Origin of the sequence: Tardiphaga robiniae (genome assembly GCF_001618955.1) — a bacterium.
In the GTDB taxonomy this organism is placed as follows: Bacteria; Pseudomonadota; Alphaproteobacteria; order Rhizobiales; family Xanthobacteraceae; genus Tardiphaga; species Tardiphaga robiniae_A.
Genome location: NZ_LVYV01000004.1, coordinates 1 through 55837 on the forward strand (window position 1 = coordinate 1; position 55837 = coordinate 55837).

General features: G+C 62.6%; 59 protein-coding genes (1 of these 59 cut by a window edge). 40 read left to right on the plus strand and 19 right to left on the minus strand.

Translation table 11 applies throughout. The features are described from left to right. Window positions 1-319: 319 nt before the first annotated feature. Together A4A58_RS08055 and A4A58_RS08060 are read left to right on the plus strand one after the other, a co-directional pair. A complete protein-coding gene (locus tag A4A58_RS08055) occupies window positions 320-2440 on the plus strand; it encodes a sodium-translocating pyrophosphatase (RefSeq protein WP_068730968.1) in 2121 nt (706 codons plus the stop codon). An 80-nt stretch (window positions 2441-2520) separates the two neighbouring features. Continuing rightward, complete coding sequence (locus tag A4A58_RS08060; RefSeq protein WP_068730969.1) at window positions 2521-2964, plus strand: hypothetical protein; 444 nt, start codon at window positions 2521-2523, stop codon at window positions 2962-2964. Window positions 2965-3051: 87 nt separating this feature from the next. On the opposite strand, the gene A4A58_RS08065 is transcribed toward A4A58_RS08060, so the two are convergent. Beyond that, the gene (locus A4A58_RS08065; RefSeq protein WP_068730970.1) at window positions 3052-5424 is read right to left on the minus strand and encodes a xanthine dehydrogenase family protein molybdopterin-binding subunit; all 2373 of its coding nucleotides are present in this window, start codon (window positions 5422-5424) and stop codon (window positions 3052-3054) included. 217 nt (window positions 5425-5641) lie between these two features. Here A4A58_RS08065 and A4A58_RS08070 point away from each other — a divergent pair, with 217 nt between their 5' ends. Together A4A58_RS08070 and A4A58_RS08075 are read left to right on the plus strand one after the other, a co-directional pair. After that, window positions 5642-6706 (plus strand): Ppx/GppA phosphatase family protein, encoded by a 1065-nt coding sequence (locus A4A58_RS08070; RefSeq protein ID WP_068730971.1) that lies wholly within the window; start codon window positions 5642-5644, stop codon window positions 6704-6706. 90 nt (window positions 6707-6796) lie between these two features. Then, the gene (locus tag A4A58_RS08075) at window positions 6797-7507 is read left to right on the plus strand and encodes an RlmE family RNA methyltransferase (RefSeq protein WP_068730972.1); all 711 of its coding nucleotides are present in this window, start codon (window positions 6797-6799) and stop codon (window positions 7505-7507) included. A 12-nt stretch (window positions 7508-7519) separates the two neighbouring features. Here A4A58_RS08075 and A4A58_RS08080 read toward each other — a convergent pair whose 3' ends face one another. From A4A58_RS08080 to A4A58_RS08090, 3 genes are all read right to left on the minus strand, one after another. Continuing rightward, on the minus strand, window positions 7520-7783 hold the full coding sequence (locus A4A58_RS08080; protein WP_244499698.1) for a hypothetical protein: 264 nt from the start codon (window positions 7781-7783) through the stop codon (window positions 7520-7522). 3 nt (window positions 7784-7786) lie between these two features. Further along, window positions 7787-9262: an MFS transporter gene (locus tag A4A58_RS08085; protein WP_068730974.1), complete on the minus strand. Its 1476-nt coding sequence runs from the start codon at window positions 9260-9262 to the stop codon at window positions 7787-7789. A gap of 166 nt (window positions 9263-9428) precedes the next feature. After that, window positions 9429-10322, minus strand: a complete 894-nt coding sequence (locus tag A4A58_RS08090; protein ID WP_068730975.1) for a LysR family transcriptional regulator — start codon at window positions 10320-10322, stop codon at window positions 9429-9431. A 111-nt stretch (window positions 10323-10433) separates the two neighbouring features. On the opposite strand from A4A58_RS08090, the gene A4A58_RS08095 reads away from it, so the two are divergent. The 4 genes from A4A58_RS08095 to A4A58_RS08110 all read left to right on the plus strand — a co-directional run bounded on the left by A4A58_RS08095 (window position 10434) and on the right by A4A58_RS08110 (window position 14963). Then, window positions 10434-11273, plus strand: a complete 840-nt coding sequence (locus tag A4A58_RS08095; RefSeq protein ID WP_068730976.1) for an SDR family oxidoreductase — start codon at window positions 10434-10436, stop codon at window positions 11271-11273. A 219-nt stretch (window positions 11274-11492) separates the two neighbouring features. After that, on the plus strand, window positions 11493-12980 hold the full coding sequence (gene guaB, locus A4A58_RS08100; RefSeq protein ID WP_068731111.1) for an IMP dehydrogenase: 1488 nt from the start codon (window positions 11493-11495) through the stop codon (window positions 12978-12980). Between the two features lie 246 nt (window positions 12981-13226). Continuing rightward, on the plus strand, window positions 13227-13853 hold the full coding sequence (locus A4A58_RS08105; protein WP_068730977.1) for a hypothetical protein: 627 nt from the start codon (window positions 13227-13229) through the stop codon (window positions 13851-13853). Between the two features lie 87 nt (window positions 13854-13940). After that, a complete protein-coding gene (locus A4A58_RS08110) occupies window positions 13941-14963 on the plus strand; it encodes an NADP-dependent oxidoreductase (protein WP_068731112.1) in 1023 nt (340 codons plus the stop codon). 25 nt (window positions 14964-14988) lie between these two features. Here A4A58_RS08110 and A4A58_RS08115 read toward each other — a convergent pair whose 3' ends face one another. Beyond that, window positions 14989-15840: a metallophosphoesterase family protein gene (locus A4A58_RS08115; protein ID WP_068730978.1), complete on the minus strand. Its 852-nt coding sequence runs from the start codon at window positions 15838-15840 to the stop codon at window positions 14989-14991. A gap of 70 nt (window positions 15841-15910) precedes the next feature. Beyond that, window positions 15911-16552, minus strand: coding sequence for a hypothetical protein (locus A4A58_RS08120; RefSeq protein ID WP_081421776.1), 642 nt, complete (start codon window positions 16550-16552; stop codon window positions 15911-15913). Window positions 16553-16774: 222 nt separating this feature from the next. On the opposite strand from A4A58_RS08120, the gene A4A58_RS08125 reads away from it, so the two are divergent. From A4A58_RS08125 to guaA, 3 genes are all read left to right on the plus strand, one after another. After that, complete coding sequence (locus tag A4A58_RS08125) at window positions 16775-17125, plus strand: hypothetical protein (protein WP_068730979.1); 351 nt, start codon at window positions 16775-16777, stop codon at window positions 17123-17125. A 40-nt stretch (window positions 17126-17165) separates the two neighbouring features. Beyond that, window positions 17166-18470 (plus strand): RsmB/NOP family class I SAM-dependent RNA methyltransferase, encoded by a 1305-nt coding sequence (locus A4A58_RS08130; protein WP_068730980.1) that lies wholly within the window; start codon window positions 17166-17168, stop codon window positions 18468-18470. A 64-nt stretch (window positions 18471-18534) separates the two neighbouring features. After that, entirely contained in the window at window positions 18535-20142 is a 1608-nt protein-coding gene (gene guaA, locus A4A58_RS08135) for a glutamine-hydrolyzing GMP synthase (RefSeq protein ID WP_068730981.1), read from the plus strand. 190 nt (window positions 20143-20332) lie between these two features. Here the strand turns inward: guaA and A4A58_RS08140 are convergent, their stop codons facing one another. Continuing rightward, window positions 20333-21238, minus strand: a complete 906-nt coding sequence (locus A4A58_RS08140; RefSeq protein ID WP_068730982.1) for a LysR family transcriptional regulator — start codon at window positions 21236-21238, stop codon at window positions 20333-20335. Window positions 21239-21362: 124 nt separating this feature from the next. Between A4A58_RS08140 and A4A58_RS08145 the strand changes: the two genes are divergently transcribed. Both A4A58_RS08145 and A4A58_RS08150 read left to right on the plus strand, forming a co-directional pair. Beyond that, window positions 21363-21785 carry a DoxX family protein gene (locus A4A58_RS08145; protein ID WP_068731114.1) on the plus strand — a complete coding sequence of 141 codons (423 nt, stop codon included), beginning with the start codon at window positions 21363-21365 and terminating at the stop codon, window positions 21783-21785. A 99-nt stretch (window positions 21786-21884) separates the two neighbouring features. Further along, window positions 21885-22703 (plus strand): NmrA family NAD(P)-binding protein, encoded by an 819-nt coding sequence (locus A4A58_RS08150; protein ID WP_244499699.1) that lies wholly within the window; start codon window positions 21885-21887, stop codon window positions 22701-22703. A gap of 188 nt (window positions 22704-22891) precedes the next feature. On the opposite strand, the gene A4A58_RS08155 is transcribed toward A4A58_RS08150, so the two are convergent. Together A4A58_RS08155 and A4A58_RS08160 are read right to left on the minus strand one after the other, a co-directional pair. Next, window positions 22892-23491 (minus strand): NADPH-dependent F420 reductase, encoded by a 600-nt coding sequence (locus A4A58_RS08155; RefSeq protein WP_068730984.1) that lies wholly within the window; start codon window positions 23489-23491, stop codon window positions 22892-22894. Window positions 23492-23507: 16 nt separating this feature from the next. Continuing rightward, window positions 23508-24242 carry an SDR family NAD(P)-dependent oxidoreductase gene (locus A4A58_RS08160; protein ID WP_068730985.1) on the minus strand — a complete coding sequence of 245 codons (735 nt, stop codon included), beginning with the start codon at window positions 24240-24242 and terminating at the stop codon, window positions 23508-23510. Window positions 24243-24510: 268 nt separating this feature from the next. On the opposite strand from A4A58_RS08160, the gene A4A58_RS08165 reads away from it, so the two are divergent. From A4A58_RS08165 to A4A58_RS08175, 3 genes are all read left to right on the plus strand, one after another. Then, window positions 24511-25407: a LysR family transcriptional regulator gene (locus tag A4A58_RS08165; protein ID WP_068730986.1), complete on the plus strand. Its 897-nt coding sequence runs from the start codon at window positions 24511-24513 to the stop codon at window positions 25405-25407. Window positions 25408-25719: 312 nt separating this feature from the next. Continuing rightward, window positions 25720-28506, plus strand: coding sequence for a bifunctional aconitate hydratase 2/2-methylisocitrate dehydratase (locus A4A58_RS08170; RefSeq protein WP_068731115.1), 2787 nt, complete (start codon window positions 25720-25722; stop codon window positions 28504-28506). 39 nt (window positions 28507-28545) lie between these two features. Next, a complete protein-coding gene (locus A4A58_RS08175) occupies window positions 28546-28725 on the plus strand; it encodes a hypothetical protein (protein WP_068730987.1) in 180 nt (59 codons plus the stop codon). Between the two features lie 11 nt (window positions 28726-28736). Here the strand turns inward: A4A58_RS08175 and A4A58_RS08180 are convergent, their stop codons facing one another. Further along, window positions 28737-29387, minus strand: coding sequence for a glutathione S-transferase family protein (locus A4A58_RS08180; protein WP_068730988.1), 651 nt, complete (start codon window positions 29385-29387; stop codon window positions 28737-28739). Window positions 29388-29760: 373 nt separating this feature from the next. On the opposite strand from A4A58_RS08180, the gene A4A58_RS08185 reads away from it, so the two are divergent. The 9 genes from A4A58_RS08185 (at window position 29761) to A4A58_RS08225 (ending at window position 36155) form a co-directional block, all read left to right on the plus strand. After that, entirely contained in the window at window positions 29761-31017 is a 1257-nt protein-coding gene (locus A4A58_RS08185) for a serine hydrolase domain-containing protein (RefSeq protein ID WP_068730989.1), read from the plus strand. 119 nt (window positions 31018-31136) lie between these two features. Next, window positions 31137-31907: a hypothetical protein gene (locus tag A4A58_RS31085; protein ID WP_192855894.1), complete on the plus strand. Its 771-nt coding sequence runs from the start codon at window positions 31137-31139 to the stop codon at window positions 31905-31907. A gap of 101 nt (window positions 31908-32008) precedes the next feature. Beyond that, entirely contained in the window at window positions 32009-33166 is a 1158-nt protein-coding gene (locus tag A4A58_RS08195; RefSeq protein ID WP_068730990.1) for a substrate-binding protein, read from the plus strand. A gap of 94 nt (window positions 33167-33260) precedes the next feature. Further along, window positions 33261-33605: a Lin0512 family protein gene (locus A4A58_RS08200; RefSeq protein WP_068730991.1), complete on the plus strand. Its 345-nt coding sequence runs from the start codon at window positions 33261-33263 to the stop codon at window positions 33603-33605. 130 nt (window positions 33606-33735) lie between these two features. Further along, window positions 33736-34059: an ArsR/SmtB family transcription factor gene (locus A4A58_RS08205; protein ID WP_068731116.1), complete on the plus strand. Its 324-nt coding sequence runs from the start codon at window positions 33736-33738 to the stop codon at window positions 34057-34059. Then, entirely contained in the window at window positions 34056-34466 is a 411-nt protein-coding gene (locus A4A58_RS08210; protein WP_068730992.1) for an SRPBCC family protein, read from the plus strand. Before A4A58_RS08205 ends, A4A58_RS08210 begins: the two co-directional genes overlap by 4 nt. A gap of 57 nt (window positions 34467-34523) precedes the next feature. After that, window positions 34524-34751: a hypothetical protein gene (locus A4A58_RS08215; RefSeq protein WP_192855895.1), complete on the plus strand. Its 228-nt coding sequence runs from the start codon at window positions 34524-34526 to the stop codon at window positions 34749-34751. A gap of 125 nt (window positions 34752-34876) precedes the next feature. Then, entirely contained in the window at window positions 34877-35536 is a 660-nt protein-coding gene (locus tag A4A58_RS08220) for a TenA family protein (protein ID WP_068730994.1), read from the plus strand. Window positions 35537-35558: 22 nt separating this feature from the next. After that, complete coding sequence (locus A4A58_RS08225; RefSeq protein WP_068730995.1) at window positions 35559-36155, plus strand: YdeI/OmpD-associated family protein; 597 nt, start codon at window positions 35559-35561, stop codon at window positions 36153-36155. Window positions 36156-36185: 30 nt separating this feature from the next. On the opposite strand, the gene A4A58_RS08230 is transcribed toward A4A58_RS08225, so the two are convergent. Together A4A58_RS08230 and A4A58_RS08235 are read right to left on the minus strand one after the other, a co-directional pair. Further along, the gene (locus A4A58_RS08230) at window positions 36186-36824 is read right to left on the minus strand and encodes a Vgb family protein (RefSeq protein ID WP_068730996.1); all 639 of its coding nucleotides are present in this window, start codon (window positions 36822-36824) and stop codon (window positions 36186-36188) included. Between the two features lie 30 nt (window positions 36825-36854). Further along, complete coding sequence (locus A4A58_RS08235) at window positions 36855-38075, minus strand: DNA-binding protein (RefSeq protein ID WP_068730997.1); 1221 nt, start codon at window positions 38073-38075, stop codon at window positions 36855-36857. A gap of 122 nt (window positions 38076-38197) precedes the next feature. On the opposite strand from A4A58_RS08235, the gene A4A58_RS08240 reads away from it, so the two are divergent. Continuing rightward, on the plus strand, window positions 38198-38947 hold the full coding sequence (locus A4A58_RS08240; RefSeq protein WP_068731117.1) for a DUF899 domain-containing protein: 750 nt from the start codon (window positions 38198-38200) through the stop codon (window positions 38945-38947). Next, window positions 38940-39227 carry a hypothetical protein gene (locus tag A4A58_RS08245; RefSeq protein WP_433993614.1) on the plus strand — a complete coding sequence of 96 codons (288 nt, stop codon included), beginning with the start codon at window positions 38940-38942 and terminating at the stop codon, window positions 39225-39227. Before A4A58_RS08240 ends, A4A58_RS08245 begins: the two co-directional genes overlap by 8 nt. Window positions 39228-39242: 15 nt before the next feature. Here A4A58_RS08245 and A4A58_RS08250 read toward each other — a convergent pair whose 3' ends face one another. Next, window positions 39243-39734: a peptide deformylase gene (locus A4A58_RS08250; RefSeq protein WP_068730998.1), complete on the minus strand. Its 492-nt coding sequence runs from the start codon at window positions 39732-39734 to the stop codon at window positions 39243-39245. Next, on the minus strand, window positions 39731-41311 hold the full coding sequence (locus A4A58_RS08255) for a winged helix-turn-helix domain-containing tetratricopeptide repeat protein (RefSeq protein ID WP_068730999.1): 1581 nt from the start codon (window positions 41309-41311) through the stop codon (window positions 39731-39733). The genes A4A58_RS08250 and A4A58_RS08255 overlap by 4 nt, the downstream gene beginning before the upstream one ends. A 271-nt stretch (window positions 41312-41582) precedes the next feature. Between A4A58_RS08255 and A4A58_RS08260 the strand changes: the two genes are divergently transcribed. Further along, on the plus strand, window positions 41583-42587 hold the full coding sequence (locus A4A58_RS08260) for an alpha/beta fold hydrolase (protein ID WP_244499705.1): 1005 nt from the start codon (window positions 41583-41585) through the stop codon (window positions 42585-42587). A gap of 12 nt (window positions 42588-42599) precedes the next feature. Then, entirely contained in the window at window positions 42600-43106 is a 507-nt protein-coding gene (locus A4A58_RS08265) for a cytochrome P460 family protein (protein ID WP_068731001.1), read from the plus strand. 9 nt (window positions 43107-43115) lie between these two features. Here A4A58_RS08265 and A4A58_RS08270 read toward each other — a convergent pair whose 3' ends face one another. Then, window positions 43116-43778: an HD domain-containing protein gene (locus tag A4A58_RS08270; RefSeq protein WP_068731002.1), complete on the minus strand. Its 663-nt coding sequence runs from the start codon at window positions 43776-43778 to the stop codon at window positions 43116-43118. Window positions 43779-43922: 144 nt separating this feature from the next. Between A4A58_RS08270 and A4A58_RS08275 the strand changes: the two genes are divergently transcribed. After that, the gene (locus A4A58_RS08275) at window positions 43923-44837 is read left to right on the plus strand and encodes a hypothetical protein (protein ID WP_068731003.1); all 915 of its coding nucleotides are present in this window, start codon (window positions 43923-43925) and stop codon (window positions 44835-44837) included. A 54-nt stretch (window positions 44838-44891) separates the two neighbouring features. Here A4A58_RS08275 and A4A58_RS08280 read toward each other — a convergent pair whose 3' ends face one another. The 3 genes from A4A58_RS08280 to A4A58_RS08285 all read right to left on the minus strand — a co-directional run bounded on the left by A4A58_RS08280 (window position 44892) and on the right by A4A58_RS08285 (window position 46152). Beyond that, a complete protein-coding gene (locus A4A58_RS08280) occupies window positions 44892-45440 on the minus strand; it encodes a disulfide bond formation protein B (protein WP_068731004.1) in 549 nt (182 codons plus the stop codon). Between the two features lie 7 nt (window positions 45441-45447). Continuing rightward, window positions 45448-45606 carry a DUF5993 family protein gene (locus A4A58_RS31090; protein ID WP_192855896.1) on the minus strand — a complete coding sequence of 53 codons (159 nt, stop codon included), beginning with the start codon at window positions 45604-45606 and terminating at the stop codon, window positions 45448-45450. Window positions 45607-45678: 72 nt separating this feature from the next. After that, window positions 45679-46152, minus strand: a complete 474-nt coding sequence (locus A4A58_RS08285) for a MarR family winged helix-turn-helix transcriptional regulator (protein WP_433993615.1) — start codon at window positions 46150-46152, stop codon at window positions 45679-45681. A 177-nt stretch (window positions 46153-46329) separates the two neighbouring features. Between A4A58_RS08285 and A4A58_RS08290 the strand changes: the two genes are divergently transcribed. Next, window positions 46330-46905, plus strand: coding sequence for a DUF308 domain-containing protein (locus A4A58_RS08290; protein ID WP_068731005.1), 576 nt, complete (start codon window positions 46330-46332; stop codon window positions 46903-46905). 140 nt (window positions 46906-47045) lie between these two features. Continuing rightward, window positions 47046-47393 carry an ArsC family reductase gene (locus A4A58_RS08295; protein WP_068731006.1) on the plus strand — a complete coding sequence of 116 codons (348 nt, stop codon included), beginning with the start codon at window positions 47046-47048 and terminating at the stop codon, window positions 47391-47393. Between the two features lie 3 nt (window positions 47394-47396). Here the strand turns inward: A4A58_RS08295 and A4A58_RS08300 are convergent, their stop codons facing one another. Beyond that, a complete protein-coding gene (locus tag A4A58_RS08300; protein ID WP_433993617.1) occupies window positions 47397-48035 on the minus strand; it encodes a hypothetical protein in 639 nt (212 codons plus the stop codon). 369 nt (window positions 48036-48404) lie between these two features. On the opposite strand from A4A58_RS08300, the gene A4A58_RS08305 reads away from it, so the two are divergent. The 8 genes from A4A58_RS08305 to A4A58_RS08340 all read left to right on the plus strand — a co-directional run. Then, window positions 48405-49160, plus strand: a complete 756-nt coding sequence (locus A4A58_RS08305) for an ABC transporter ATP-binding protein (protein WP_068731007.1) — start codon at window positions 48405-48407, stop codon at window positions 49158-49160. Next, on the plus strand, window positions 49153-49899 hold the full coding sequence (locus A4A58_RS08310; protein WP_068731008.1) for an ABC transporter ATP-binding protein: 747 nt from the start codon (window positions 49153-49155) through the stop codon (window positions 49897-49899). Before A4A58_RS08305 ends, A4A58_RS08310 begins: the two co-directional genes overlap by 8 nt. An 85-nt stretch (window positions 49900-49984) precedes the next feature. Continuing rightward, the gene (locus A4A58_RS08315) at window positions 49985-51205 is read left to right on the plus strand and encodes an ABC transporter substrate-binding protein (RefSeq protein ID WP_068731121.1); all 1221 of its coding nucleotides are present in this window, start codon (window positions 49985-49987) and stop codon (window positions 51203-51205) included. Between the two features lie 43 nt (window positions 51206-51248). After that, window positions 51249-52469: an ABC transporter substrate-binding protein gene (locus tag A4A58_RS08320; RefSeq protein WP_068731009.1), complete on the plus strand. Its 1221-nt coding sequence runs from the start codon at window positions 51249-51251 to the stop codon at window positions 52467-52469. A 66-nt stretch (window positions 52470-52535) separates the two neighbouring features. Then, a complete protein-coding gene (locus A4A58_RS08325) occupies window positions 52536-53411 on the plus strand; it encodes a branched-chain amino acid ABC transporter permease (protein ID WP_068731010.1) in 876 nt (291 codons plus the stop codon). 1 nt (window position 53412) lies between these two features. Continuing rightward, window positions 53413-54381: a branched-chain amino acid ABC transporter permease gene (locus A4A58_RS08330; protein WP_068731011.1), complete on the plus strand. Its 969-nt coding sequence runs from the start codon at window positions 53413-53415 to the stop codon at window positions 54379-54381. A gap of 4 nt (window positions 54382-54385) precedes the next feature. Beyond that, window positions 54386-55060, plus strand: a complete 675-nt coding sequence (locus A4A58_RS08335; protein WP_068731012.1) for a class I SAM-dependent methyltransferase — start codon at window positions 54386-54388, stop codon at window positions 55058-55060. A gap of 245 nt (window positions 55061-55305) precedes the next feature. Beyond that, on the plus strand, window positions 55306-55837 hold the 5' portion of the coding sequence (locus tag A4A58_RS08340; protein ID WP_068731013.1) for a DUF47 domain-containing protein. The gene runs 113 nt beyond the window's last position; only the first 532 of its 645 coding nucleotides appear in the window; the start codon lies at window positions 55306-55308; the stop codon falls past the right edge of the window.

Sequence of the window (55837 nt, forward strand, 5' to 3'; positions counted from 1 at the left end):
ATGCCGTTCTGGCTTACAACAGCACACCCCGAAAGTGCCTTGACTGGCACACCCCCGCTGAGCTCTTTGCTCGACAGCTGTTGCACTTCGAGTGGGAATCCACCTCCCCGCCTTCGCGGGGATGACATCTGAGAGACCAGCGTTCCTCTTCCCCCTACATCCCCTCCAAAAATCCTGCATTAGCCCATTGGCAGCGTTGCACGGCGATACCGATTTTGCCATGCTCATCAAACGAGAGGCCGTCCTCACGTGCTGGGCAGGCCTCCTTTTTATGCGCCAAATAACAAGGCGCCGGGCAGGAAGGACTGAGGCAGATTCCATGACAGCATTGTGGGTGATCGTGCTCTGCGGGGCACTGTCGATCGTTTACGCGATCTGGGCGACGAGTTCTGTGTTGAAGGCCGATGCGGGTAACGCACGGATGCAGGAAATTGCAGAGGCTGTGCGGGAGGGCGCACAGGCCTATCTGAAGCGACAATATCTCACCATCGGCATCGTCGGCGTCGTGATCTTCGCGCTGCTGGCTTACTTCCTCGGCATGCTCGTGGCCTTCGGCTTCCTGATCGGTGCCGTGCTGTCGGGCGCAGCCGGCTTCATCGGCATGAACGTGTCGGTGCGTGCCAATGTCCGCACCGCGCAGGCGGCGACGATCTCGCTGGCCGGCGGCCTCGAACTCGCCTTCAAGGCGGGTGCGATCACCGGCATGCTGGTGGCGGGTCTGGCGCTGCTCGGCGTCACCATCTACTTCGCTTATCTCACGCACGCCCTCGGCCTCGCTGCCAACAGCCGCACCGTGATCGATGCGCTGGTGGCGCTCGGCTTCGGCGCGTCGCTGATCTCGATCTTCGCGCGTCTCGGCGGCGGGATCTTCACCAAGGGCGCTGATGTTGGCGGCGATCTCGTCGGCAAGGTCGAAGCCGGGATTCCCGAAGACGATCCGCGCAACCCGGCAACGATCGCCGACAATGTCGGCGACAATGTCGGCGACTGCGCCGGCATGGCCGCCGACCTGTTCGAGACCTATGCGGTGACCGCGGTCGCCACCATGGTTCTGGCCGCGATCTTCTTCGCGAGTTCGCCATTGCTGGTCAACATGATGACACTGCCGCTCGCCATTGGCGGCATCTGCATCCTGACATCGATTGCCGGCACGTTCTTCGTCAAGCTCGGTGCCAGCCAGTCGATCATGGGCGCGCTGTACAAGGGCCTGATCGCCACCGGCGTGTTGTCACTGTTCGGCGTTGCCGCCGTGATCTACTGGCTGATCGGTTTCGGTCCGCTGGCAGGCGTGAAGTATACGGGTCTGGCGCTGTTCGAATGCGGCGTCGCCGGCCTCGTCGTCACGGCGCTGATCATCGTGATCACCGAATACTACACCGGCACCGACTATCGTCCGGTGAAGTCCATCGCGCAATCGTCGGTCACCGGCCACGGCACCAATGTGATCCAGGGTCTGGCGATCTCGATGGAGTCGACGGCGGGTCCGGCGATCGTCATCATCGCCGGCATTCTCGTCACCTACAGCCTTGCCGGCTTGTTCGGCATCGCCATCGCCACCACGACGATGCTGGCGCTGGCCGGCATGATCGTGGCGCTCGATGCCTTCGGTCCAGTCACCGACAATGCCGGCGGCATTGCCGAAATGGCCGGTCTGCCGAAGGAAGTCCGCAAGGCCACCGACGCGCTCGACGCGGTCGGCAACACCACCAAGGCGGTCACCAAGGGCTATGCCATCGGCTCGGCTGGCCTCGGCGCACTGGTGCTGTTCGCGGCTTACAATGAAGACCTCAAATTCTTCATCGCCAATGCCGCGAAGTATCCGTACTTCAAGGACGTGCTGCCGGACTTCTCGCTGACCAATCCGTATGTGGTGGTGGGTCTCTTGTTCGGCGGTTTGCTGCCTTACCTGTTCGGTGCGATGGGCATGACGGCCGTGGGCCGTGCGGCCAGCGCCATCGTCGAGGAAGTGCGTCGTCAGTTCCGCGAGAAGCCCGGCATCATGCAGGGCACCGACAAGCCGGATTATGGCCGCGCGGTGGATCTGCTGACCAAGGCAGCGATCAAGGAAATGATTATCCCGTCGCTGCTCCCGGTGCTGTCACCGATCGTGGTGTTCTTCATCATCTACGCCATCGCTGGCGGTGGTGCGGTCGGCAAGTCGGCGGCGTTCTCGGCGGTCGGCGCGATGCTGCTCGGCGTGATCGTCACGGGTCTGTTCGTGGCGATCTCGATGACCTCGGGCGGCGGCGCCTGGGACAATGCCAAGAAGTATATCGAGGACGGCCACTTCGGCGGCAAGGGCTCCGACGCCCACAAGGCCGCAGTGACCGGCGACACCGTCGGCGATCCCTACAAGGACACGGCAGGCCCCGCGGTGAACCCTATGATCAAGATCACCAACATCGTGGCGCTGTTGTTGCTGGCGATTCTCGCGCACTAGACGGCCGAGATAGCGAATGCAAAAATCCCGCGGCGCAAGCCGCGGGATTTTTCTTTGTCCGTTTGATCAGGTAGGACCACATGCAGCCGTCGCCCCATGGTCGGGTTCGTTTTCGTCACTCTCTCGCAGCCGTCGCACTGCTCGTTGCTTTTAGCGCATCGGCCTCCGCCGCCGAGCAATGCCCGGTCTCCGAGGCCGCGATCACGAAAGCAGGTGGTTTGTCCCAGGCGGTCACCGCCGCGATGAAAACCGAGTTTAGCTGCGAGGGGGCGTACCGATTGCTTGAACTCTGTCAGCTCGGCTCGTCCGGCGACAATGCGCTGTCCGACATCGTGCTGTCGAAATGCGAACCGCGCTTTTTGCCGAAGGCAGTTGCCGCCACCAAAGCTGCCTATGAGAAGGCACGCGCGAAATGCAACAAGATCGCGGAGAAGAACGAGGGCTCGATGTATCAGGGGCAGGCCGCGGTCTGCATCGCGCGCTCCGGGCGGGATTTTGCGCGGAAGTATGGGACGAAGAGCTAGCGGGCTGTCGGCCACGGCGCGTCAGCGTAGACGATACAGAGAAGCCCCGCGATGCGATCGCGGGGCTTTTTGTTGAGATGGTCTGGCTTACGCCGCCTTGCTCTGCTTGCCGTCCTGGATGGCGCGCCAGATGCGCTCGGAGGTCAGCGGCATGTCGATATGGGTGACGCCGTAGTCGCTGAGCGCGTCAACCACCGCATTGACGATGGTGCAGAGCGATCCGGCGCAGCCGGCTTCGCCGCAGCCTTTGGTGCCCAGCGGGTTGGTCGTCGCCGGCGAGGGATGATCGCCGACCAGCATCAGCGGAATGTCGCCGGCGCGGGGCATCGCATAATCCATGAAGGAGCCGGTGATCGGCTGGCCCGATGCGTCGTAGCTGACTTTCTCCATCAGCGCCTGGCCGATGCCCTGCGCGACGCCGCCATGTAGCTGGCCGGCGACGATCATCGGATTGACGATGGTGCCGAAGTCGTTGACCGCCGCGTAATTGACGATGGTCAGCACGCCGGTGTCGGGATCGATCTCGACTTCGGCGACATGACAGCCGTTCGGGAAAGTTGAGGGCACATCCGACGAGGTGTGGTCGACGTCGAGCGAGGTCGGCGCACCCTCGGGCATCTTGCCCTCGCGCACACGCTGCGACAGCTCCATGATGTCGATGGAGCGGTCGGTGCCGGCAATGGTGAAGCGCCCGGCCTTGAACTCGATATCGGCTTCGGAGGCTTCCATCAGATGAGCTGCGGCAGCCTTGCCCTTGGCGATGACGAGGTCCGAGGCTTCGACGATGGCCTGGCCCGATGCAGTGATCGAGCGCGAGCCGCCGGTGCCGTTGCCCATGCGGACGAGATCGCTGTCGTTTTGCTCGAGCCGGATGGCGTCGAACGGCACGCCGAGCTGTGCCGACAGCACCTGCGCAAAGGGCGTGGCGTGGCCCTGGCCGTAATCCAGCGTGCCGGTGGTCAGCGTCACGGTGCCGTCGTCGCCGAAGGTCAGTTTGCCGAGTTCGCCCGCTGGTGGCGCGGTGACTTCGAGATAGGAGCCCACCGCAATGCCGCGCAGCTTGCCGTTTTTGCGGCTGTCCTTCTTGCGCCTGGCGAAGCCGGCGTGATCGGAAATTTCCAGCGCCTTCTCGAATACGCCCTGGAAATCGCCGCTGTCATAGGTGACGCCGGAGGCGGCCGCGAAAGGCAGCTGCGACGACTTGATGAAGTTGCGCTTACGCAGGGTGAAACGGTCGATGCCCATCTCGTCGGCGGCGCGATCAATCAGGCGCTCCATGAAGTAGTTGGCCTCGGGGCGCCCGGCGCCGCGATAGGCGCCCATCAGCGTGGTGTTGGTGAGCACGCATTTGATGTCCACCGACAGCAGCGGCGTCTTGTAGACGCTGGCGAGATTCTTGCCGGTGTTGAGGGACAGCGGGCTCGGCGACACGCCGGTGATATAGGCGCCGAGATTACCATAGCCTTTCAGGCGCACGGCGAGAAACTTGCCGTCCTTGTCGAGGGCGAGTTCGGCATGGATATCCTGCGCGCGGCCGTGGCTGTCGGACAGGAAGCTGGAGGAGCGCTCGTCGAGCCACTTCACCGGCTTGCCCAGTTCCTTCGCCGCATGCAGTAGGCAAATATATTCGGGATAGCTGATGTTCTTCATGCCGAACGATCCGCCGACATTGCCGGTGAGAATGCGGACCTTGTCGGGTGCGACGTTGAGCTGCTTGGCGAGTGTGTTGCGATTGCCGGCGACGCCCTGGGTCGGCACCTGGATCACGTAGCGGCCGCCGGATTTCTCGTAAGTCGCGAGGGCGCAGCGCGGTTCCATCGACACCACCGCGACGCGGGTGTTCTCGATGTCGAGTTTGGTGACATGTGCGGCGGATGCAAAGGCGGCCTCGACGGCGGCGGTGTCGCCATAGTGATAGTCGAGCGCGACGTTATTGGGGATGTGATCGTAGAGCTGCGGCGCGCCAGACTTCGTTGCGGCCTCGCAGTCGGTGACGGCGGGCAGGGCGTCGATATCGAGCAAGACGGCTTCGGCGGCATCGCGCGCCTGCGCGACTGTTTCAGCCACCACGAAGGCGACGGGGTCGCCGACATAGCGCACCTTGTCGGTCATCAAAGCATGGCGATTGGTCTGGAACAGCGGGGTGCCGTCCTGGCTCTTGAGCGGCAAGCCGCAGGTGAAGGGGCCATAATTGGCGGCTTCGAGATCCCGTCCGGTCCAGACGCCGCGCACGCCGGGCATCGCCCGGGCAGCCTCGGTATCGATGCCGCGGATCACGCCATGGGCATGGGGACTGCGGACGATCCAGGCATAGAGCTGGCCGGGCAGGTTGACGTCGTCGGTATATTTGCCTTTGCCGCGGACGAGGGTGTCGTCCTCCTTGCGGCGGACAGGCTGGCCGACGCCGTATTTCTGCATGGCGATAGCGTTATCGATGGGCGATCCGGTAAAATCTTGCATGATGAATCCATCAAATGTGGATGATTCCAGGATTTGGCGCGGTTTCGCGCCCCTGGGAGCCCCTGAGATATGGCAGCGTTAGCTGTACGACAACGCACGATTGAGCATGGGGCTGCGCCAAGGTTGCGCTGATCCCGTGCCCTGCTAAACTTTCCGTGAAAGATATTTCCAAGAAGGTTTCCATGCCGGCCGGAACGGTCGCGGAAAGACAGATTGAATGGATGATGACACGCGGCTTCGCGGCGGCCACGGGCCGGGCGAGGGTGTGCAGGGATTGGTTGCGGCACTGGCCGACGGCGGGCGCGAAGCCGCATGCGCCAACACCTATGCCGCGCTCGATCTCGGAACCAATAATTGTCGCCTGCTGATCGCCTGTCCCACGGGCGACAGCTTTCGCGTGGTCGATTCGTTTTCGCGGATCATCCGGCTGGGCGAAGGCGTCTCGACATCCGGCGTGATCAGCGACGCTGCGATTGCCCGGGCGATCTCGGCGCTCAGCATCTGCCGTGACAAGATCCGCGCGCGGGACGCACAGCGGCTGCGGCTGATCGCAACCGAGGCCTGCCGGGCGGCATCTAATTCGGATGCGTTTCTCGACCAGGTGGCGCGCGAGACCGGCATCACGCTGGAGGTCATCGACCGCGAGACCGAAGCGGCGCTGGCCGTGATCGGCTGCTCGCCGCTGATCGATCCGCAGGGCCGCGGCGCCATCCTGTTCGATATCGGCGGCGGCTCGTCGGAACTGGTGCGCATCGAACGTGATCCCACGGATCCCTTGGGCAAACCGCTGATCAAGGCGTGGATGTCGATCCCGCTTGGCGTCGTGACGCTGGCCGAGAAATTCGGCGGCAAGCACGTGACCCGGGACAGCTACACGCAGATGATCGCGGAGGTCGCCAGACATGTGGCGCCGTTCGCGGCCGAACATGCCGGCGATCTCGACGGCATGCACATGCTGGGCACCTCGGGTACGGTGACCACGCTGGCCGGCGTCTATCAGGGCCTTGCGCGCTACGATCGCCGCCGCATCGACGGCATCTGGCTCAGCAATGCCGAGCTCGACGAGACCATCGCCAGATTACTCGACATGACCTATGCGGAACGCGCCGCCAACCAGTGTATCGGCCCGGACCGTGCCGATCTGGTGCTGTGTGGCTGTGCCATTCTGGACGCCATCCGCAACGCGTTCCCGCTGCCGCGGCTGCGTGTGGCGGATCGGGGGCTGCGCGAGGGCATGCTGGTGGAAATGATGCGCGAAGACGGCGCGATCCGCGCCTCCTGAGCCTGATTTCCCCGATTCAGAGCGAATATTCGGGTTTCCCGCCATGCCGTGCTAAGGGAGACGCGAATAGCTGAAAGCAAGCACGAGACCATGGCCAAAGACACCACCGGACGCCTGCGGATCCAGGTCAAGAGCGCCGGCAGAATGAAACTGTCGTCGAAGCTCTGGCTCGACCGCCAGCTCAATGACCCCTATGTGCAGCAGGCCAAGAAGGACGGCCTGCGTTCGCGCGCGGCCTACAAGATCATCGAAATCGACGACAAGTACCGCTTCCTGAAGCCCGGCCTGTCGGTGGTCGATCTCGGCGCTGCGCCTGGCGGCTGGAGCCAGATCGCGGCGCGGCGCGTTGGCTCGGCCGAGGGCAAGGGGCAGGTGGTGGCCATCGATCTTCTGGAAATGCCGGAGATCGTCGGCGTGACCTTCGCCCAGATGGACTTTCTCGACAATGATGCGCCCGACAGATTGAAGGCGATGATGGGCGGGCTCGCCGATGTGGTGATGTCCGACATGGCGGCCAATACCACCGGCCATCGCAAGACCGATCAGCTCCGTATCGTCGGCCTCGTCGAGGACGCTGCGGCCTTCGCCGCCGACGTGCTCAAGCCCGGCGGCACCTTCGTCGCCAAGGTGTTCCAGAGCGGCGCCGACGCCACGCTGATGACCCAGCTCAAGCGCGACTTCGCGACAGTGAAACATGTGAAGCCGGCTGCGAGCCGCAAGGACTCCTCGGAGCGCTACGTGCTGGCGATGGGTTTTCGCGGCGTGGCGGGCGATCACCGGCTCGGTGAGCACGACAACTGATCGAGCAGTTGTTCACTTCGCGCTCTCGCATTTCGGCGACAGCATCGGCACGTTCGGCCATGACCAGTTGCGCCATGATCCATCACGCTCGACGCAGACGCCCGGTGGTTTGACGGCAGCCGGATCGGTCTGCGCTTTGGCGTCCTGCTCGGTCACCTGCTCAACCGGCGCGGGCTTCGGCGGAAATCGTCTGTTCACATAATCGAACGACATGACGCCGGCGATGATCGTGAGGACGATCGTGGCGAGACCCATGGCCCATTGCGAGCGCGTCACAACTCACCCCAGCTTTTGATCCCTGGCATCCGCGGTGCCTTCGTTGGCCGCCTTGACGGCGGCTTTTGCCTCGCCCTTGCGGCTGGCGATATCGATCACCTTGCGGCCGGAGATCTCATGGCCGGCGTCGTCCGGCATCTGCCAGAAGAACCAGGCCGAGGCTGCCGAGATCACGGACACCACGAGGAAGGCCGGTGCAAAATCGGCGGCGGACAATTCGGTCATGCCGCGCATCACCATGGTGGATTCCACAGAGAACGCACCGATCGCGACGCCGGCGGAGATCGACAACTGCTGGTTGACGCTGACCAGCGTGGTGGCGCGGCTCATCTGTGCTGTCTCCACCTCGGCATAGGCGACCGTATTGATGGCGGTGAATTCGAGCGAGCGGAAGAAACCGCCGACCACCAGGATGATCAAAATCAGCATCAGCGGCGTGGTCACCGTGAACAGCGCACAGGCGGCTAGGAATACCGAACTCACCACGGCATTGACGGTCATCACATTGCGGAAGCCGAAGGCGCGGATGATGCGCGCCGCCAATGTCTTCATGCCCATGGCACCCACCGCCGAGCCGAAGGTCACCATGCCTGACTGGAACGGCGACAGGCCGAAGCCGACCTGCATCAATAGCGGCAGCAGGAAAGGCAACGCGCCGATGCCGAGCCGGAACAGGAAGCCGCCGATGATGGCGGCGCGCAAGGTCACCAGCCGCATCAGCGAGAAGTCCAACACCGGAGATGCCGTGCGCCGGGCGTGGATCACGTAGAGGGTCATCGACACTGTGCCGACGCCGACCAGTGCGGCGATGATCGGCCATGGCAGCAGATTGAGGCCCGCGACCGAGAGGCCGAAGGCAATGCCGGCGAGGCCAACGCCGGCCAGCACCAGACCCAGCAGATCGAAGCGCTCCGGATCCTCCGAGCGGATCGGATCGATGAAGCGCAACGCCAGATAGATGCCGAGGCAGCCGATCGGGATATTGATCAGGAAGATCCAGTGCCACGAGAAGTAGGTGGTGATGAAACCGCCCAGTGGCGGCCCGATCACCGGGCCGATCAGCGCCGGCACCGTCATCCACGCCATGGCACTGACGAGCGCACTCTTGTCGATGGAACGTAGCAGCACGAGGCGTCCTACCGGCGTCATCATCGCGCCGCCGAGACCCTGGATGATACGGGCGATGACGAAATGCGTGACCGATTGCGACAGCGCGCAGCCGATCGAGCCGATCATGAACACGCCGATGGCGATGGAGAACACGGCGCGCGCGCCGAACCGGTCGGCGGTCCAGCCGGATGCCGGAATGAATACCGCGAGCGAGAGCAGGTAGGAGGTGATCGCCAGCTTCAACGTCAGCGGACTGGTGCCGATATCGGCGGCGATGGCTGGCAGTGAGGTCGCGATCACGGTGGAGTCCATGTTTTCCATGAACAGGGCGGAGGCGACGATGAGCGGGATCAGGCGTTCTTTGGTCATCAGATCTCTGGTTCCCGATTATTTCGGCAGGCGAAATCGTCGCGACTCTGTCGGTGGCGCGTGCAGGCGCGCTTTAACACCATGTCCCTGGAGCAGCCATCGGGCTGGAACGGGACGCTGCTAAACCTTGCGTGAGGCGCATCAGGTGTTGCGATACCCGGCGATGTCATCCGACTTCCTTGACCACATCGAGGAAGGCACGCAGTCCCGGCGGCACGTGGCGGTGGCCGGGATAATAGATGAACAGGCCAGGGATCGTCGGGCACCAGTCGTCAAGCGTGCCAACGAGGCGGCCGCTGTCGAGATGCGCGCGCACGGAATGGATCGGGACATAGGCGATGCCGAGCCCGTCGATGGCGGCCTCGATCATCAGCTCGATATTGTCGAGGGTGAGCGCGCCTGGCACGTCGATGGTCATTTCCTGGCCGCGCTTCTCGAACTCCCAGCGATACAGCTTTCCGCTCGGCAGGCGCAGACGAATGCAATTGTGGTCCTTAAGGTCATCAGGCGTTCGCGGTGGCTTGCGCGTCTTCAGATAGGCGGGCGATGCCATGGCGACAAAACGAGTCTCGCCGCCGAAGCGGACCGCGATCATGTCCTGCGGCACCGCTTCGCCAAGCCGGATGCCGGCGTCAAAACCTTCGGCGACGATATCGATCAGCCGACCTTCGGTGACCAGGTCCAACGCCATCTCGGGATGTCGTGCGAGGAAGGTCGGCACGACTGACCGCATCAGCAGGCGAGCAGAGGCCTCGTGCGCGTTGATCCGCAGGGTGCCGCTGGGCCTGCCGCGAAAATCGTCGATCTCCTGCAGGGCCGCGTCGAGGTCGCGCAGCACCGGCTGTAGCCGGGCGACGAGCCGTTCACCCGCCTCGGTCGGGGCGACGCTGCGCGTGGTCCGGTTCAGCAGCCGGACGCCGAGATTTTGCTCCAGCACCCGCATCATGTGGCTGAGCGTCGAAGGCTTGAGGCCGAGTTCGTCGGCGGCCTTGCGAAAACTGCGGTGTGCCGCGATGGCTGCGAGGGCGGTCAGGTCGCCCAGCGAGGGCTTCTCATTCATGGGTTGTTCTCATCAAGTCATCTAAGATTAATGGTATATACCCATGAAATGGGACGTCTACCTTGATCGGGGAGGCCGTCGCACTGGCGCCCCCAACCCAAGGAGCTTCCCATGACGAATTCCTCCGCCACCTGGTTCATCACCGGCACCTCATCCGGCTTCGGCCGTGCGCTCACCGAACAACTGCTGGCCCGCGGCGATCGCGTCGCGGCGACGCTGCGCAAGCTCAACGCGCTGGACGATCTGAAGGCGCAATATGGCGACCGGCTCTGGATCGCCACGCTTGATGTCACCGACACCGCCGCCGTGCGCGGCGTCGTGGACCGCGCTTTTGCCGAGCTCGGCCGCATCGACGTCGTCGTCAACAATGCCGGCTATGGGCTGGTGGGCGCCGGCGAAGAAGTCAGCGACGATCAGATCCGGCACCAGATCGATACCAACCTGATCGGCTCGATCCAGGTGATCCGCGCAGCCTTGCCGCATCTGCGGGCGCAGGGCGGCGGCCGGATCCTGCAGCTGTCGTCGGCTGGCGGGCAGATCGCGTTCCCGGCGCTCGGCCTCTACCATGCCAGCAAATGGGGCATCGAAGGCTTCGTCGAAGCCGTCGCGCAGGAAGTGGCCCCGTTCAACATCGCGCTGACGCTGGTCGAGCCGGGAGCAACCCAGACCGACTTCGGCAGCAGCCTCGTCGCCGCGCCGCCGACGCCGGCCTATGACGCGACGCCGGCCGGTGAGATCCGGCGGGCCTTTGCGGCCAATATGTTTCCGGTGGTGGGTGACGCCTCGAAAATGGCGCAGGCGATGATCGACTGTGCCGCGCGCAGCCCGGCGCCGCGCCGGCTGGCGCTTGGCAGCGACACCTACACGATGGTTCGCGCTGCGCTGGTAGAGCGCCTAGCTGCGCTCGATGCCCAGAAAGACATTGCGCTCGCCACCGATGCCGGCGCATGACGAAGTCGTGACGGGAGGCGGCGCCGATACCGGCGCCGCTGGCCCCAAAATGCCTGTGCATGGCTGCCAAACGCTTTGATTTCGCGCAGCAGCGTGCTATCGACCACCGCCAATCCTACCGATGAGGTCAGATTCGACGACGGTGTCCCGCACCGCGTTCGATCGACGCATCCGAGGTTCTACCGCGCCCTGATAAAGGGACGCCGCATGGAGTTGGCAATGGCAGTCGTTCAGAAGATCCGCGAAGCTTACACGTTCGATGACGTTCTGCTGAAGCCCGGCCTGTCGGACATCCTGCCTTCCGACGCCGATATCCGCTCCCACGCCACCCGTGCCATTCCGCTCAATATTCCGATCATCGCATCGGCGATGCATACCGTCACCGAGGCCCGCATGGCGATCGCTATGGCGCAGGCCGGCGGTCTCGGCGTGATCCACCGCAACTTCGATCCGGAAGGCCAGGCTGCCCAGGTGCGCCAGGTCAAGAAGTACGAGTCCGGCATGGTGGTGAATCCGCTGACCATCGGCCCCGATGCCAAGCTGGCCGAAGCGCTGACGCTGATGAGCGAGCACGGCTTCTCCGGCATTCCTGTCGTCACCGGTGCGAGCAAGGACGTCCCCGGCAAGCTGGTCGGCATCCTCACCAATCGCGACGTGCGCTTCGCCAGCAATCCGAACCAGAAAATTTCCGAACTGATGACGCACGAGAATCTCGTGACCGTGCGCGAAGGCGTCAGCCAGGATGAAGCCAAGCGCATGCTGCACAAGCATCGCATCGAGAAGCTGCTCGTCGTCGACGATCAGTATCGCTGCGTCGGCCTGATCACCGTGAAGGACATGGACAAGGCTGTCGCGCATCCCCTTGCCAGCAAGGATGCACAGGGCCGTCTGCGCGTCGCCGCTGCGACCACCGTGGGCGAGGGCGGTTTCGAGCGCACCGAGCGTCTGATCGATGCCGGCGTCGATGTCGTTGTCGTCGATACCGCGCATGGCCATTCGATGCGCGTGCTGGAAGCCGTGACGCGCATCAAGAAGATTTCGAACTCCGTGCAGGTGATCGCCGGCAACATCGCCACCACCGAAGGCGCGCAGGCGCTGATCGATGCGGGCGCGGATGCGATCAAGGTCGGCATCGGTCCGGGCTCGATCTGCACTACACGCATCGTCGCCGGCGTCGGCGTGCCGCAACTCACCGCGATCATGGATGCGGTGGAAGCCGCGAAGAAGCACAACATTCCGATCATCGCCGACGGCGGCATCAAATTCTCGGGCGATCTCGCCAAGGCGCTCGCTGCCGGCGCTGACATTGCCATGGTCGGCTCGTTGCTCGCGGGCACCGACGAGACCCCCGGCGAAGTGTTCCTGTGGCAGGGCCGTTCCTACAAGGCCTATCGCGGCATGGGCTCGGTGGGCGCCATGGCCCGCGGTTCGGCGGATCGCTACTTCCAGCAGGACATCAAGGACACGCTGAAGCTCGTGCCGGAAGGCATCGAGGGGCAGGTGCCCTATAAGGGCCCGGTGGCCAATGTGATGCATCAGCTCGCCGGTGGCTTGCGCGCCGCCATGGGCTATGTGGGCGCCAAGACACTGACCGAATTCCACGACAAGGCAGAATTCGTCCGCATCACCAGCGCCGGACTGCGTGAAAGTCACGTGCATGACGTGACGATTACCCGCGAAAGCCCGAATTACCCGGGCGGAGCTTAACTATATCAGGCACTATTGCGGTGCCGCATAGGCATCGCTGCCTAAATTGAGCCCCACAGATCGGCGAAAACGCGCTATTGTTCGCGCGTCACGTGCGCTGTCGGCCATGGATGTCCCGATATGGATTTCCAGGGCCGGACAAACCCGGCGGCGGAGCTTGGCTCCGCGTCGCGTTGTGATGCTCATTTTCGACAATGACCTCGTCACGCGTCGAAGTAACACCCGCAGAAAAGAACGTTGGATACTATGGCCATTGAATGGACGGACGAACGCATTGCGGCTCTCGACACCGCACAACTGAAAAACCTGCGTGAGAACGCCACACGCCGCGAGGTCACGGCGCTGGTCGAGCTTTGCACCACCGAGCTCGCCAAGCGTAATGCCGACAAGCCACGCAGGATCGGCCAGCCGCGCAGCGAGGCCAAGCAGTTCGAGCATGACATGTCGGCGGAGCTCGCAACCGTCGGCAAGGCGATGGCCGAGAAATACGATCTCTCCGAAGCGACTGCCAAGGCGAAGTCCGAAGGCGTGAAGGGCTTCAAGGCGCACAAGCTGCTCGGCTCTGATGGCCATGCCAAGCTCGGCGGCATGCAGCGCGACGGCTCGGTCGCAGTGGATCGCTACATCTCCTATCGCCGCGGCACGGATATCGCGTCGCTCAGCGTGTTCCTGCTCAAGGATCAGCCGATCGAGACGCATGAGTTTCAGGTCATCGCGCCGCTGACGATGCTCGACGGCGGCAAGCCGGTGGCTGAAATCCGTCCGACGGCAACGGCGGCGCAGAAGCAGTCGGCCGACGGCGGTCTGTCCTTCAAGGATCTCGACAGTGCTGCTGCAGCATTCGACAAGGTGCTGGCGAAGATCACTGCCTGATATTTGCCGGTTTACGTTTTGAATGCGGCGCGCGATCATCGCGCGCCGCATTTTTTTGCGATCAAGAAAGAGAAACGGAGAAGTCCCATGTCAGCAGCCAAACGCGTCGTTCTCGCATCGCGCCCGCACGGTGAGCCCGGCCCATCGAATTTCCGTGTCGAGGATTATGTGGTGCCGACGCCGGGTGAGGGCGAAGTGCTGCTGCGCACGATCTGGCTGTCGCTCGATCCCTATATGCGCGGGCGCATGAATGACGGCCCGTCCTATGCCGCGCCGGTGCCGGTGGATGGTGTGATGGAAGGCGGCACCGTGTGCGAGGTGATCGCCTCGAACAATCCGGGTTTTGCCAAGGGCGATATCGTGCTGGCCCATGCCGGCTGGCAGACCCATGCGATTTCGGACGGCAAGGGCTTGCGCAAGCTCGATCCGAAGCTCGCGCCGATCTCGACCGCCGTCGGCATTCTCGGCATGCCGGGCATGACCGCCTATACCGGCCTGCTTGCCATTGGAAATCCGCAGGCCGGTGAGACCGTGGTCGTGGCCGCGGCCTCGGGCGCGGTCGGCTCTGCGGTCGGCCAGATCGCGAAGATCAAGGGCGCACGTGCGATCGGCATCGCCGGCGGTGCCGACAAGTGCCGTTATGTGAAGGAAGAGCTTGGCTTCGACGAATGCCTCGATCATCGCGATCCGGATTTTCCGGCGAAGCTGAAGGCCGCGTGCCCTAACGGCATCGATGTGTATTTCGAGAATGTCGGCGGCGCTGTGTTTGAAGCGGTGTTTCCACTGCTGAATTTCTTCGCGCGCATTCCCGTGTGTGGACTGATCGCGCAGTACAACGATACGACGTCGGAGGCGCCGAAATGGGCCGGCGCGATGATGCGCAACGTCCTCACCAAGCGTCTCAACTTCCGCGGATTCATCGTGCGCGACTTCGCGTCGATGCATGGCGATTTCCTGCGCGACATGTCGCAATGGGTGCGCGAGGGCAAGGTGAAGTACAAGGAGCACGTGACCGAGGGTCTCGACAACGCGCCGACGGCGTTCATGGGACTGCTGAAGGGCGCGAATTTCGGCAAGCAGTTGGTGCGTGTCGGCGCAGACAAGGCGTAAGGCGGATACGCCTTCAAGGCTGTCATCACTGCGGGCGCGCTGTGCCATCCGCAGTGATGACGCTGAACAGATCGATGTCGGTCTGGCCCGGCGCGCGGCTGTGATGAACTTTAAAGCTGTCGGGCTGGAAACTGTATTCTACGAGCCCGACTTCCTTGACGCCAATCGTCGCCTGCTTGTCCTCCGGACGAATGATGAAACTGCTCGAGGGCGCCCAGATGTGCCTGACGCCGCGCCATGTGTAGTCGCGCCGCTGGTGCACATGGCCGCAGGCGACAAGCCGCAGATCGACGCGATCAAGCAGATCAATGAGACGGCGGCGCGCCGGCATCGGGACATAGCGGATCGACGTCGCGGCCAGTTCCGGATCGTCTGGGGCATTCAGAAATAGCGGCTTGTGGATGAACAGCGCGAGCGGTCGTCCGTTCAGGCCCGCCAGTTGCGAGGCAAGCCAGTCGAACTGCTCCTCTTCGCAAGCGAGCCCGCTATTCATGATCAGCGAGTTCAGACCGATGAAACACCAGCCGGCCGCGTTGAAGCGCCAGTGGTCGTGTCCAAAGACCGAGACAAATGCCTGCCGGTTCTGCTCGGAAATCAGTTGGGCCGGCGGCGGGGCGACCAGAGTCGGATTGTCGCCGATGTCGTGATTGCCCGGCAGATAGCGGCAGGCGATGGGAAGGGCGTCATGCAGTGATCTGGCGAAGGCCAGGTCATCGGGCCGGCCTGGGCCGTCGAAGGCGAGGTCGCCGCTATTGATGACGAGGTCAGGCTTTGCCGCGTCGATGAACGCGCAGACGCGCTGGAAATTTGCGACGAATTGCGGAAAGTCAGCGCTGAGATGCGTATCGGTGATCTGGATCAAGCGGAATTCGGACATGGCGGGAACTCCTCTGGTGGGGAGTGTAGCCGTCCCGGATGTCAGCCAGATGGCTCGCGCGACCGAAAGGTTAGATCACGCGATATCTGATTGCATAGCCGTCGTTGGCGCGGGGCGTCTTGCCTGCACTGGCTGGGGCGCTCACTTGATCGACCAGATGCCATGGGCTGAATTCGGCCGAGTGGCTCGGGCTTGCGGCGAGCCGCAGCTTGAAGATCAGCGGCGCTTCGCCGGGCACATTCACGATCATCACACGCTGCGCGGTGCGAAATTTCAGCGCCACCGTGCCCTTGAGAACGCTCTCGCCTTTATTCGTAAAGGTCGGGCCTTCGCTGATGGCGGCGAGCGCCTGATTGCGGTCGGTGTGGAGTTCGATCTGCGTGGCCTCCGCGTTGATCTTGGCTGCGACAGCATCGGGCAGGCGGATTTCGAATTCGACCGCGGGGCGAGTCGGGTTGATGCCGAGATAGCCCAGCGCCGTGTGGCGCATGTCGGTGACGGCGAAGGCCAGCAGGCCGAGCACCGCCAGCGTGGCGACGCCATGCCGGACCACGTCATGGACCGAGCGATAGCGGGCGCTGAAATAGAGGTTCAGCAGGATGGCCACGGCAAGTGCCGCGGCGGCGCCGGCCAGCGTGGACATCATGAGGCCGGCCCAGCTGTCAGGGTCGCCGGGCGTCAGCATCGCAAAGAGAGCGTCGAGATAGGCCATGGCAGGGCACTCGGGCAGAGCTCTTGAGGGGGCGCGCCGCCGGGCAGCGCCTGCAAATGGGTGTCGAGGGCCGCCCAGCCGGTTCAATGGAACCCGAAACGGAACCTGCATGGAACCGATATGGAACTCTTGGGCTGGTTAATCGTCATGTTCTAAGGGGCGGGTCTGTAGCGCGAGCGGGGTGCCGCGCGGCTCTGAATTCCCCGGGCTGAGGAAATTTCAATGTCGATTCAATGGGTTTTGTTGCCGGTCTTCGTACTGGTGGCGATTACGCTGGGTATGTTCTTCTGGACCGGCCGGCGCGGTGGCCTGCTGAGCCGCAACGACGCCGGTGACCTGCCGAATACCGCTCCGCAGCTCGACCTGCTGTTCTACGCGCTGATCGCCATCGGCCTGCCGCTGCGCAAGATCGATCTGGTGCTGGTCTGCCTGTCCTGGATCTTCGTCATCGCCCGCTTTGTGAGCGCCGGATTCATTGCCGGCAGCCGGGGATCGCAGGCCTGGCTCGCCAGCGCGCTTGTGTTGTTGGCGATGTGGTTCTACTTCGCGCTACGGATGCTTCTCCTGATCTGATCGGGAGCGGCGTCGCGCCTCTCTCCGTCGAAAGATTGCCATGACTCCCGCCGCACGCCTCTCCGCCGCGATCGAAGTGATCGAGGCTATCGACACCCAGCGTGTCCCCGCCGCCAAGGCGCTGAAGGAATGGGGCACCGCGCACCGCTTCGCCGGTTCCGGCGACCGGGCCGGAATTTCCGGGCTGGTCTGGGATGTGCTGCGGCGGCGCGCCTCCAGCGCCTGGATCATGGACGACGATACGTCGCGGGCGCGGCTGCTCGGCATGCTCAAGGCCGAGCGCAGGATGGATGTCGATACGATTGCCGCGCTCTGTGACGGCAGCGGTTTTGCGCCGGAGCCGCTGTCTGACTCGGAGCGCTCGGCGCTGGCGTCGCGCACGGTGGCGGATGCACCGGCGCATATCGCCGGCGATTATCCGGAATGGCTCGATGGTCAGCTGGCCGATGTATTTGGCGATGATCGCGTGGCGGAAGCCACCGCCATGGCCAGCCGCGCGCCGCTGGATCTGCGCGTCAATACGCTGAAGGCCAAGCGCGACAAGGTGCTGGGCTCGCTGCGCCATCTTGGCGCCACCGAGACGCCGTGGTCGCCTCTGGGGCTGCGGATCGATCTCGGCGCCGACGCGCGCAACCCCGGCATCCATGCCGAGGAGGATTTCATCAAGGGCGGCATCGAAGTGCAGGACGAGGGCTCGCAGCTTGCGGCGCTGCTGTCCGGCGCCAAGCCGGGCGAACAGGTGATCGACCTCTGCGCGGGCGCCGGCGGCAAGACGCTGGCACTGGCGGCGATGATGCAGGGCAAGGGCCGGCTGATCGCTACCGACGCCGACAAGCGGCAGCTGGCACCGATCCACGAGCGCCTATCACGCGCCGGCATCCACAATGCCGATATCCGCACCCCGAAGGGCCCGGATGATACGCTGAGCGACATTCACAACTCCGCGGACCTCGTGCTGATCGACGCGCCATGCACCGGCACCGGCACCTGGCGCCGCAATCCCGACGCCAAATGGCGGATGCGGCCGGGCGCCCTCGAGGTCCGGATCAAGGACCAGGCCGAGGTCCTCGACCGTGCGGTGGCGCTGGTGAAGCCGGGTGGCCGGATCGCCTATGTGACCTGTTCGGTGCTTCCCCAGGAAAACCGCGACCAGATCCGCGCCTTTACCGCCCGCCAGCCTGAGTTTTCGGTGGTCCCGCCGGAGCAGGTGATGTCGGTGCTGTGGGACAAGGCCGAGGATTTCGCGGCGGCGACGTATCAGAGTCCCGAAGGCGTGCTGATGACCCCGCGGCGGACCGGAACGGATGGGTTTTTTGTGTCGGTGATGACACGCAAAAAGGCATAGTTTTCGGCAGGACAATGCGAATTCCGGCATTGCGAGGCCGGCATGAGTCGCGTAATTCCTCGCTATGACAGCCCCCAGCAAAACATCCGTTTCGCCCGCCGATCCGTCACCCCATGTGGCCGCGGCGCATGACAAGATTCTGATCGTCGATTTCGGCTCCCAGGTGACGCAGCTGATTGCGCGGCGCGTCCGTGAGGAGGGCGTCTATTCGGAAATCGTGCCGTTCAACAAGGCGGAGGCTGCCTTCGCCGAGATGAAGCCGAAGGCCGTGATCCTGTCCGGTGGTCCGGCCTCGGTGCTCGACGACAACGCGCCGTCCGCGCCGCTGTCGATCCTCACCGCCGGCGTTCCCGTGCTCGGCATCTGCTACGGCGAACAGACCATGGCGCAGCAGCTCGGTGGCACCGTCGAAGCTGGCCATCACCGCGAATTCGGCCGCGCCGCCATCGAGATCACCGACACCTGCGCGCTGTTCGACGGTGTGTGGGAAGTGGGTGGCAAATACGACGTCTGGATGAGCCATGGCGACCGCGTCACCAAGATGCCGGACGGGTTTCGCGCTGTCGCCAAGGCGCCGGGCTCGCCGATCTCGATCATCGCCGACGATATCAGAAAATTCTATGCGATGCAGTTCCACCCCGAAGTAGCGCATACGCCCGACGGTGCAAAACTGATCCGCAACTTCGTGCGCAACATCGCCGGCTTCGCCGGCGACTGGACCATGCGCGCGTTTCGCGAGGAAGCGATCGAGAAGATCCGCGCGCAGGTCGGCAAGGGCAAGGTGATCTGCGGTCTCTCCGGCGGCGTCGACTCCGCGGTGGCTGCGGTATTGATCCACGAGGCGATCGGCGATCAGCTCACTTGCGTGTTCGTCGATCACGGCATGCTGCGCAAGGACGAGGCCAAGACCGTCGTCGACCTGTTCCGGCACCACTACAATATCCCGCTGGTGCATGTGGATGCGTCCAAGACTTTCTTGGGCGAGCTCGAAGGCGTCACCGATCCCGAAGTGAAGCGCAAGACCATCGGCCGTCTGTTCATCGACGTGTTCGATGCCGAGGCCAAGAAGATCGGCGGCGCGGATTTCCTGGCGCAGGGCACGCTGTATCCCGACGTGATCGAGAGCGTATCGTTCACCGGCGGACCTTCAGTCACCATCAAGTCGCACCACAATGTCGGCGGCTTGCCCGCGCGCATGAACATGAAGCTGGTCGAGCCGCTGCGCGAACTGTTCAAGGACGAAGTGCGCGATCTCGGACGCGAACTCGGCCTGCCGGACATCTTCGTCGGCCGTCATCCGTTCCCGGGCCCCGGCCTCGCCATCCGCTGCCCCGGCGAGATCACCCGCGAGAAGCTCGACATCCTGCGTGAAGCGGATGCGGTCTATATCGACCAGATCCGCAAGGCCGATCTCTACGACACCATCTGGCAGGCCTTTGCCGTGCTGCTGCCGGTGAAGACAGTCGGTGTGATGGGCGATGGCCGCACCTACGAGTATGTCGTTGGCCTGCGCGCGGTGACCTCGACGGACGGCATGACCGCCGACTTCTATGCCTTCGACATGAAATTCCTCGGCGAGACCGCAACGCGGATCATCAACGAGGTGAAGGGCGTCAATCGTGTGGTGTATGACATCACCAGCAAGCCGCCGGGCACGATCGAGTGGGAGTGAGGGATACAATCGGCGGCGTTAGCGTAGTTTCGGCGGCGATTTTCGCCGCCGTGCTGCTGCTCTGTCGATCCCTTCGTCACTGGCTCGGAGGCTCTTCTATGTCCGCGTTCTCGGGTAGCTCGCAGAACCGATCTGCGCGCAATCCGCGGAGTATGTAAAGTTCGAGGGCGGGACGAAGATGTTCGTCTCGCTATTCCAGGTACGGCGTCAGCACATCTTCGATCCACTTCATGAATGTGCGGACTCGGCGCGACAGATTGCTCCGATGTGCTACGACGAGGGACACATCGAGCGCCCGGCGACGAAAATCGGGTATGATCTCCACAAGCGCTCCACTCTCTAAGTATCGGCCAATTCCCAAGAGCGGCGCCTGAATCAGGCCAAGGCCGGCGAGGGCAGCGGCTTCGTAGGTCTGCGCGCTGTTGACGTGTAGCGCACCTGGCAACTGAAGCGTCGCGTAGTTGTCGCCGTCCGGATATTCCCATCCATAGGGTCTTGCGCCCAGCATCGTCGAAAAATGAATTGTCCGATGTTCCTGACGCTGGAGATCTTCTAGCGATCGAGGGACGCCATAGCGCGCCAGATAGGCGGGACTGGCAGCATTGACCATGCGCAACTTGCCCAGCGGGCGAGCAATCAGCGTCTCGTCCCCGATGGGTCCAAGCCGCAATACACAGTCGAACCCCTCTTGAACCAGATCAACTTGCCGATCCGTACTCGACACCTCCAGCTCCAACTCGGGGTGAGCCGCCATGAATTCCGGCAAGGCCGGCACGATCGTTGAGCGCGCCACCTCGGTCGGCAGATCGACTCGTAAACGCCCGCGAAGAGCCACGCGATCGCTTGCGAACATCGAGTGCAGGTCATCGACTTCAGCAAGCAGATCGCGCGCACGGGCATGAAATGCGCGTCCGTCTTCCGTCAACTGCACACTGCGCGTTGTCCGGTGCAGGAGTCTGACACCGAGATATTCTTCCAGCTTCCGGACCGCTGTTGAGACCCTTCCCTTCTGAATGCCCAGGCTATCGGCTGCGCGGGTGAAGCTCCCCATTTCCGCGACCGTTATGAAAATGAGGATGGGTTCGAGATTCTGCATTTTCGTGCCTCGGTATTGTTCGCCACAGAGAGAACAGTGCGTTCGCTTTGTCGGTGTTTATCATGTCCAAGAGGCGCAATACGGTAAGCCTCGAAATTGGGTGACCCCATCGGAGAACGACAAAGTGTCCCAAGCCATGAACCTGCATCACATGCCTGAAGCTATGACCTTGCATCGCAGCCTGTGGGCCGGCCGGATAATGAGCGCGTTTGTCGTTGTCGCTCTGGTGGCAGACGGCACTATTCAGCTTTTTGCGCCGGCGCAGATCGCCAGTGCGTTGCAGGAAACCGGGTTCGCGCTGGACCTGACCCGTACCCTGGGTCCGATCATCCTCGCCTGCACCATCCTTTACGCCATCCCAGCCACTGCCGTTCTTGGCGCGATCCTGGTGACGGGATTTCTGGGAGGCGCCATCTGCGCCCATGTCCGCATCGGTGAGTTGGGATCGCCGCCGGAGCTCATTTCCCTGCTTCTGGGCGCGCTGACATGGGGCGGTCTCTACGCGCGCGATCGCCGTGTCCGAGCCCTTCTGCCGCTCATCCGTTGAACCAACAGGAGCAGTGCTCTGTCCCCCAAGATCAGGAGAAAGCACATGTTTTTAGTAATGGGAATTACGGGAAAAGTCGGCGGCGCGACGGCAAGGCATTTGCTGGCGCAAGGCAAGAAAGTCCGTGCGCTAGTCCGCGACCGCGCGAAGGCGGCAAGCTGGATGGACCAGGGCGTGGAACTGGTCGATGGCGACTGGAACGATGCAGCCGCCATCGAGCGGGCGCTCAGGGGCGTCGACGGCGCGTTTGTCATGTTGCCTTCTGTCTGGACTCCGTCGCCCGATTTCAAAGAAGCAAAGGGTGTGATTGCAAACTATGTCGAGGCGCTCACCAGGGCAGCGCCGCCGCGGGTGGTAGCGCTTTCGTCGATGGGGGCGAACAGAACCAGCGGGCTCGGGATGATCACGGCCTTGTCGCTTCTGGAGCAAGGTTTTCGCGATCTGACATTTCCAATCGCATTTGTGCGCGCCGGCGGGTTCTTCGAAAACTTCCTTTACGGCCTACACATCGCCCATGGCGGCACGCTACCGGTCTACTACAATCCGACAAACCGAAAATCGACCATGGTCGCGACGAACGACATCGGCGCGGAGGTCGCAACCCTTTTGATCGGGCCAGCGTGGTCAGGGCAGCGCGTCGTCGAGCTTGGTTCGATGGTCACCGCGGATGAAGTCGCGGCTCAGTTAGGCGAAGTCATGCAGCGTGACGTCAAGGCGTTTGCCGTCCCACGGGCCGAGTGGTCAGCAGCATTCGAGCAGTTCGGCATCCCGAAGGGCCAGACCGGACCGGCCGAAGCGATGTTCGAGGCCGTCAACGCGGGCTGGATGGACCTTGGCGTCAAGGACACGGAGCACGTAGCGGGTACGACGTCCGCACGCGATGTATTCGAGGCTGCACAGAACGCCGCCAAGGCGTAAGTCCGGGACGGCATGACACGGGCTTGCATGATACAAACCTCGGACCATGGATGTCATGCTCCGAGGTTTTGTACCAAGGGGCCGTGCACGGCCGTGGAGTAGTATCGGACAGCAGAGGTTCGCGCGCTGCTCGAAGAAGTCAGCGCGCGCGACCAGTTATCAATGTCGATCACACCGCCGTAGATCGATTACTGCTCCTTCTTGAACAAATCCTGGAAGATGAGCGGGCCCCAGGTGCGGCCGCGTGCGTGCACCAGCGCGCCACCTTCGTTGAGCTTTCCCAGCTTGACGGGTGTGAAGCCGAGTTGCTTGGCTAGGGCCGCCACCGGAGCGATCGCGTCCTCGTCGTCAGCAGACAGAAAGACGACCCGATGCCCGCCCGCGACGATCGGATCGGTAGCCAGAGTGGCTGCGCCCAGGTGATTGAAACCTTTCACGAGTTTGGCGCCGGTGAATGCCTTCGCGACGACGGCGGAGCCCGGGAGACCGTCCGGCTCGTCGGGGCCCGGAAACAGGTTCATCGCGTCGATGACCATCTTGCCGTCCCAGCTCGGCAGGATCTTCGCAACCTCGCGATGCTCGCCGAACGGGACCGCCAGGATGACCGTGTCGGCCTCGAGTGCGTCCCGCAGCGACCTGGCGACGACCTTGGGGCCAATCGCCCGAGCCTGCGGTGCCAACGCCTCGGGCGGCCGGCGGCTCGCGACGGTCACGTCGATGTTCTTACGGGCGAAGGCGTGGGCGAGGGCCTGGCCTATCTTGCCGAATCCTATAATCGCGTAGCTCATGATGCTTCTCCGATTTTCAGATGGCCGAGAAGCCGCCGTCGACAGACAACTCCACTCCGTTCACGAAGCTCGAATCGTCTGAAGCAAGAAACAGCGCGACCGCCGCAATTTCCTCAGGACGTCCCATCTTTCCCCGCGGGATCAGGGATTCGAACATCTGCTTCGCTTCTTCAGTGAGAACCTGGTCCTGCATCGGTGTGGCGATCGGCCCCGGGTGCAGCACGTTCACCCGGATATTCCGGCCCTTCAGTTCGTTGAGCCATCCGCGTGCGAATGCGTGCAGCGTCGCCTTGCTCGCCGCATACACGCTATAACCGGGGAAACCTTTGATCGACGCAACTGACCCGGTCATGAAGATCGATCCGCCATCGTTGAACAGCGGCAACGCCTTCTGAACGGTAAACAGCGTGCCGCGCGCGTTCAGGCCGAAGGTCGCATCGAAATGCTGCTCGGTAATTTCGCCCAGTGGCACGGCTTCGCCCGTGCCGGCGCTCGCATACAGGACGTCGATCCTGCCCTTTTCCCGCTTGACCGTATCGAACAGGCGGTCGAGGTCGTCGAGATTGGCCGCGTCGCCGCGCACGCCGGTCACATTCCGGCCAATCAGCTTGACGGCCTCATCGAGCGCCTCCTGCCTCCGGCCCGTGACGAAAACGTAGGCGCCTTCTTCGACGAACAGCTTGGCGCTCGCCAGCGCCATGCCGCTCGATCCACCCGTGATGACTGCAACCTTACCTTCAAGCTTTCCCATAACTTCTCCTGTCGTGGTGTCGGGACAGCATCTGCCCCCGAGAAGCTCGACATAGGTCCGCCGAAGTCAGGCGTTGAGTGCGGAAGTGCGCACATCGGTGGTGCGAAATCGATCCGGCTGGACGACTGACGCGAGCCGTGATGATCGGTGTCCGCCGTTCGGAATTGGGCCGTGTTTGTCGGGATAGGCTATGATAACCGCCTGTACTGCTGCACGATGCGTTGGATACGGGCTTTGGAAAGCGCACCGCGCGGTGCGGGATTGCACCATGATCGACTGGGATGACGTTCGCTACTTTCTGGCCGTCGCGCGCGGAGGCTCAGTGCGGGCTGCCGCCGAGCGCCTCGGTGTGAACCATGCGACCGTGCTGCGACGCATCGCCCAGCTCGAGGAACGCCTCGGGGCGCAGATGTTCGAAAAGCTGCCTTCGGGCTACCGCCTGACGGCAGCGGGCGAGGAGGTCCTCGAATTCGCGGACCAGATGGAAGCGTCGTCGCACCAGCTGGAGACGCGCGTCTTCGGGCGCGACCAGGGCGTGCGCGGGCTTCTGCGGGTAACGTTGGCGCCGCCTCTCGCGACACACCTGCTCATGCCGGATTTCGCCGATTTCGCGCGCCTGCATCCGGACATCGAGATGGACATCTTGTCCTTCGGCGAGTTGGCAAATCTGACCAACCGAGACGCCGACGTGGCAATCCGCGTCGTCTACGATCGCAAAACCCTGCCGCTCAATCTGCACGGCCTGAAGGGACCGGAGGTGTTCGGCGGCGTCTACATGTCCCGCGATCGACTGGCCGCGTGGCGTGCGGGCGCGCCCGATCCGATCCGGTGGATCGTCATCAGCATGCATGGCATTCCGGATTGGGCCAGCGCGGGTGAGGTGCTCACCACGGGCGTGCCGTTCAGGACCTCGGACGCCGGGGCGCAGATCGTTGCAGTCCGGCAGGGGCTCGGGATCACGACACTGCCGTGCTTCGTCGGAGATGCCGACCCTCTGTTGGTGAGGGTGCCGGGCACCGACCTGCACATGTATGGAACGCTCTGGCTCCTCACACAGGGGGAGACACGCAAGACGAAGCGCGTGCGGCTCTTCACCGAGTTCGTATCCCGCAGGCTCGCCGCGTACGCTCCGCTTCTCGCAGGGCTGTCCATATCGCGCGACTGATGCGCGGCAGGTCGCCGGCCACCAATTGGCTGATGGTGGCGGGTCAGACCGACGTTTCGGACGTGTCTTCGGGGAGTTTCTTTGCGACAGGTCGGGTGAGAACCAGCATTTCAGCCCGGCAAGCATGCCTGCCGTCATGTTTTGACCGTTGAACGCTGAATTTAAAGGGCTATTTTTACTGCAATGCAGTATCTTGTCAGTCGGTCGCGATTGACGTACTCGAAGCCGAATTCGCCTTTAGACCGGTTTTAACAATAACGGTTGGTGGCGCTGCGTTTCCAGCGTCAACCACCTCATGACGTTGGGATGACGATGAGCCTCTATTCAGATTACCTCGCTGAAATCGAAAGCAGAAAAGCTCAAGGCCTCGCTCCCAAACCGATCGACGACGGCGCGCTCACCGGCGAAATCATCGCCCTGATCAAGGACAACGGCAGCGAACACCGCGCCGACGCCCTGAAATTCTTCATCTACAACACCCTGCCGGGCACCACGAGCGCCGCAGGCGTCAAGGCCGCCTTTCTGAAGGAGATTATCCTCGGTGAGGCGATCGTCCCGGAAATCACACCCACCTTCGCGCTGGAACTGCTGTCGCACATGAAGGGCGGTCCCTCGATCGGGGTGCTGCTCGACATCGCGCTTGGCGATGACGCAGCCATCGCCGGCCCGGCGGGCGAGGTGCTCAAGACCCAGTTCTTCCTCTACGACGCCGACATGTTCCGGCTGCGCGATGCCTTCAAGGCGGGCAATGCGGTCGCCAAGGGCGTGCTCGAGAGCTATGCCAAGGCCGAGTTCTTCACCAAGCTCCCGGACGTCGCGGACGAGATCAAGGTCGTGACCTACGTCGCCGCCGAAGGCGATATCTCGACCGACCTGCTGTCGCCGGGCAACCAGGCGCATTCGCGTTCGGACCGTGAGCTGCACGGCCAGTGCATGATGACGCCGCAGGCGCAGCAGGAAATCGTGGCGCTGCAGAAGCAGCATCCCGATAAGCGCGTGATGATGATCGCCGAGAAGGGCACGATGGGCGTGGGCTCGTCGCGCATGTCGGGCGTGAACAACGTGGCGCTGTGGACCGGCAAGCCGGCCAGCCCCTATGTGCCCTTCGTCAACTTCGCCCCGGTCGTCGCCGGCACCAACGGCATCTCGCCGATCTTCGCGACGACGGTGGACGTGACCGGCGGCATCGGCGTCAACCTCAAGAACTGGGTCAAGAAGCTCGACGGGGACGGCAAGCCGATCCTCAACAACGACGGAAACCCGGTCCTCGAACAGAAATTTGCGGTCGATACCGGCACCGTCCTGACGCTCGATGCCAAGGGTAAGAAGCTGCGCGACGAAAACGGCAAGGAGCTGGTCGACGTCGCTGCCGCCTTCACGCCGCAGAAGATGGAGTTCATGAAGGCCGGCAGCTCCTATGCCATCGTGTTCGGCAAGAAGCTGCAGACCTTTGCCGCCGAAACGCTCGGCGTTGAGCCGACCCCGGTTTTCGCTCCGAACAAGGAGATCTCGGTCGAAGGCCAGGGCCTGACCGCGGTCGAGAAGATCTTCAACCGCAATGCCGTGGGCGTGCTCGGCGGCAAGGTGCTGCATGCGGGCTCGGACGTGCGCGTCAAGGTCAATATCGTCGGGTCGCAGGACACCACCGGCCTGATGACCGCGCAGGAGCTGGAAGCGATGGCGGCCACCGTCATCTCGCCGATCGTCGATGGCGCCTACCAGTCGGGCTGCCACACGGCATCGGTGTGGGACAAGAAGGCGCAGGTCAACATTCCGAAGCTGATGAGCTTCATGAACAATTTCGGCGTGATCACCGCGCGCGATCCCAAGGGCAGCTATCATGCGATGACCGACGTCATCCACAAGGTGCTGAACGACATCACCGTCGATGACTGGGCGATCATCATCGGCGGCGACAGCCACACCCGCATGTCCAAGGGCGTGGCTTTCGGTGCCGATTCCGGCACCGTGGCGCTGGCGCTTGCGACCGGCGAGGCGACGATGCCAATCCCGCAATCGGTCAAGGTGACGTTCAAGGGCGCGATGCAGCTGCATATGGACTTCCGCGACGTGGTCCATGCGACCCAGGCGCAGATGCTCAAGCAATGCGGCGACAACGTTTTCCAGGGCCGGATCATCGAGGTTCATCTCGGCACGCTGCTGGCTGACCAGGCCTTCACCTTCACCGACTGGACGGCCGAGATGAAGGCCAAGGCGTCGATCTGCATTTCGCAGGACGACACGCTGATCGAGTCGCTGGAGATCGCCAAGTCGCGCATCCAGATCATGATCGACAAGGGCATGGAAAATGCGGCGGGCACGCTGAAGGGCCTGATCGCCAAGGCCGATGCGCGCATCGCCGAAATCCGCTCGGGCGAGAAGCCCGCGCTGACGCCCGACGCCAATGCGAAATACTTCGCCGAGGTCGTCGTCGATCTCGACATCATCGACGAGCCGATGATCGCCGATCCCGACGTCAACAACGCCGATGTGTCGCGTCGCTACACCCACGACACGATCCGTCCGATTTCGTATTACGGCGGCACCAAGAAAGTAGATCTCGGCTTCGTGGGCTCGTGCATGGTGCACAAGGGCGACATGAAGATCGTCGCCCAGATGCTCAAGAACATCGAGAAGTCCGAAGGCAAGGTCGCGTTCAATGCGCCGCTGGTCGTTGCTGCGCCCACCTACAACATCATCGACGAGTTGAAGGCCGAAGGGGACTGGGAAATCCTGCAGAAGTATTCGGGCTTCGAATTCGATGATCTGAAGCCGAAGACCGCGAACCGTACTGCATACGAGAACATCCTCTATCTCGAGCGTCCGGGCTGCAACCTGTGCATGGGCAACCAGGAGAAGGCGGAGAAGGGCGATACCGTTTTGGCAACCTCGACCCGTCTGTTCCAGGGCCGCGTCGTGGAAGACACCGCCGAGAAGAAGGGTGAATCGCTGCTGGCCTCGACCCCGGTCGTGGTGTTGTCGGCGATCCTCGGTCGCACGCCGAGCGCCGAGGAATACAAGGCCGCCGTCGAAGGCATTGACCTGACCAAGTTCGCCCCGCCGAAGACTGCTTCGATGGGGGCCTCCGTCTTTTACTAGGGCGGAGAACAAGAGCTGTTCAAAAATCGGCGTTGGCAGGTGAACACCTGCCGCGCCGCGGGCGGTCGTTCGCGAGCGCCACCGCAGGACAAGACAATCACCTTCCACGACGGCTCGTTCCGCAACTTCCCCGAACTGCGCTGGGCCTGGAGCAATATCCGTCAGCTCCCCGCTTTCGATCCGTTGCTGCCGACTATGAAAGGCGCGAGTGAGCCCTGAGCGGACCTTTGTCAGCCGGTCGGTGGCTTGCCGGTGAAGAGCGCCAGTTGATCGGCGAAGGCGCGCTTGTAGGCGGGCCGCGCTTCACCGCGGGCGATGTAGGCGCAGAGGTTTGGATAGTCCTCCAGTAGTCCTGATCCGTTCAATCTGCGCAGCACCGTCACCATCAGCAGGTCACCGGCGCTGAATCTGCCGTCGAGCCAGTCGGCGTCGCCAAGGCGGATGGAAAGGTCTCCCAGCCGGGCGCGGACGCGATCGTCGAGGATCGGCAGGCGCGTCGCGTACCAGGTCTTGTCGCGCTCCGTGAGCGTGGCGGCTCCGCGTTCCACGATCGGCGGCTCCACGGTGCTGAGCGCGGCGAATATCCAGGCGATGGCGCGCGCCCGGGCATTCGCATCGTCTGGTAGCAGGCCCGGATGGCGCTCCGCGATATGGAAGACGATCGCCCCCGACTCGAACAGCATGAGGTCGCCGTCTTGGTAGGTCGGGATCTGCCCGAAGGGATGGAGCCTGCGATGTGCGGGTTCCTTCATCTCAGTGAACGACAGTAGACGGACGTCGTAAGGCTGGCCCACTTCTTCGAGCGCCCAGCGAACGCGCATGTCACGCGCCAATCCCCTTCCGCGATCGGGAGATCGTTCAAAGGCGCTAATAGTGGGCATTGTTTCTCTCCACCTTGGTGTTTCGCATCCCCAGGACGAACGACCGGCGCGTCTCCCGACAACCGATTTCGATTTCTGACCACGGAATTTCGCGGGCCGAACCTGTCATCGGACCCCGCCGGACCACGGATATTCTTCGGAACCGAGAGCATTGACCATTGAGCGAGCTGCCAAGCCTAGCGATGAAATGACGGAGCGTCACGAGCTCGATTCAGGTGATCGATGATGAGGTGGCTGTTCAAGTGAAGGACGGTCGCGTGCAGTAGCCGCGCCAGACGACATGCGACTGATCAATGCACCTCCGCTCAAACGCGGGATGTGCATCATTCTCCGCGATGTTACGACTGGCTCACTATCCTCCCGGAGAGCCTTCATGTCCGACGCGCCTGCACCGAGCCAAGCCCCCACCGCTGCCGAGACCGATCCGAACACGCTCGGCTGGATGCAGGGCTTTCCGCCGTCGCAAGACAAGCTCATCACCTTTCACGACGGCTCGTTCCGCAACTTTCCCGAGCTGCGCTGGGCCTGGAGCAATGTGCGTCAGCTGGTGCCGACGGTGAATGTCTGGCGCGGTGCGGGCGGCACATCCACGCTGCCGCGCGCGGAGCGCGATATCGGCGCATCGACATCGACCACGATGGATGGCCGGCCGATGACCTTCGCCCGCATGTTCGACGAGACCTATGCCGACGGCATCGCGGTGCTGCATAAGGGCAAGCTGATCCATGAGCGCTATGCCGGCGCGCTGAAGCCGCACAAGCCGCATATCGCCATGTCGGTGACCAAGTCCTTCACCGGCACGCTGGCCGGCATTCTGGTGGCCGAAGGCAAGATCGATCCGCAGGCGCCGGTCACCGATTATGTGCCGGAGCTGAAGGACAGCGCGTTCGGCGATGCCGATGTGCATGAGGTCATGGATATGACCACGGGGCTTCTCTACACTGAGGTTTATACCGACAAGAATTCCGATGTGTGGGGACTGCGACGCGCCAATGGCATGGCGCCGATCCCGCCGGACTATGAAGGCGCCACAGACATTTTCAGTTTCCTCTGTACGCAGAAGAAGCAGGGCGAGCACGGCAAGGCGTTCGCCTACAAGACCGTCAACACCGACGTGCTGGCCTGGATTATCCGCCGTGCCAGCGGCATGACGCTGTCCGATCTTCTGTCGGAACGCATCTGGGCGCCGATGGGAGCGGAGGAAGACGCGCATTATCATGTCGATCGCATCGGCACCGAGAGCGGTGGCGGCGGACTGTCGACGACGCTACGCGATCTCGCGCGTTTCGGTGAGGTGATGCGCAATCACGGGCGCTTCAATGGCCGCCAGATCGTGCCGGCTGCGGTGGTCGAGGACATCGAACGCGGCGCCGATCCCGCGAAGTTCAAGCCGGCTGGCTACACCACGTTGCCCGGTGGCTCCTATCGCAATCAATGGTGGGTGACCCACAATGAACACGGTGCCTATATGGCGCGCGGCGTCTACGGGCAGGGGCTCTATATCGATCCGAAGGCCGAAATGGTGATCGCGCGCTATGCGTCGCATCCGGTCGCTGGAAACGCCGCGAATGATCCCGTGACGCTGCCGGCCTATATGGCGCTGGCGAAAGAGCTGATGATCAGGGGCTAATGAAGAAAAGCTGATTGATCGGGTTCCCCCAAAGGGAACCTGAACGGGAACCTAAGGGGGCGTCGGGCGTATTCTTCGCGGCCGACACATCCCGTCGGGGCCATGCGGACCTGAATGCGATGATCAAGCCTTTGCGCGTTGCCGTCTGGCTGCGCCATTCCTGCATTGCGGTGATGTTGTGTTCGGCCGCCATCGCATCATCGCCAAGCGTTGCGCAGGACGCGGCAGCTCGCAGTCAGAAACCAGCCAGTGACAGCAGGATCAATCTCGATCCCCGCACCAATGGCGCAAATCTGGTCCACGGCAATTATTGCGGTCTCGGCTCGCGGCCGGGCAAGTCGCCGATCGACGCGCTCGATGTCGCCTGCATGCATCATGACGCCTGCACGCCGCCGAGCGGCATTCCCGATTGTGACTGCAATATCCAACTGCGCGAGGAAGCCGCCGCGGTCGCGAGCGACCCCAAACAACCCTCGGACCTGCAGATCATGGCGTCGATGATCGCATCGGCCGCATCTGTGATGATCTGCAAGCCGATCATCAACAGAGCTGCAGCACCTCCGACGCCTGCGCGTCCGCGCAACGTGCCTCCGGCTGACATCCCCACGGCCAACGTACCAGCGGCTGACGTATCTGCTGCTAGCACTCCGACGGCTAATGTCCCGACCACGGCTCCGGCCCCGGCGACGCCGGTGTCGATCATGCCTCCAGCCGTTGCCCCCGCGGCTGCGGCGCCTGAAGCTGCGACCGCCGCACCGATGGACATTGCGCCTGTGGCGGTGGCTCCAGTCACGGAAGCTCCCGCCAACGGAGCTCCAGTGAATGACGCGCCTGCGTCTAGCGGTCCTCTTCCGATAGCCCCGGCGCCGCGGGCTCCGTCATCGCCTTGAGCAGCGCTGGATCCGCGATCAGCTCTTGCGCCTCCTGATTTTTCCGGCTCAATCATCGCCGTGATTTTCGGCGCCGATGGCGGCGCATCGGAGCAACGTGCATGAAGTTAATTGTCGCAAGTTTCGTGACACTCGCAGTCCTGCTGGGCTCGGCAGCGTTCGGCTCTGCGGCAATGGCCGCCGATCCCATCCGCGTCGGCGCGGTACTGCCGTTTTCCGGCGGTGTCGAACTTTATGGCCAGCAAGCAAAACTCGGGCTCGATCTGGCGGCAAAGGAGATCAACGCCAGCGGTGGGATTCTCGGCAGGCCGCTCGAGATCATCTATGTCGATGACAAGACCCGGCCGGCCTCCGCCGAGAGCGCGATGCGATCGGTCATCGACAGCGGCGTCGTGGCGGTTGTCGGCCCTGTCACCTCGGCCAACTTCAATGCGGTCAGGCCGCTCGCCGAGAGCATGAAGACGCCGCTGCTCTATGCGACCAATTTCGAAGGCGGCAAATGCAACCGCTACATCTTCTCGTTCAACACGGTGCCGAACCAGGATCTCGGCCAGTTGCTGCCCTATGTGAACGAGGCTGTCGGCAACACCTATTTCATGCTCGGCGCCGATCGCGTCTGGCCGCACCAGATGTTCGATATTGCCAAACCGCTGATCGAGAAGCTCGGCGGCACCATCGTCGGCACGCAATACACGCTGGGCACCGAGACGGATTTCACCCCGCTGATCAAGCAGGTGGCAGCGGCAAAGCCGAAAGTGCTGCTGTTTGCGCTGAAAGGCGACGGCATGGATTTCATCCGGCAGGCCGACGAGCAGGGATTGTTCAAGGACACCACCGTCGCCTTCCTGGGATTATCCGAGATTGATCTCGGCATTTTCAAGGGCAAGGGTCAGAACATGATTACTGTGGTGCCGTCGCTGGCGACCAGCGACGCGCCGGAGATGAAGGCCTTCGTCGCCAAAGTGCGCGCTGCAGCTGGAAACGACGTGCTGGTGTCGAACTATGTCATGACCCACTACAACACGCTGATCGCGCTCAAGGCTGCAATCGAGAAGGCAGGCCGTGTCGACAAGGAGGCCATCGTCGATGCGCTGGCGGGCCTTACCATCCCGTCGCCAACGGGAGCCGTCACCATTGATGCGAACCACTATGCGACCATGACCATGTTCATCGCCAAGACGAAGGGAAGCGAACTCGTCCCTGTTCGCGCGCTGGGCGCGATCGCGCCGCAACCTGGCTGCACAATGGCCACTCGTTGATCGCACAGGCGTGACGGCAAGGGGCTGGCGCGCGCCGTGCGGGATTGCTTTAGTCGGCATCGACACAATTTTAGATGAGCGAAGAGGACGTCGAATGGCACGTGTGCGCTGTATCACCGAGATGGGCATGGGCGTCGACGTCCATGGCCGCGACGCCACCAAGGCTGCGAAACGGGCGGTGTCGGACGCGATCCGGCATTCCAGCGTCGGGTTTTTCCGGCTGCTCGGCAAGACGCCGCATGACATGTTTGTCGATGTGACCGTCGCTGTGCCGAATCCGGACGACGTCGACACGGCGGCCGTCGCCAAGGAATTACCCTACGGCACAGTGACCGTGACGGCCGTCAAAGGCGGTCTCGACATTCCCGCCGAGAGCGGCGGTGACGGCATCCTCATTGCCAATGCAGCGGTGCTGGTGAGCCTCGACGACGGCAAATAGAGGCAACTTGCCTCAGGCGACGATCGTGCTTCCGCGATCTCGAAAACTCCCTCCCATCCATTTCACGCTTGACTAATTCATAACTCATTGGTTATTGATTTGATTGATAGCTGACGGGTTATGGATGGCGATGCCGAACACCTTCGATGTGCTCTTCAAGACGCTCGCCGATCCGACCCGGCGTGCGATCTTCGAGCGGCTTTGCCGTGACGGAGAGCAGACCGTCGCGGCGCTGACTGCCCAGGCCGGCGTCTCGCAACCGGCGGTTTCCAAGCATCTCGGCGTGCTGAAGCAGGCGGGGCTGGTGCTGGATCGCCAGAGCGGCCGTCAGACACATTATCGATCGCAACCGGCGGCCCTGGCGCCGCTGCTCGACTGGACCAGCCAGATGGCCGGCTTCTGGGAGAGCCGGTTCGACGATCTCGAACAACTGCTGAAGAGGATGGACAATTGACCAATACTGCAGCCGAAACACGTTCTGTCGTCGTCGAGCGGGAATTCGGGCACGCGCCGGAAAAGCTCTGGCGCGCACTGACCCAGCCGCAACTGATCGCCGAGTGGCTGATGAAGAACGATTTCAAGCCTGTCATCGGCCATCGCTTTGATCTGAGCGCAAGCTGGGGCGTGGTCGATTGCCGGGTCACGGAGGTCGAGCCGAACAGGAAGCTCGCCTATACTTGGGAGGCCCTGGGTCTCGAGAGTGTCGTGACCTGGACCCTTACGCCTTCCAGCAACGGGACACTGTTGCGGATGGAGCAGATCGGCTTCCGGCCGGATCAGGAGCAGGCCTATCAGGGCGCCAAGTTCGGATGGCCGCGATTCCTGGCGTCGATGGAGCAGCTGTTGCAACGGCTCGACTGACCTCGACCGCCACGATCAGCACAAGCGGCTCTGCCGCACACGCATGAGGAGTTGTCATTGAGCATGAACCTGTGGATTCGGCAGACCCACCGCTGGCTGTCCCTTGCCTTCACCGCGACTGTCGTCGCCAATTTCGTTGTCCGCGGATTTGGAGAACCGCCCGCCTGGGTGACTTATGCGCCGCTGCCACCGCTGTTTCTGTTGATGTTCAGTGGTCTCACCATGTTCGTGCTGCCTTATGCCGCAAAGTGGCGCGGGGAAGCACGCGCGCGCGTCGACGCATGATCACACAAGCTCGAAGAATCCGCGTGCGGCGACGTTGTCTACGTAGATTGCCGCCCAAGCTGTGGTGAGCTACCTTTCGGATTGCGCGCCGACGGCGCATTCGCCGAACAGATGAAATAGTCCTCATGGATATCTTTGACCGCCTCAAGGCCGCAGCCGCTGACGACTGGTCCAGCTATGTTGATCACGATTTCGTCCGCCAGCTCGGGGCCGGCACGCTGCCTGAGCCCGCATTTCGCACCTATCTGGTGCAGGACTATCTGTTCTTGATCCAGTTCGCGCGCGCTTATGCGCTGGCGACCTACAAGAGCCGCACACTTGACGACATGAAGGCGGCGCAAGGCGGACTTGCGTCCATCCTTGGCGAGATGGAGCTTCACGTAAAACTGTGCGGCCGCTGGGGACTGTCGCCCGCCGATATCGAGGCTGCGCCCGAGCATCAGGCAACGGTGGCCTATACGCGCTTCGTGCTGGATTGCGGCGCCGCCGGCGATCTGCTCGACCTGCATGTGGCGCTGGCGCCTTGCGTCATCGGTTATGCCGAGATCGGCCGCAGGTTGGCGCCGGATGGTGTCGACGCGCTCGGCGATCATCCGTATCGCGAATGGATCGGCGAATATGCCGGCGACGCCTATCAGGATATCGCGGTGAAAGCGCGCCGCCATCTCGACGATCTCGCCGCGCGCGCGATGACCGAGCGGCGCTTTACAGAGCTCGCCAAACTGTTCGGCCATGCATCACGGCTGGAAGCTGACTTCTGGCAGATGGGACTAGACGCGCGCTAGCGTGCGGCGGTGAGGGCAGAGCATGGCACCGGTCAAGGTCGATCCCGCGAATGTGCGTGAGTTCAAGACGTCAGACGCTTTCTATAAATGGTTGGGCAAGAACCACGACAAGGCCGACGAGGTCTGGATCAAGATCCACAAACTCAAATCCGGCCTTGCATCGATCACGCCGAAGGAGGCGATCGATGTCGTGTTGTGCTGGGGCTGGATCGATGGCATCCGCAAGGGGCTGGACGAAACCAGCTTCCTGCAGCGCTACTCGCCGCGCGGCCGGAAGAGCGTCTGGAGCCAGATCAATGTCGACAATGTTGCGCGCCTCGTCACAGAAGAGCGCATGACCGAGCATGGCCTTGTCCATGTGGAGGCGGCGAAAGCCGACGGCCGTTGGGACCGCGCCTATCGCGTCAAGGCGTCGGAGCTTCCCGCTGACCTGCAGGCGGCGATCGACGCCGAGCCAAAAGCGAAAGCGATGCTGGCGAAACTCAGCGCGCAGAACCGCTTCGCTTTGGCGTTCCGGGTAAACAACCTGAAGACTGAGGCCGGCCGCAAGAAGAGGATCGCGTCCTTCGTGGACATGCTCAGGAAGGGCGAGACGATCCATCCGCAGGGGAAGAAGTGAGCCGCGACGGGACGCGGCTCATGCGATCGATCACTTCCGCTTCGGCCGCTTGATCGCGCGGACCTTGCCGCTTTTGCCGCCGCCGGCGAAGAACTGATCGGCACCATCTGACTCGAGGCCAGAGACGCCACTGCCTGCCGGCAGTGCGAGCTTCTCCAGCGCTTCGCCGGTCTGCGGATCGATGCGCCTGATGTCGCTCTCGTCGTTTTCCCAGGTGCCGTGCCAGAGTTCGCCGTCGACCCAGGTCACGCCGGTGACGAAGCGGTTGCTCTCGATGGTGCGCAGAATCTTTCCGGTGTCGGGATCGATCTGGTGGATTTTGCGCTCGCGATACTGGCCGACCCACAGCGTGCCTTCGGCCCAGGCCATGCCGGAGTCGCCGCCATTGCCGGGCGCCGGGATGGTGTTCAGCACACGGCCGGTTTGCGGATCGATCTTCTGGATACGGTCCTCGGCGATCTGAAACAGATGCTTGCCGTCGAAGGCCGTGCCGGCGTGGGCAGCAACGTCGATGGCACGTACCGTCTTGCCGCTTGCGGGATCGAGTGCGTGGAGTTTGTTTCCGGATGCGAACCAGACTTGCGTGCCGTCATAGGTGACACCATGCACGCCGTCGACGCCCTCGAAGGGGCCATATTCGCGGATGATTTCGGCTGCTGAGTTGGTCATGTAACTCTCCCTGATGATGTGACGATGACCCTAGTGATCCGGCAGCGGCGGCGGGAGTAACAACATCGTCGCGAGTCCCGGCAGGGATGGTGACATCCAGCGGCGCGCCCGTCCGCGGCCGAACGGTTGTACCTTGTTAGTGGCGGCAAGTTCGTCGAGTGCCCGCTGAACGCTGCGCTGGCTCGTGCCGAGCGCCAGCGCCAATGCCGAACTCGACCAGGCTTCTCTGTCGGCAAGAAGTGCGAGCACTGCGGCGTGTTCTTCCTCGACCGGCCGTGCCAGCACGACGACGACGCGGGCGCGGCGCAGCACCAGCGCAAAACCGGGCTTGGTCGCGTTCACCTCGGCCAGCGGCGCAAGCAGTTTGCGCAGCCGTCCCATCTCGACGCGGAGTCGCGCGCGATGCGAGTCATCGGCATGTCTGGCGCGGAATGCGCGCGCCAGCAGCGTTTCGCGCGAGACGTCCGCAGGCCATGCTTCGCCAAGCGCGCGGGCGAGGGCGAACAGGACGGGCCGGGTCGCCAGCGACAGCTCCGTCTTCTTGTGGCGGACGACATGCCGGCACGCATCGATGATGATGGATTTCGAATTCTGCAGCGCCTCGACATCGTCGAGCAGCAGCACGCGTTCGCCGCCACGTGTGATCAGACGCGCAGCGGGAGCGTCGAGGAGCCGGGATGCACTGTCGACCTCGGCAGTGAGTGCCGGGATTGCAGCGAGCCTGGCGGCACGCTGCGCGTCGGCAATGGCGGCGCGTGACTTTTTCGCCTGCAGGCGGCGCATCGCGATGCCGGCGACGACCAGTGCATGAGCTGTACGCAAGGCGGGCGGCAGAGGCGCGGGATCGAGCGCGCCGAGCTTACGCTCGGCTTCGTCGAGACGTCCGATCAGGAGAAGGCGCCTGACGTCGAGATAGCCGCCATAGGCCGCATTCACATGGTCGCCGTGGGCGTCGAGTGTCAGCCGTGCGGCGTCGAGCGCCTTCCTGGGCCAATTCAGATCGCGCGAGACAAGGGCGATCTCGGCCTCGGCGACGATGCACCGCGCACGCGCCACGGGTTCCTTCGCACCGAAGGCGCGCGCAGCCCGTTTCACGAGCTCCTTCGCGCGTGCGAAATCGCCGAGCTGGGCCATTGCGATGCCGCGCAGCGCGAGTGCCGGCGCGTCATCACGCAATGCAACACGCTTCAACGCACCCAGCGGATCACCCGCCGCGAGCGCATGACCTGCGGCGGTGATCAGGGAGTCCATTCAAATCCCGCCACACTTGTCACTCCCACCCGTCCATTGCCGGATCCTAATCTACCTCACGGCGATCAACCGGCAAGTCGTGTCGGCAGCGCATGACGATGGACGAAAGTGGAGAGAAGACCATGACCGCACCGATGAAAACACCACCGATTGTGTCACCGCAGGCATGGGAGGCAGCGCGAACGGACATGCTCGTGAAGGAGAAGGCTGTGATGCGCGCGCGCGATGCGCTCGCTGCCGAGCGCCGGCGGATGCCGTGGATGGAAGTGGATAAGGCGTATGCGTTCGAAGGGCCCGATGGCACAGCCAGCCTGCTTGATCTGTTCGACGGCCGCCGGCAGTTGATCGTCTATCGCGCCTTCTTCGAGCCAGGCGTGTTCGGCTGGCCCGATCACGCCTGCCGCGGCTGTTCACTTGGCGCCGATCAGGTCGCTCACCTCGCGCATCTGAATGCCCGTGATACTACGCTCGTCTATGCCTCGCGGGCACCGCAGGCGGATATCGCGCGCCTGAAGACGCGGATGGGCTGGGAGATGCCGTGGGTCACCATCACGGACAGTTTCGACGCCGACTTCGGCGTCGACGAGTGGCACGGCCACAACGTGTTCTTTCGTGACGACGATCGCGTGTTCCGCACCTATTTCATCAACAGCCGCGGCGACGAGGCGATGGGGACCACCTGGAGCTATCTCGACGCGACGCCGCTGGGACGTCAGGAGGTCTGGGAGGATTCGCCCGAAGGCTATCCGCAGACTCCGACCTACAAATGGTGGAACTGGCACGACAACTATGTCGCCGGCGCCGCACCCGACAAGAAATGGGTTGAGGTCTCGGACGCAGGAGAGGCGACATTCCGGAAGACCGATGAGTAGCGCCATCGACGACGTCATGGATCGTGCGAAGGCCTATCGCTGGAAAATGGGTAGCCTTGCACCGGCCGCCGACTGGCTATGCCTTGCGGCCGCACCGGCCTTCGCACTGATGGCGCTGCTGACGGGTGTGCTCGATGGCAGTTCGCCGGACCTGCTCTGTTCGGCGTCGCGCGCATCGCCGTGGAGTGGAATGGCGGTGATGTATGCCTTCATGAGCTTGTTCCATACCGTGCCTTGGCTCAGGCTGATATCCGGCCGCCAATCGCAGTGGCGGAGGTGACGGATGTCGCGCGCTTCAGGCGCGCGACATCTTCTCGAACCGCTTGATTAGCCGCTCGCGTTTGAGGCGCGACAGCCGCTGGATCCAGAACATCCCGTTGAGCTGGTCGATCTCGTGCTGGTGGCAGACCGCGCGCAGGCCGTCGGACTCTTCGGTTTGCATATTGCCGTCGAGATCCTGATAGCTGATCCGTACGCGCGCATGCCGCTGGATGTCGTCATTCACACCGGGCATCGAGACACTGCCTTCCTGATGCATGATCAGTTCGGACGAGGCCCATGCGATCTCCGGATTCACATAGGTCTTGGCGCCATCGCCGAGATCGAGCACGACGACGCGCAGGGATACGCCGATATGCGGCGCGGTGATGCCGATGCCCGGCGCGGCATGCATGGTGTCGCGCAGATCGTCGGCGAGCGCGCGCAGCGCATCGTCGAACACGGTGACATCAGCGGCCGGCTGCGCGAGAAGCGGGTCGGGATAGCGGACGATCGGGCGGATACTCATTCCGGCAGCCCCGCGGCCTTCAGCGCATCCGCATAGGTCTTCGCCATGGACTCGACCGGGACCGGGATGCGCGCAAAGAAAGCGGAGACCGTGAGCTCCGGTTCGATGGTCAGCAACTCCTCGACCACCTGTGCGGCGCGTTCGTGCGCGCCGGTTTTCACGAGCGCCACGGCGAGCGCGCGCAGTGCGACGGCGAAACGGCGGTTCTGCAGCAGCGCCTTGTCGGCCCAGTTGATCGCTTCGGGATAGTTCTCGTCGATGATCGCGGCAATCGCCAGCGCACCGGAGACGAACCAGCCGTGCGGATCGAGCGGGTTGAGACGCCTTGCGCGATCGAGCAGAGCGCGTCCGGCCTGCTGCTGGCCACGCATGGTCTCGATCCATCCGGCGAGCGCGAGTGCAGTGGCGGAGTTTGGATTGATGGCGAGCGAGCGGCTGAACAATTCGATCGCCGCGTCCTTTGCGCTTTGCGGCTCGGCCAGATTCCAGATCGCGAAGGCCGCCATCCAGAGGATCTGCGGATCGTTCGGCATCCGCTCGATGGCGCGATGCGCCAGCGTGAGGCCTTCGCTGCGATGGGCGTCGTCCGGGCTGATCCAGCCCTGGAAGTGTCGCTGCGCATGGCAATAGGCGGCCGCTGCCATCGCGGGCGCGTAAGCCGGATCGATGGCCAGAGCCTGATGCAGACAATCCAGCGCCGCACTCATGCTCGCCGGCGTGAAATCGTGTTCGAATCCATAGGCGCGTAGCAGCAGGTCGTAGGCATCGGGCGCGTTTGGCCGGCTGTGCTTGCGCCGTTCGATCTCGGCGATGCGCAGCGTCGGCTCGATGGCGGCGACGGCGCGTTCGGTGATGCGGTCCTGCAGGTCGAACACGTCGCTGCGGTCGCCATCGAATTTGTCGGCCCAGAGATGCGCGCCGGACCGCGCATCGATCAATTGCGCGATGATGCGGAGCCGCTCGCCGGCGCGGCGCACGCTGCCTTCGAGCACGTAGTTGACGCCAAGCGTGCGGCCGACCTCGCGAATGTCGACCGGCTTGTTCTTGTAGGTGAAGGACGAGTTGCGGGCGATCACGAACAACCCGCTGCAGCGCGACAGCGCGGTGATGATCTCCTCGGCAATACCGTCGCCGAAGTAATCCTGCTCGGGGTCGGCGCTCATATTGGTGAAGGGCAGCACCGCGATCGACAGCCCTTCGGGATCGGCGGTAGCGGGCAGAGTGGCGCTCGCGAGACCCGTCACGGTGGGCGGAATGGGACGGCCGGTGTCCTCGGTTACTTCACCGACAAAACGGACGCCCTTACGAGGTAAAGTGCGGATCAGCCGTTGCTGCTCGCCATTGTCGCCGATGGCTGTGCGGGCCGCGTTAACCCGGCTGCTGAGCGTCGCCTCGGACACGATGCGGCCATGCCAGACTTCGGTCATGAGCTCGTCGCGGCTGACGACCTTTTCCCGCGCGCGGATCAGGAATTCCAGCACATCGAACACCTGCGGCTCCACCGCCACCGTATTCGTGCCCCGCCGCAGCTCCCGCCGGTCAGTGTCGAGGACGAATTCGTCGAACCGGAACAGCAAGATCGGGGTCCATTACCTGTTGTCGCGCCAAGTGTTTCTGCGCTTGAGCGTTTTTGAGCCAAGGCTGTCCCCTAGCACACCCCGTCTCAACGATAAATCATGGCCTTCTCAAGGGAAAATCCAGGAATCCTTCAAGCGGACGCCGCCATGCCGCGGCATGGTCCGCACATCGACGGCCTCAACCGTCATTGCCCGGAGGATCTGCACCATGACGAATGACAAGCGCGACACCAGCCACTTCAACCGCCGCAGCTTGTTGGGCGCGGCGCTCATGGGCATCGCCGCTGCCCAGTTCGGTGGCATCGGCTCCGCCGCGGCGCAGGCCGCCAAGGCCGGCAAGCAGCTCCCGGCCATCAAGCGCGGTACGCACACCTCGTTCAAGCCGCTGAAGCAGATCAATGCCGGTGACCTCAGCGTCGCCTATGCCGAGGACGGCCCGGCCAATGGCCCCGTTGTGCTGCTACTGCACGGCTGGCCCTATGACATCTACAGCTATGCGGATGTCGCGCCGCTGCTGGCCTCGGCCGGCTACCGCGTCATCATCCCGTATCTGCGCGGCTATGGCGGCACGCGTTTCCTGTCCGACGCGACGGTGCGCAATGGCCAGCCGGCAGCGCTGGCCACCGACATCGTCGCGTTCATGGACGCGTTGAAGATCGAGAAGGCTGTGGTCGGCGGCTACGACTGGGGTGGCCGCACGGCCGATATTCTCGCTGCGATCTGGCCGGAGCGCGTCAAGGCGCTGGTCGCCGTCAGCGGCTATCTGATCGGCAGCCAGGAGGGCAACCGCATGCCGCTGCCGCCGAAGGCTGAACTGGAATGGTGGTACCAGTTCTACTTCACCACGGAGCGTGGCCGGCTGGGCTATGACAAGTACCGACACGACTTCGCCAAGCTGATCTGGAAGCTGGCCTCGCCGAAGTGGAATTTCGACGACGCCACCTATGACCGCTCGGCCAAGGCGTTCGAGAATCCCGATCACGTCGCCATTACCATCCACAACTATCGCTGGCGGCTCGAACTCGCCCAGGGCGAGGCGAAATATGATGAACTGGAGAAGCGGCTGGCGCAGGGGCCGGTGATTTCGGTGCCGACCATCACCATGGAAGGCGACGCCAATGGCGCGCCGCATCCCGATCCCAAGGCCTATGCGAAGAAGTTCACCGGCAAGTACGAGCATCGCACGGTGAATGGCGGCATCGGGCACAACCTGCCGCAGGAAGCTCCGCGTGAATTCGCCCAGGCGATCATCGACGCCGACGCGATGGCACGCTGAGGGAGATCCGCGATGCGATGGATTCTTGCAGCGAGCCTCGCCGCAGGCGTGGCGTCATCCGCCGTGGCGGCGGCCTTCGCTGCCAACACGGCCAACCCGGAAAACCTGTCGCCGATCTACGGCGTCGGGCTTCCCGATGGCTACCGCAAATGGGAGCTGATCGCGCCGGCGCAGGAGGCCGAGCCTCTGAATGAGCTGCGCGCCGTCGTCGGCAATGACATTGCCATCAAGGCCTATCGGGCTGGCAAGCTGCCGTTCCCCGATGGCACGGTGCTGGTGAAGCTCGCCTGGAAGCACACCCAGTCGCCTGAATTCGAATCCGCCTCGATCCCCGGTGCCGCCACAACGGTTCAGGTGATGGTGAAGGATTCGAAGAAGTATGCCGCGTCAGGCGGCTGGGGCTTCGGCCGCTTCATTAACGGCAAGCCGGTGGATCAGGCACAGCACGAAACCTGCTTTGCGTGTCACGAGGCACGCGTGAAGGAGCGGGATTACGTGTTCACGAAGTGGGCGCCGTAAGCGCCCACGTCACGAGACGCCGACCTCGGCCAGAAACGCCGTCAGGAAAGCCTCGGTCCGCGCGTGGCGTTCCTGCGCCATGCGTCGGCCGGTGGCGGTGTTGAAGCCGTCCGCGAGCGTCAGCAGTTTCGCCGGCAGATGGTCGATCGCAAAATTGCGGTCATCAAAAGCGCGATGCCGCGCAGCGGGATCCTCGGGATCGTACAGCAGGGACTGCATCCGCCCGGCGGTGTAGAAGCAGCGCGCGATGCCGATGGCGCCCATGGCGTCCAGCCGATCCGCATCCTGCAGGATCTGCGCTTCGATCGTTTCAGGTGTGATCTTCGCCGAGAAACTATGCGCCGCGATGGCATGGGCAACGTGGTCCAGCCGCTCGGTCGTCCAGCCGAACGGGGCGAGCAGGGTCACCGCGTGTTCGGCAGCGAGGCGCGAGGCACTGGCGCGGAGCGGTGAGCTCTTCTCGACGGCGACGCAGTCGTGCAGCAGCGTCGCTGCCGCCAGGATCTCGGAATCGCCACCCTCGACGTCCTGGATGGTGCGGACGTTGGACCAGACACGCGCGAGATGCGCGACGTCATGCGAGCCGTCATCGGTCTTGATGTGATGGAGAAGTGAAGAGGCCAGCGTTTCGAACGGAGCGAAGGCTGTGGCGATACCGGTGATCTCAGTCATGGCGTCGTTGTTAGATTGGCGGCCGGGCGTTGCCAAGCGTGTTTTGATGTCATTCAATTCGGATTGAGAGCGGGTAGAACTCAGGCGGCAACAAGGCTGAGTGTGGTATGCCGTTTTATCGCCGAAGCAGCATCATGAGGAATTGTGGCTAATAACCCCGTCAACAGCCTCAGCGCCTTGCTTGAGCAGAGCAGCGATAATTTGGCTCTGATCATCGGAAACGGCATCCACCGATACGTAGAATCGAAACGTGTAAATTCCTGGGATCAGCTGCTCGTCGAGATTGCTCAAGAGTGCTCGCCCGGGCTTGTCGAGGTGCCACCTGGCACGACGCTTACAGAATTTTATGATGTGCTGGAGCTCCTGTCTGGGGGGAAGATCGGTGCTCTGCAGAAGCAATTTTGTGCGCTACTGGACGGTTGGGATGTACTCCCACATCACCGGAAGATCATGAATTGGGCAGTACGACACCGTACTCCAGTGCTCACGACGAACTTCGATCAAGTGTTGAGCGATGCCGTCAATGCACAGTTCACGCGTCCGCAAAATCCGAAATTCACGAGCTACTACCCGTGGGAGTGTCACTTTAGCCAAACAGCTATCACTGATCCGTGCGCTTCTTTCGGCGTTTGGCACATCAACGGGATGGTAAAATACAAGCGAAGCATTCGCTTGGGGCTTAGTCACTATATGGGGTCGGTTCAGCGAGCCCGGACTTGGCTTCATCGCAGCGGCGACGCCCCTCTCTTCGGAGCAAAGGATCGTCGCGATTGGGCAGGTGCGAATACCTGGATCCATGTTGTATTCAATAAGCCCTTGCTAATCTTTGGCTTGGCTCTTGAAGAAAACGAAGTCTTTCTGCGCTGGCTTCTGATTGAGCGTGCTAAGTATTTTAAGAAATTCCCGGGGCGCTCATATCCGGCTTGGTATGTTTACAAAAATGATATGTCTGACGACAGGCAGGCCGGAAAGCTCTTTTTCTTGGAGTCGATGGGAGTCAACTGTATCGCGGTTCAGACGTTCGGAGAGATCTACGACAATGCAGGTTGGTTGTCCTGACGTGCCAGCTCAATGCATTTGTAAGGTCGCTCGCACCCGCGGGGAACGACGCCGCTATCGCTTCAGCAGCTCATACTCCACGGGATCATCCGCACAGGCCTTGAAGCCGCATTCGAGCAAGGTCGAGGCGACGTTCGCGGCCGTCAGGCCTATCACGAGCCAGACGGCAACATGCGCGATGACACTGGGCGCCGAGTGAGCAGCGGGGTCCTTCTCGAATTGCCGGTCGAACAGCAGCACCAGCGACAACAGAACGATGGCCGCGATGAAGCCGATCAGTGCCCAGGTGTAATAATGATAACCGAACAGCGCGGTGCCGAAGCCGGGATCGCCGGGCATGATGTGCAGCAGCACCTGCCGGGTCGAGACGGTGGCGCCAACGACGGCTGCAAGCAGTGACAGCGCATAATGGCTGGGACGCGGGCCGAAGCGGATGTTGAGGATCGGACCGATGGCGAGCAGTGCGAACATGATCCGCTGCAGCAGGCACAGCGGGCAGGGCAGTTCGCCCAGGATGAGCTGCGCGGCAAAGGCGGCCACGAGCAGGGCTGCGAGGGCGTGAAGGGCGAGGACGTTGAGGGCGATGGCGCGTTGCGAGGTCATGATGGCCTCAAAACGACAGTTTCAGCGCGTCGGTGGCATGGTGCAGAAAGGTCGCCACGCAGGCGATCAGCACCACGGCGAACAGCGATAGCGCGAGCGTGCGGCTGCCATACCATACGACGAGCATGGTGATGGCGATCGCCAGGAAAAGTGCGGTGAACTCCATGGTCGCTCCGGCGCTGAATGTGTCCGGTACCTTACGACAGATTCGCTGGCGCCCTGTCGCGTGTGATCTGCGTCAGTCGGCGGTCTCCGCCACGGTCGCACCTGTCTTGCCAGTATAGTTGGTCACGGCATCGCGAAAGGCATGGACCTCGCTGTTCAGGGCGATCAACCGTTCTGGCGTCATGCCGGCCGCGGCGAACAGTGTCTCGCCGAGGCAACGTGCCTTCTCGCGCAGCGCCGTGCCTTTGGCCGTGAGGCTGACGACGACCTGCCGCTCATCTTCCGGATTTCGCCTGCGCGCGACGAAGCCGGCCTGTTCGAGCCGCTTCACCAGCGGCGTGACCGTGCTCGATTCCAGTGCCAGCCGGTCTGCGATGCCGCCGACGCTCTGCGGACCACGTTCCCACAGCGTGCTCAGCACCAGATATTGCGGGTAAGTGATCTCGAGCGCGTCGAGCAGCGGCTTGTAGGCGCGGCCGATGGCCATGCTGGCGCTGTAGAGCGAAAAACAGAGCTGGTGATCCAGCGGAATGTCGGCGGGCACCACGGCAACTCTCCTCACGTCGATATCACAATAACGTATATCGCGATAAATAAATATGGACAAGGTGGCCTGCTCAAGCCAATAAGCATATCGCGATATTAGTTATTGCAATATGTAATTTGACCAAGGTTCTTCCGCCAGCCCGGTGGAGAGCGCCCGGTCCAAGCTTCGGAGACCAGCATGACCGTCCCACAGGGAACCGCCAGCCTGCCGGCCGTAGCGAGCGGAAACCTCGCACGTTATTACCTCGTCCGCGGCATCGTCGCGGCGGCCTGGGTGGCAGCCGCCTTCACCGTTGGCGTCTCGTCGCCCGGGGCCGCCGCCATCCTGCTGGTCAGCTATCCCGCCTGGGATGCACTTGCGAACTGGTTCGATGCCCAGGGCAGCGGCGGCTTGCTGGCCAATCCCTCGCAGGCGCTGAATGTGGTGGTTAGTCTCATTGCCGCACTGGCGGTGGCCATCGCCTTGCGCACGGGGATGAATGCCGTACTCGCGGTGTTTGGCGTCTGGGCGGCATTGGCGGGCCTCGCGCAACTGGTCACCGGCATCAGGCGCTGGCGTGTATTCGGCGCGCAGTGGGCGATGATCCTGAGCGGTGCACAATCGACCGCGGCCGGCGCCTTCTTCGTCAAGCAGGCTGGCGGCGCCAAAGTGCCGACGATCGTGGATATCGCGCCCTATGCCGGTTTCGGCGCCTTCTATTTCCTGGTGTCGGCGCTGTGGTTGATCTTCGCGAACCGCCGACGCGCGGTCTGATCCCGCGAGGGTGCCGATGATGCCGGCCAGCATCATCGGTGGCCTCTGTGGATGATCGCGGATTTACTGTCAGCCGCTGCTGCCTGATCTGCTAGTCAGGTGAGAACGACGATCACTCCTGGCAGGCACGGCGACATCTCATGGCCATCACCATCTACGGCATCAAGAATTGCGACACGATGAAGAAAGCGCGCGGCTGGCTCGACAGCCATGGCGTCGCCTACAGCTTCCATGACTACAAGGCCGAGGGCATCGACAAGGCGCGGCTGCAGCGCTGGGCCAAGGAGGTCGGCTGGGAGACGCTGCTCAATCGCGCTGGCACCACCTTCCGCAAGCTCGATGACGCTGCCAAAGAAGGTCTGAACGAGAGCCGTGCGATCGCGCTGATGCTCGAGCAGCCCTCAATGATCAAGCGGCCTGTGCTCGATCTTGGCGGCAAGCTTGTGGTTGGCTTCAAGCCGGAGATTTACGCAAAAGACGTAAAATAGCGATCAGTCGATCTCGACGACGTCGCCGGCTGCGAGCCGGTGCGGCGCACGATAGGACAGGCTGCGATCGATCACGGCGCGGAGTTTCGGCACCGGCACGCTGTGATGGCCGCGCATCAGATTTTTGATTTCGAATCCACCGTCCTCGCTGATTGTCTTGAGCGACGCGATGATGTGTGTGACGCCGTCGCCTGATGAGAACGGCATCAGCATCCGCTCATAGGCGACAACACGACCGTTGACATCGTTGATCATCGAGACGGTGTAAGTCGGCAACTCGCGTGCGATGCATTCATGATAGGCCGGCAGCACGACAGGACCGAGGATCGGGCCGAGATAGTCGTCGAGATAGCGGCCCTTGCCGGTGGTACCATAGGCGCTTGCCATGCGGGTGCCGTTGCTATCGATGATGAGCCGCGGCGGTGCCGTGCTGTGATCAACAATGTAGTCGACGAGATCAGGACGTTCCTCGTCCATCCGCTCCGGGCGATAGTCTGTGACGTCGGGCAGGGCCTGTTGCGACGCATAGAGCCGCAGCCAGCAGTTCAGCAGATCGCGCTGCCGAATGGACTTCACCACGGACGCGTCGGCGCTCTGGAAGTCCACGGCAACGATCCCCTTGATATCGATCGAGGGTAGTATGGGCACAGCGAGCAAATAATCAATGAATGCGGGAAGTCGTCTCGCAATACAATTAACGGGCGATTTGCAAAGCTCCTTTGCGGCGCAAACAGGTGGCGCGTTCTGCACGGTGGACCGGTCGCAGGCGGACTCTGCTTTCTGCATGCGCCGGGGGCTAACTGTCTACGACTAAGGGCGAAGTTGGTGCGACAGGCAGTCCACCCAATTCTGCCGCATTGCACCTTGCGTTCGCCGTCGCGTTGACGGCATATTCGCGCCACTCGATGTGGCCGTGCGGGGATGACTTTCAGTTTTCCCCGAAATGCGGCTGCGCAAAAAGTTGGCCACTGGCGGAGACACGCGCCGGGAAGGTCGATGGGGGAAATTTGCTTGACCGATGAGTTCATTCTCGAAACCAACGGATTGACCAAGGAATTTGCGGGCTTTTTCGCAGTCCGCGATGTCAGTCTCAAAGTTCGCCGCGGCACCATTCACGCATTGATCGGCCCTAACGGCGCCGGCAAGACGACGTGTTTCAATCTGCTAACCAAGTTCATGCAGCCGTCCGCCGGCCAGATTTTCTACAAGGGCAAGGACATTACCGCGACGGCGCCTGCCGACGTGGCGCGCCTTGGCCTCGTACGTTCGTTCCAGATCTCCGCGGTGTTTCCGCATCTGACGGCGCTGGAGAATGTCCGTGTTGCACTGCAGCGTCAGCATGGATCGTCGTTCGACTTCTGGCGCTCCAAGAGCGTGCTGGACCAGTACAATCAGCGCGCGGCCGAACTGCTCGACGATGTCGGCCTCAACGAATTTGCCAATACGCCCGCCGTGGAAATGCCCTATGGCCGCAAGCGGGCATTGGAGATCGCCACCACGCTGGCGCTCGATCCCGAGATGATGCTGCTTGACGAACCGATGGCCGGCATGGGCCACGAGGACATCGACAAGATCGCCGCGCTGATCAAGCGCATCTCGGCGAAGTACACCATCCTGATGGTCGAACATAACCTGAGCGTCGTGTCCAATCTCTCCGACATCATTACCGTTCTGACTCGCGGAAAGGTTCTTGCGGAAGGCAGCTATGCCGACCTGACCAAGGACGAACGCGTCAAGGAAGCATATCTGGGAGCCGGGCATGACTGAGACCACAATGGCCGCACCGGCAAAGACCGCAGCGACCGGCAATCCCGTTCTCACCGTCGAGAATCTGGAAGCGTGGTATGGCGAGTCGCACATTCTCCACGGCATCAATTTCAACGTGAAGTCGGGCGAAGTCGTCACGTTGCTCGGTCGCAACGGCGCCGGCAAGACCACGACGCTGAAGTCGATTATGGGCATCATCGGCAAGCGCACTGGCTCGATAAAATTCGAAGGCAACGAGATCATCAAGACCTCGTCGGACAAGATCGCGAAGCAGGGCATCGCATTCTGCCCGGAAGAACGTGGCATCTTCTCCAGCCTCGACGTGCGCGAGAATCTGATGCTGCCGCCCACCATTCGCCCGGGCGGGTTGTCGCTGGATCAGATCTTCGAGCTGTTTCCAAACTTGAAAGAACGTCTCAACAGCCAGGGGACCAAACTCTCCGGCGGTGAGCAGCAGATGCTGGCGATCGGTCGCATCCTGCGCACCGGCGCGCGCTTCCTGATGCTGGACGAGCCGACCGAGGGTCTCGCGCCTGTCATCATCCAGCAGATCGGCCACACCATCGCGCGGCTGAAGTCGGAAGGCTTCACGATCCTCCTGGTCGAACAGAATTTCCGTTTTGCGGCCACGGTAGCGGATCGCTACTACATCGTCGAACACGGCAAGATCATCGATGGCTTCGCCAATTCGGAGCTGTCGGCGAATATGGACAAGCTGCATACATATCTCGGCGTCTGATTTCGAATAACGATCATAATAATAACGGAACGGCACAACGGTCCGAACAATCAAAACACAATCGATAGGGAGCAAGTCTAAAATGTTGAAGGACAAGTTTTCTGCGTCGCTGCTCGTCATTGCGATGACGCTGGGCGCGGGCTCGATCGCGGTTGCACAGGACAAGGTCGCGAAGATCGGCGTGCTGAACGACCAGTCGGGTCTTTATGCCGACGTGACCGGTCCGGGTTCGGTGGTCGCGGCCCAAATGGCCGTGGAGGACTCCGGGCTCCTGGCCAAGGGCTGGAAGATCGACGTTCTGATCGGCGATCACCAGAACAAGCCCGACATCGGTTCCAACATCGCGCGTCAATGGTTCGACGTCGAAAAGGTCGATGTTATCGCCGATGTGCCGACGTCGTCGGTGGGTCTTGTGGTCAACAATATCGTCAAGGAAAAGAACGGCGTCTATCTGAACTCGGGATCGGGCACCTCCGACCTCTCCAACGCGCAGTGCTCGCCGAACACCATTCACTGGGCTTACGATACCTATCAGCTCGCCAATGGCACCGGCTCCGCCATGGTCAAGAACGGTGGTGACACCTGGTTCTTCCTGACCGCGGACTACGCCTTCGGCACCGCACTGGAGCGCGACACCACCAACGCCGTCACGGCGAAGGGCGGCAAGATCATCGGCAGCGTCCGGCCGCCGCTCAACACAGCGGACTTTTCGTCGTTCCTGCTGCAGGCGCAGGCGTCCAAGGCCAAGGTGATCGGCCTCGCCAATGCCGGCGGCGACACCATCAACTCGATCAAGCAGGCGTCGGAATTCGGTATCATCAAGGGCGGGCAGAAATTGGCTGGCCTCTTGATGTTCATCACCGACATCCATGCGCTCGGACTGCCGGTCGCCAATGGTCTGAGCTTTACCGAGACGTTCTATTGGGATCTCAACGACGGCACGCGCGGGTTCTCCAAGCGCTTCCAGGCGCGTATGAAGAACAAGAACATGCCGACCACCGTGCAGGCCGGCGTTTATTCGTCCCTGATCCATTATTTCAAGACGCTCGACGCCATGGGCGGCAACCCCCATGACGGCCTGAAGATCATCAATGCGATGAAGGCGGCTCCGACCGATGACATCATCTTCGGCAAGGGCACCATTCAGCCGAACGGGCGCAAGCTGCATCCGGCCTATCTGTTCGAGGTAAAGAAGCCTGAGGAGTCGAAGGGACCGTGGGATTACTACAAGCTGGTGGCGACCATTCCCGCCGACCAGGCCTTTACGCCGCTCGACAAGAGCGCCTGTCCGCTCCTGAAGAAGTAAGTGAACCTTCGCAACTTTTCATAGTGTCCATTGTGAGGAAGTCATGAGAAATACGATCTCTGCTGCACTTCTCGGTACGGCCCTTTCGCTGGCCATGGCAGGCATTGCCATGGCGCAGGACAAGACCGTCAAGATCGGTTCGCTCAGCGATCAGTCCGGCCTTTACGCCGATCTGGGCGGGCCGGGCTCGACGCTTGCTGCCCAAATGGCGGCCGAGGATTCCGGTCTGATGGCCAAGGGCTGGAAGATCGACATCATCTCCGGCGATCACCAGAACAAGCCGGATATCGGCTCCAACATCGCGCGGCAGTGGTTCGACGTCGACAAGGTCGACACCATCGTTGACGTGCCGAATTCCGGCGTGGCATTGGCGGTGAACAACATCGTCAAGGAAAAGAACGGCGTCTATATCAATTCGGGCGCTGCAACCTCGGATCTCACCAATGCGCAGTGTTCGCCGAACACCGTGCACTGGACCTACGATACCTATATGCTTGCGCATTCGACCGGGCAGGCGATGGTGAAGGCCGGCGGCGACAGCTGGTTCTTCCTCACGGCCGACTACGCCTTCGGTGCCGCGCTCGAACGCGATACCACGGAAGTGGTCAAGGCCAGTGGCGGCAAGGTGGTCGGCGGCGTCAAGCACCCGCTCAACACCGCGGACTTCTCGTCCTTCCTGCTGCAGGCGCAGTCGTCGAAGGCCAAGGTCATCGGTCTGGCCAATGCCGGCGGCGACACCACCAATTCGATCAAGCAGGCGGCCGAATTCGGCATCGCCAAGGGCGGTCAGAAGCTCGCCGCGCTCCTGCTGTTCATCACCGACGTCAAGGCGATCGGTCTCGAAACCGCGCAGGGCCTCAGCTTCACCGAGACCTTCTACTGGGACCTGAACGACAAGACTCGCGACTTCTCCAAGAAGTTCGCGGCGCGCATGAAGAACGGCGCTCCGCCGTCGATGGTGCAGGCGGGCGTGTATGCCGGCTTGATCCACTACTTCAAGGCGCTGGAAGCGCTCGGCAGCAATCCGCATGATGGCGCGAAGATCGTTGCCAAGATGAAGGAATTGCCGACCGATGATCCGCTGTTCGGGCAGGGCAAGATCGAAGCCAATGGCCGCAAGATTCACCCAGGCTATCTGTTCGAAGTGAAGAAGCCGTCGGAATCGAAGGCGCCGTGGGATTTCTACAAGCTTGCCGGTACCGTGCCAGCCGATCAGGCCTTCACACCGATCGAGAAGAGCACCTGCGCGCTGCTGAAGAAATAAGACCGTTGACCCGGCAGCGTCACGCTGCCGGGTCAATACTTTCCTGCGATAAGAGTTGAGAACAACATGTCGATCAATCTACAGGCCCTGTCTGCGCAATTGCTGGTCGGACTCATCAACGGCTCGTTCTATGCGCTGTTAAGTCTCGGCCTCGCCGTGATCTTCGGCATGCTGAACATCATCAATTTCGCCCACGGCGCCGTCTATATGATGGGGGCCTTCGCGGCTTACTTCCTCCTGAACATCGCCGGCATCGGATACTGGCCGGCGCTGATCCTGGCGCCGCTGGCGGTCGGCCTGTTCGGCATGGTGATGGAACGCACCATGCTGAAATGGATCGCCAATCTCGACCATCTCTATGGACTGCTGCTGACCTTCGGTCTGGCGCTGATCATCCAGGGCGTGTTCCAGAATTACTTCGGCTCATCGGGGCTGCCTTACGCGATTCCGGATGCGCTCAAGGGCGGCATGAATCTCGGCTTCATGTTCCTGCCGATCTATCGCGGCTGGGTCGTCATCTTCTCGCTGGTGATCTGTATCGCGACCTGGTTCCTGATCGAGCGCACACGGCTCGGCGCTTACCTGCGCGCGGCGACGGAAAACCCGACGCTGGTCCGCGCTTTCGGCATCAACGTGCCGCTGATGATCACACTGACCTACGGTCTCGGCGTCGGTCTGGCGGCACTCGCTGGCGTGCTGTCGGCGCCGATCAACCAGGTCCGCCCGCTGATGGGCGCCGACCTGATCATCGTCGTGTTCGCGGTCGTCGTGATCGGCGGCATGGGCTCGATCATGGGCTCCATCATCACCGGTTTTGCCCTCGGCATCATCGAGGGTCTGACCAAGTATTTTTACCCCGAGGCCTCCAACACTGTCGTCTTCGTGCTGATGGTGCTGGTGCTCCTTGTGAAACCTTCCGGACTGACGGGACGGGCTGCCTGATATGACAACGATCACTGAAAACGCCATTCCGTCACCCCGTCGCACCGTCAAAGACGAGATGGTCGCCTTTGCGATCATGACCGCGCTGTTGCTGGTCGTGCCGCTCACTGGCGTCTATCCGTTCTTCGTGATGCAGGCGCTTTGCTTCGCGCTACTCGCCTGTGCGTTCAACCTCCTGATCGGTTACGGCGGTCTGTTGTCGTTCGGCCACGCGATGTTCCTGGGCACCGCCGGCTACTGCACGGCGCATGCGCTGAAGGTCTGGGGCCTGACGCCCGAGTTGGGCATTATCGTCGGTGTCGTCGCGGCCGCCGCGCTGAGCGTCATCACTGGTCTGATCGCCATTCGTCGCCAGGGCATCTATTTCGCCATGATCACGCTGGCGCTGTCGCAGCTCCTGTACTTCGTCTATCTGCAGACGCCGTTCACCCATGGTGAAGACGGCATCCAGGGCATTCCGCAGGGCGTTCTGTTCGGCCTGTTCAACCTGTCGAAGCCGATCACGCTGTATTACGTGATCCTCGCCGGCTTCACGCTGGGCTTCCTGATCATCTACCGCGCCATCAACTCGCCGTTCGGCGAGGTGCTCAAGGCGATCCGCGAGAACGAGCCGCGTGCGGTGTCGCTCGGCTACAAGACCGACCAGTATAAGCTCCTGGCCTATATTCTGTCCGGCACGCTGGCGGGCTTCGCCGGCGCGCTCAAGGTGTTCGTGGCGCAGAACGCCTCACTCACCGACGTGCACTGGACCATGTCCGGTGAAATCGTGCTGATCACGCTCGTCGGCGGCCTCGGCACGCTGTTCGGGCCGGTGGTCGGCGCCTTCGTCATCATTGCCATGCAGCAATATCTCGCTGGCTTCGGCCAGTGGGTGACGGTGATCCAGGGCGTGATCTTCGTGGTCTGCGTGCTGACCTTCCGCCGCGGCGTCATCGGCGAAATCGCGCATTACTTCAAGCGGTCGCTGTAGTTCGTTGGCGTCCTACTTCTCCGACCCGGAGGCGGCGCGCTATGCGGAAGGCCCGGTGCGGCAGGTGCCGGGCTTCCTCGGCCTGCAGCAGATGGCGGGTATCCTCCTTGCGGAACGAACGCCGGACGACGCCCATGTGCTCGTGCTCGGAGCAGGCGGCGGGCTGGAGCTGAAGGCATTCGCGGAGACGCAGCCCGGATGGCGCTTTTGCGGCGTGGATCCGTCGGCCGAGATGCTCGGATTGGCCAAGCGCACGCTGGGTCCGCTCGCATCACGTGTCGACCTCCATGAGGGCTATATCGACAGCGCGCCCGAGGGGCCGTTCGATGCGGCGACGTGCCTCCTGACCCTGCATTTTATCCCGGAGGAGGAGCGTCGACGCACGCTGGCCGAGGTGCACCGGCGGCTCAAGCCAAGCGCTCCCTTCGTCGTCGCCCACCATAGCTTTCCCCAGCACGACGGAGAGAAGGCCAGATGGCTGTCCCGCTATGCAGCTTTTGCGGCGGCGTCCGGCGTATCCGCCGCCAATGCGGAGAACGCGATCTCGGCGATCGGCGAGCGCTTGCCGCTGTTGTCACCGGAACAGGACGAAGCTCTGTTGCGGGATACCGGCTTCGCCGACGTCGCTTTGTTCTATGCGGGGTTCACGTTCAGGGGCTGGGTCGCCTACAAGGCGTAGCGCCGTCAACGGGGTTGGGCCGACCTTCCGCCGCGGCGTCATTGACGAAATCGCTTATTACTTCAAGCACTCGCTCTAATCCAGGCACTGCCTCAGGAAAAGCAGGCTGTCATAAAGCGGTGGATGACCGGGTCTAAAAGGTGTGCGATTGCTCGCCTTGGTCGGAAATGCTTTATGACATTCGTGTGACGGGAGCCGCGAGCCGGGTCCGGTCACTGCGTTTTCCCGAAGACCTGGATGATCCTATGCTGCGCTGGTTCCGCTCCTTTCTGCCCCGGGAGGAGAGGTTTTTCGACCTGTTCGCCCGTCACTCCGTCACGGTGGTGCAGGGCGCGGAAACGCTGGCGAGGATGATGGAAGGCGGCGACGAGACGCCTGTCTATTGCCAGCGCGTCAACCAGTTCGAGAACGATGCTGACGCCATCACCCGCGAGGTGCTGACCGCCGTCCGCCGGACCTTCATCACGCCGTTCGACCGCGTCGACATCAAGAACCTCATCACCGCGATGGACGACTCCATCGACCAGATGCAGCAGACGGCGAAGGCCGTGATGCTGTTCGAGGTGCGCCAGTTCGAGCCGCCGATGCGCGAGATTGGCATCCTTCTGGTGGAATGCGCCAATCTGGTCGGCCGCGCCGTGCCGCTGATGAGTGCCATCGGCGACAATGTTGGTCTGCTCACTGCGATCACCGAAGAGGTCGGCAAGCTTGAGGGCCGCGTCGACGATCTGCACGACATCGGTCTCAAGGAGCTCTATCTCAAGCACCGCGACGCCA

Bases quoted from the DNA above. Each gene is read 5' to 3' on its own strand.
- A4A58_RS08110 (WP_068731112.1), top strand. From the start codon at position 13,941: ATGTCAGCAGCCAAACGCGTCGTTCTCGCATCGCGCCCGCACGGTGAG.
- A4A58_RS08120 (WP_081421776.1), bottom strand. From the start codon at position 16,552: ATGGCCTATCTCGACGCTCTCTTTGCGATGCTGACGCCCGGCGACCCT.
- A4A58_RS08260 (WP_244499705.1), top strand. From the start codon at position 41,583: ATGGGCATCGCCGCTGCCCAGTTCGGTGGCATCGGCTCCGCCGCGGCG.
- A4A58_RS08065 (WP_068730970.1), bottom strand. From the start codon at position 5,424: ATGCAAGATTTTACCGGATCGCCCATCGATAACGCTATCGCCATGCAG.
- A4A58_RS08290 (WP_068731005.1), top strand. From the start codon at position 46,330: ATGACCGTCCCACAGGGAACCGCCAGCCTGCCGGCCGTAGCGAGCGGA.
- A4A58_RS08070 (WP_068730971.1), top strand. From the start codon at position 5,642: ATGGATGATGACACGCGGCTTCGCGGCGGCCACGGGCCGGGCGAGGGT.
- A4A58_RS08250 (WP_068730998.1), bottom strand. From the start codon at position 39,734: ATGAGTATCCGCCCGATCGTCCGCTATCCCGACCCGCTTCTCGCGCAG.
- A4A58_RS08055 (WP_068730968.1), top strand. From the start codon at position 320: ATGACAGCATTGTGGGTGATCGTGCTCTGCGGGGCACTGTCGATCGTT.
- A4A58_RS08295 (WP_068731006.1), top strand. From the start codon at position 47,046: ATGGCCATCACCATCTACGGCATCAAGAATTGCGACACGATGAAGAAA.
- A4A58_RS08280 (WP_068731004.1), bottom strand. From the start codon at position 45,440: ATGACCTCGCAACGCGCCATCGCCCTCAACGTCCTCGCCCTTCACGCC.
- A4A58_RS08240 (WP_068731117.1), top strand. From the start codon at position 38,198: ATGACCGCACCGATGAAAACACCACCGATTGTGTCACCGCAGGCATGG.
- A4A58_RS08160 (WP_068730985.1), bottom strand. From the start codon at position 24,242: ATGGGAAAGCTTGAAGGTAAGGTTGCAGTCATCACGGGTGGATCGAGC.
- A4A58_RS08090 (WP_068730975.1), bottom strand. From the start codon at position 10,322: ATGAATGAGAAGCCCTCGCTGGGCGACCTGACCGCCCTCGCAGCCATC.
- A4A58_RS08180 (WP_068730988.1), bottom strand. From the start codon at position 29,387: ATGCCCACTATTAGCGCCTTTGAACGATCTCCCGATCGCGGAAGGGGA.
- A4A58_RS08140 (WP_068730982.1), bottom strand. From the start codon at position 21,238: ATGCAGAATCTCGAACCCATCCTCATTTTCATAACGGTCGCGGAAATG.
- A4A58_RS08220 (WP_068730994.1), top strand. From the start codon at position 34,877: ATGGATATCTTTGACCGCCTCAAGGCCGCAGCCGCTGACGACTGGTCC.
- A4A58_RS31085 (WP_192855894.1), top strand. From the start codon at position 31,137: ATGATCAAGCCTTTGCGCGTTGCCGTCTGGCTGCGCCATTCCTGCATT.
- A4A58_RS08130 (WP_068730980.1), top strand. From the start codon at position 17,166: ATGACTCCCGCCGCACGCCTCTCCGCCGCGATCGAAGTGATCGAGGCT.
- A4A58_RS08330 (WP_068731011.1), top strand. From the start codon at position 53,413: ATGACAACGATCACTGAAAACGCCATTCCGTCACCCCGTCGCACCGTC.
- guaB (WP_068731111.1), top strand. From the start codon at position 11,493: ATGGCAGTCGTTCAGAAGATCCGCGAAGCTTACACGTTCGATGACGTT.
- A4A58_RS08075 (WP_068730972.1), top strand. From the start codon at position 6,797: ATGGCCAAAGACACCACCGGACGCCTGCGGATCCAGGTCAAGAGCGCC.
- guaA (WP_068730981.1), top strand. From the start codon at position 18,535: ATGACAGCCCCCAGCAAAACATCCGTTTCGCCCGCCGATCCGTCACCC.
- A4A58_RS08105 (WP_068730977.1), top strand. From the start codon at position 13,227: ATGGCCATTGAATGGACGGACGAACGCATTGCGGCTCTCGACACCGCA.
- A4A58_RS08270 (WP_068731002.1), bottom strand. From the start codon at position 43,778: ATGACTGAGATCACCGGTATCGCCACAGCCTTCGCTCCGTTCGAAACG.
- A4A58_RS08165 (WP_068730986.1), top strand. From the start codon at position 24,511: ATGATCGACTGGGATGACGTTCGCTACTTTCTGGCCGTCGCGCGCGGA.
- A4A58_RS08230 (WP_068730996.1), bottom strand. From the start codon at position 36,824: ATGACCAACTCAGCAGCCGAAATCATCCGCGAATATGGCCCCTTCGAG.
- A4A58_RS08265 (WP_068731001.1), top strand. From the start codon at position 42,600: ATGCGATGGATTCTTGCAGCGAGCCTCGCCGCAGGCGTGGCGTCATCC.
- A4A58_RS08235 (WP_068730997.1), bottom strand. From the start codon at position 38,075: ATGGACTCCCTGATCACCGCCGCAGGTCATGCGCTCGCGGCGGGTGAT.
- A4A58_RS31090 (WP_192855896.1), bottom strand. From the start codon at position 45,606: ATGGAGTTCACCGCACTTTTCCTGGCGATCGCCATCACCATGCTCGTC.
- A4A58_RS08095 (WP_068730976.1), top strand. From the start codon at position 10,434: ATGACGAATTCCTCCGCCACCTGGTTCATCACCGGCACCTCATCCGGC.
- A4A58_RS08115 (WP_068730978.1), bottom strand. From the start codon at position 15,840: ATGTCCGAATTCCGCTTGATCCAGATCACCGATACGCATCTCAGCGCT.
- A4A58_RS08125 (WP_068730979.1), top strand. From the start codon at position 16,775: ATGTCGATTCAATGGGTTTTGTTGCCGGTCTTCGTACTGGTGGCGATT.
- A4A58_RS08085 (WP_068730974.1), bottom strand. From the start codon at position 9,262: ATGACCAAAGAACGCCTGATCCCGCTCATCGTCGCCTCCGCCCTGTTC.
- A4A58_RS08060 (WP_068730969.1), top strand. From the start codon at position 2,521: ATGCAGCCGTCGCCCCATGGTCGGGTTCGTTTTCGTCACTCTCTCGCA.
- A4A58_RS08310 (WP_068731008.1), top strand. From the start codon at position 49,153: ATGACTGAGACCACAATGGCCGCACCGGCAAAGACCGCAGCGACCGGC.
- A4A58_RS08155 (WP_068730984.1), bottom strand. From the start codon at position 23,491: ATGAGCTACGCGATTATAGGATTCGGCAAGATAGGCCAGGCCCTCGCC.
- A4A58_RS08225 (WP_068730995.1), top strand. From the start codon at position 35,559: ATGGCACCGGTCAAGGTCGATCCCGCGAATGTGCGTGAGTTCAAGACG.
- A4A58_RS08185 (WP_068730989.1), top strand. From the start codon at position 29,761: ATGTCCGACGCGCCTGCACCGAGCCAAGCCCCCACCGCTGCCGAGACC.
- A4A58_RS08205 (WP_068731116.1), top strand. From the start codon at position 33,736: ATGCCGAACACCTTCGATGTGCTCTTCAAGACGCTCGCCGATCCGACC.
- A4A58_RS08245 (WP_433993614.1), top strand. From the start codon at position 38,940: ATGAGTAGCGCCATCGACGACGTCATGGATCGTGCGAAGGCCTATCGC.
- A4A58_RS08200 (WP_068730991.1), top strand. From the start codon at position 33,261: ATGGCACGTGTGCGCTGTATCACCGAGATGGGCATGGGCGTCGACGTC.
- A4A58_RS08195 (WP_068730990.1), top strand. From the start codon at position 32,009: ATGAAGTTAATTGTCGCAAGTTTCGTGACACTCGCAGTCCTGCTGGGC.
- A4A58_RS08320 (WP_068731009.1), top strand. From the start codon at position 51,249: ATGAGAAATACGATCTCTGCTGCACTTCTCGGTACGGCCCTTTCGCTG.
- A4A58_RS08170 (WP_068731115.1), top strand. From the start codon at position 25,720: ATGAGCCTCTATTCAGATTACCTCGCTGAAATCGAAAGCAGAAAAGCT.
- A4A58_RS08325 (WP_068731010.1), top strand. From the start codon at position 52,536: ATGTCGATCAATCTACAGGCCCTGTCTGCGCAATTGCTGGTCGGACTC.